The 52,331-nt window shown below is 44.1% G+C and carries 39 protein-coding genes, 1 tRNA gene and 1 pseudogene; 27 read left to right on the top strand and 14 right to left on the bottom strand.

Features of this window, described 5'->3' with window-relative positions; all coding sequences use genetic code 11:
- The 17 genes and pseudogenes from IM507_RS05785 to IM507_RS05705 form a co-directional block, all read left to right on the top strand.
- The coding region (locus tag IM507_RS05785) for a type I polyketide synthase (protein WP_287636761.1) at nucleotides 1-2,998 on the top strand (2,998 nt) is incomplete at its 5' end.
- Nucleotides 2,999-3,006: 8 nt separating this feature from the next.
- Nucleotides 3,007-8,073, top strand: coding sequence for an SDR family NAD(P)-dependent oxidoreductase (locus IM507_RS05780; protein ID WP_287636760.1), 5,067 nt, complete (start codon nucleotides 3,007-3,009; stop codon nucleotides 8,071-8,073).
- 157 nt (nucleotides 8,074-8,230) lie between these two features.
- Nucleotides 8,231-8,422, top strand: coding sequence for a hypothetical protein (locus IM507_RS05775; protein ID WP_002733463.1), 192 nt, complete (start codon nucleotides 8,231-8,233; stop codon nucleotides 8,420-8,422).
- A gap of 246 nt (nucleotides 8,423-8,668) precedes the next feature.
- On the top strand, nucleotides 8,669-10,432 hold the full coding sequence (locus tag IM507_RS05770; protein ID WP_069474038.1) for an NAD(P)/FAD-dependent oxidoreductase: 1,764 nt from the start codon (nucleotides 8,669-8,671) through the stop codon (nucleotides 10,430-10,432).
- An 86-nt stretch (nucleotides 10,433-10,518) separates the two neighbouring features.
- Nucleotides 10,519-12,288 (top strand): NAD(P)/FAD-dependent oxidoreductase, encoded by a 1,770-nt coding sequence (locus IM507_RS05765; RefSeq protein ID WP_069474039.1) that lies wholly within the window; start codon nucleotides 10,519-10,521, stop codon nucleotides 12,286-12,288.
- A gap of 85 nt (nucleotides 12,289-12,373) precedes the next feature.
- Complete coding sequence (locus tag IM507_RS05760; protein ID WP_069474040.1) at nucleotides 12,374-14,182, top strand: NAD(P)/FAD-dependent oxidoreductase; 1,809 nt, start codon at nucleotides 12,374-12,376, stop codon at nucleotides 14,180-14,182.
- Nucleotides 14,183-14,368: 186 nt separating this feature from the next.
- Nucleotides 14,369-14,755, top strand: coding sequence for a hypothetical protein (locus IM507_RS05755; protein WP_002731634.1), 387 nt, complete (start codon nucleotides 14,369-14,371; stop codon nucleotides 14,753-14,755).
- Between the two features lie 43 nt (nucleotides 14,756-14,798).
- Entirely contained in the window at nucleotides 14,799-15,809 is a 1,011-nt protein-coding gene (locus IM507_RS05750; RefSeq protein WP_002733671.1) for an alpha/beta fold hydrolase, read from the top strand.
- Nucleotides 15,796-16,674, top strand: a complete 879-nt coding sequence (locus IM507_RS05745) for a hypothetical protein (RefSeq protein ID WP_002733077.1) — start codon at nucleotides 15,796-15,798, stop codon at nucleotides 16,672-16,674. The genes IM507_RS05750 and IM507_RS05745 overlap by 14 nt, the downstream gene beginning before the upstream one ends.
- Before the next feature lie 40 nt (nucleotides 16,675-16,714).
- The gene (locus IM507_RS05740) at nucleotides 16,715-17,686 is read left to right on the top strand and encodes a calcium-binding protein (protein WP_002734838.1); all 972 of its coding nucleotides are present in this window, start codon (nucleotides 16,715-16,717) and stop codon (nucleotides 17,684-17,686) included.
- A gap of 38 nt (nucleotides 17,687-17,724) precedes the next feature.
- Entirely contained in the window at nucleotides 17,725-18,522 is a 798-nt protein-coding gene (locus tag IM507_RS05735; protein WP_002733374.1) for an SDR family NAD(P)-dependent oxidoreductase, read from the top strand.
- A 21-nt stretch (nucleotides 18,523-18,543) separates the two neighbouring features.
- Complete coding sequence (locus IM507_RS05730) at nucleotides 18,544-19,848, top strand: ABC exporter membrane fusion protein (protein ID WP_002734853.1); 1,305 nt, start codon at nucleotides 18,544-18,546, stop codon at nucleotides 19,846-19,848.
- A gap of 217 nt (nucleotides 19,849-20,065) precedes the next feature.
- The gene (gene devC, locus IM507_RS05725; RefSeq protein WP_002733284.1) at nucleotides 20,066-21,244 is read left to right on the top strand and encodes an ABC transporter permease DevC; all 1,179 of its coding nucleotides are present in this window, start codon (nucleotides 20,066-20,068) and stop codon (nucleotides 21,242-21,244) included.
- Between the two features lie 48 nt (nucleotides 21,245-21,292).
- A complete protein-coding gene (locus IM507_RS05720) occupies nucleotides 21,293-21,967 on the top strand; it encodes a DevA family ABC transporter ATP-binding protein (RefSeq protein ID WP_002734055.1) in 675 nt (224 codons plus the stop codon).
- 201 nt (nucleotides 21,968-22,168) lie between these two features.
- A complete protein-coding gene (locus tag IM507_RS05715; protein WP_123229984.1) occupies nucleotides 22,169-23,899 on the top strand; it encodes an Rqc2 family fibronectin-binding protein in 1,731 nt (576 codons plus the stop codon).
- Nucleotides 23,900-24,516: 617 nt separating this feature from the next.
- A pseudogene (locus IM507_RS05710) lies at nucleotides 24,517-24,837 on the top strand (RNA-guided endonuclease TnpB family protein); the annotation flags it as partial.
- Nucleotides 24,838-25,284: 447 nt separating this feature from the next.
- Nucleotides 25,285-25,524 (top strand): hypothetical protein, encoded by a 240-nt coding sequence (locus tag IM507_RS05705; protein ID WP_002757689.1) that lies wholly within the window; start codon nucleotides 25,285-25,287, stop codon nucleotides 25,522-25,524.
- Between the two features lie 59 nt (nucleotides 25,525-25,583).
- Here the strand turns inward: IM507_RS05705 and IM507_RS05700 are convergent, their stop codons facing one another.
- From IM507_RS05700 to IM507_RS05670, 7 genes are all read right to left on the bottom strand, one after another.
- The gene (locus tag IM507_RS05700; protein WP_002733654.1) at nucleotides 25,584-26,993 is read right to left on the bottom strand and encodes an NAD(P)(+) transhydrogenase (Re/Si-specific) subunit beta; all 1,410 of its coding nucleotides are present in this window, start codon (nucleotides 26,991-26,993) and stop codon (nucleotides 25,584-25,586) included.
- The gene (locus tag IM507_RS05695) at nucleotides 26,990-27,286 is read right to left on the bottom strand and encodes an NAD(P) transhydrogenase subunit alpha part 2 (RefSeq protein ID WP_002733247.1); all 297 of its coding nucleotides are present in this window, start codon (nucleotides 27,284-27,286) and stop codon (nucleotides 26,990-26,992) included. The genes IM507_RS05700 and IM507_RS05695 overlap by 4 nt, the downstream gene beginning before the upstream one ends.
- 124 nt (nucleotides 27,287-27,410) lie before the next feature.
- Nucleotides 27,411-28,559 (bottom strand): Re/Si-specific NAD(P)(+) transhydrogenase subunit alpha, encoded by a 1,149-nt coding sequence (locus IM507_RS05690; RefSeq protein WP_002731970.1) that lies wholly within the window; start codon nucleotides 28,557-28,559, stop codon nucleotides 27,411-27,413.
- A gap of 356 nt (nucleotides 28,560-28,915) precedes the next feature.
- Nucleotides 28,916-29,497 (bottom strand): PspA/IM30 family protein, encoded by a 582-nt coding sequence (locus IM507_RS05685; RefSeq protein ID WP_069474042.1) that lies wholly within the window; start codon nucleotides 29,495-29,497, stop codon nucleotides 28,916-28,918.
- Nucleotides 29,498-29,603: 106 nt separating this feature from the next.
- Entirely contained in the window at nucleotides 29,604-30,380 is a 777-nt protein-coding gene (locus IM507_RS05680) for a PspA/IM30 family protein (protein ID WP_002794189.1), read from the bottom strand.
- 207 nt (nucleotides 30,381-30,587) lie between these two features.
- Nucleotides 30,588-31,244, bottom strand: a complete 657-nt coding sequence (locus IM507_RS05675) for a PspA/IM30 family protein (RefSeq protein ID WP_002734761.1) — start codon at nucleotides 31,242-31,244, stop codon at nucleotides 30,588-30,590.
- A gap of 22 nt (nucleotides 31,245-31,266) precedes the next feature.
- Nucleotides 31,267-32,157 carry a hypothetical protein gene (locus IM507_RS05670; protein WP_069474043.1) on the bottom strand — a complete coding sequence of 297 codons (891 nt, stop codon included), beginning with the start codon at nucleotides 32,155-32,157 and terminating at the stop codon, nucleotides 31,267-31,269.
- A 291-nt stretch (nucleotides 32,158-32,448) separates the two neighbouring features.
- Between IM507_RS05670 and IM507_RS05665 the strand changes: the two genes are divergently transcribed.
- From IM507_RS05665 to IM507_RS05655, 3 genes are all read left to right on the top strand, one after another.
- A complete protein-coding gene (locus IM507_RS05665; RefSeq protein WP_002733675.1) occupies nucleotides 32,449-33,006 on the top strand; it encodes a DciA family protein in 558 nt (185 codons plus the stop codon).
- 379 nt (nucleotides 33,007-33,385) lie between these two features.
- A complete protein-coding gene (locus IM507_RS05660) occupies nucleotides 33,386-33,661 on the top strand; it encodes a hypothetical protein (RefSeq protein WP_002733655.1) in 276 nt (91 codons plus the stop codon).
- A gap of 229 nt (nucleotides 33,662-33,890) precedes the next feature.
- Nucleotides 33,891-34,889, top strand: a complete 999-nt coding sequence (locus IM507_RS05655; protein WP_002734189.1) for a Gfo/Idh/MocA family protein — start codon at nucleotides 33,891-33,893, stop codon at nucleotides 34,887-34,889.
- Nucleotides 34,890-34,895: 6 nt separating this feature from the next.
- On the opposite strand, the gene IM507_RS05650 is transcribed toward IM507_RS05655, so the two are convergent.
- Both IM507_RS05650 and lgt read right to left on the bottom strand, forming a co-directional pair.
- Nucleotides 34,896-35,846 carry a branched-chain amino acid ABC transporter permease gene (locus tag IM507_RS05650; protein WP_002732959.1) on the bottom strand — a complete coding sequence of 317 codons (951 nt, stop codon included), beginning with the start codon at nucleotides 35,844-35,846 and terminating at the stop codon, nucleotides 34,896-34,898.
- A 12-nt stretch (nucleotides 35,847-35,858) separates the two neighbouring features.
- Nucleotides 35,859-36,710 (bottom strand): prolipoprotein diacylglyceryl transferase, encoded by an 852-nt coding sequence (gene lgt / locus IM507_RS05645; protein WP_002732582.1) that lies wholly within the window; start codon nucleotides 36,708-36,710, stop codon nucleotides 35,859-35,861.
- 73 nt (nucleotides 36,711-36,783) lie between these two features.
- On the opposite strand from lgt, the gene IM507_RS05640 reads away from it, so the two are divergent.
- Nucleotides 36,784-36,866 (top strand) — tRNA-Leu (locus tag IM507_RS05640).
- Between the two features lie 311 nt (nucleotides 36,867-37,177).
- Here the strand turns inward: IM507_RS05640 and IM507_RS05635 are convergent.
- From IM507_RS05635 to IM507_RS05620, 4 genes are all read right to left on the bottom strand, one after another.
- On the bottom strand, nucleotides 37,178-37,855 hold the full coding sequence (locus IM507_RS05635; RefSeq protein WP_287636758.1) for a Uma2 family endonuclease: 678 nt from the start codon (nucleotides 37,853-37,855) through the stop codon (nucleotides 37,178-37,180).
- A 270-nt stretch (nucleotides 37,856-38,125) separates the two neighbouring features.
- Nucleotides 38,126-39,271, bottom strand: coding sequence for a glycosyltransferase (locus tag IM507_RS05630; RefSeq protein WP_287636757.1), 1,146 nt, complete (start codon nucleotides 39,269-39,271; stop codon nucleotides 38,126-38,128).
- A 190-nt stretch (nucleotides 39,272-39,461) separates the two neighbouring features.
- Nucleotides 39,462-40,412, bottom strand: coding sequence for a glycosyltransferase family 10 domain-containing protein (locus IM507_RS05625; protein WP_287636756.1), 951 nt, complete (start codon nucleotides 40,410-40,412; stop codon nucleotides 39,462-39,464).
- Between the two features lie 17 nt (nucleotides 40,413-40,429).
- Entirely contained in the window at nucleotides 40,430-41,446 is a 1,017-nt protein-coding gene (locus IM507_RS05620; protein ID WP_002734110.1) for an Npun_R2821/Npun_R2822 family protein, read from the bottom strand.
- Nucleotides 41,447-41,762: 316 nt separating this feature from the next.
- Here IM507_RS05620 and IM507_RS05615 point away from each other — a divergent pair, with 316 nt between their 5' ends.
- Nucleotides 41,763-42,698 (top strand): glycosyltransferase, encoded by a 936-nt coding sequence (locus IM507_RS05615; protein ID WP_002745794.1) that lies wholly within the window; start codon nucleotides 41,763-41,765, stop codon nucleotides 42,696-42,698.
- Nucleotides 42,699-42,707: 9 nt separating this feature from the next.
- A complete protein-coding gene (locus tag IM507_RS05610; protein ID WP_002753560.1) occupies nucleotides 42,708-43,901 on the top strand; it encodes a glycosyltransferase family 2 protein in 1,194 nt (397 codons plus the stop codon).
- Nucleotides 43,902-43,971: 70 nt separating this feature from the next.
- Here the strand turns inward: IM507_RS05610 and IM507_RS05605 are convergent, their stop codons facing one another.
- Complete coding sequence (locus tag IM507_RS05605; RefSeq protein ID WP_123230889.1) at nucleotides 43,972-44,928, bottom strand: glycosyltransferase family 2 protein; 957 nt, start codon at nucleotides 44,926-44,928, stop codon at nucleotides 43,972-43,974.
- Nucleotides 44,929-45,117: 189 nt separating this feature from the next.
- Here IM507_RS05605 and IM507_RS05600 point away from each other — a divergent pair, with 189 nt between their 5' ends.
- The 4 genes from IM507_RS05600 (at nucleotide 45,118) to IM507_RS05585 (ending at nucleotide 52,166) form a co-directional block, all read left to right on the top strand.
- Nucleotides 45,118-46,062: a hypothetical protein gene (locus IM507_RS05600; protein ID WP_002774920.1), complete on the top strand. Its 945-nt coding sequence runs from the start codon at nucleotides 45,118-45,120 to the stop codon at nucleotides 46,060-46,062.
- A 743-nt stretch (nucleotides 46,063-46,805) separates the two neighbouring features.
- The gene (gene modA, locus IM507_RS05595; protein WP_002731822.1) at nucleotides 46,806-47,603 is read left to right on the top strand and encodes a molybdate ABC transporter substrate-binding protein; all 798 of its coding nucleotides are present in this window, start codon (nucleotides 46,806-46,808) and stop codon (nucleotides 47,601-47,603) included.
- A gap of 3 nt (nucleotides 47,604-47,606) precedes the next feature.
- Entirely contained in the window at nucleotides 47,607-49,445 is a 1,839-nt protein-coding gene (gene modB, locus IM507_RS05590) for a molybdate ABC transporter permease subunit (RefSeq protein ID WP_123230887.1), read from the top strand.
- Between the two features lie 381 nt (nucleotides 49,446-49,826).
- The gene (locus tag IM507_RS05585) at nucleotides 49,827-52,166 is read left to right on the top strand and encodes a GUN4 domain-containing protein (RefSeq protein WP_287636755.1); all 2,340 of its coding nucleotides are present in this window, start codon (nucleotides 49,827-49,829) and stop codon (nucleotides 52,164-52,166) included.
- The last annotated feature ends 165 nt before the right edge of the window (nucleotides 52,167-52,331 follow it).

The raw sequence follows: 52,331 nt of genomic DNA, 5'->3' as shown, positions 1-52,331 counted from the left end.
GGAGAATATTTTAGCGCGTCGTTGTCAATTTCGCCAGTTTCCCGATCAACGTTTACCACTCTCGGAATATTATGATCCCGATCCCGCCACTCCCGATAAAACCTACGGAACACGCGGGGCCTTCATTGATGGCTTTCAATTCGACTGGATTAATCGTCGAGTTCCCAAAAAAACGGTCGATGGAACCGACATCGTGCATTGGTTAGCCTTAGAAATAGCCGACAAAGCGCTCGAAGATGCTGGGTATCGTCGAGATACCGTTCCCACCCAAAAAACCGGGGTCATTCTCGGCAATTCCTTAACTGGAGAACATACTCGCTCGAATGTGATGCGGTTACGTTGGCCCTACGTACGAAGAGCCTTGCGGGCTGCTGCCGAAGTCAAAGGACTGTCTGGAACAATTGTGGAAGAACTTCTCGAAACAATGGAGAAATTCTATAAATCCGTTTTCCCACCCATTACCGAAGATACCCTAGCTGGGGGACTGTCCAACACCATAGCCGGACGAATCTGTAACTTTTTTAATTTTGACGGTGGTGGTTATACGGTCGATGGCGCTTGTTCCTCCTCCCTAATCGCCGTTGTCACTGCCGCCAACGCTTTAAGTAATGGCGATTTAGACATGGCCTTAGCCGGTGGCATTGATATCAGTCTCGATACCTTTGAATTAATTGGTTTCGCCAAAACCGGCGCACTGACGGCTCAGGATATGAAAGTGTATGATCGCCGAGCCAGTGGTTTTGTTCCAGGAGAAGGATGTGGTTTTGTTGTCCTCAAACGCTTAGCGGACGCACAGGCCGATGGCGACTACATTTATGCCCTGTTGGACGGCTGGGCTCTGTCCTCCGACGGCAAAGGAGGCATTACCGCACCCTCTAAGGTGGGACAGTCCAAAGCCCTATTAAGAGCTTACGAAAAAGCCGGTTATAGTCCCCAGTCTCTTCATTTTATTGAAGGACATGGAACCGGAACCCCCGTAGGTGATCGGGCTGAAATTGAAGGGGTAGCCCTAGCCATGAACGCCTCGAAACCTGCCCCCCCTCGTTCCTGTGGCATGACTTCTTTTAAATCCCTAGTTGGTCATACGAAAGCAGCGGCCGGGATCGGGGGTTTCATTAAAGCGGTCATGGCGGTTAATCAGCGGATCGTTCCCCCTACCGTTAACTGTCAAGAACCGAATCCCGTTTTCGAGGAGAGCGCCCAATGTTTATATCCAGTGCAACTAGGGGAAATCTACCCGGAAACGGAGATTTTACGGGCGGGAGTGTCGGCGATGGGTTTTGGAGGCATTAACTCCCATGTGACCCTTTCTTCTGGTGATGCACCCTCCCCCCGGTTAAAACCCAGTTTAGACCAGCGTTCGCTTTTAGTCTCCAACCAAGATAGCGAAATCTTTGTCTTCGGGGCTAATTCTCTTGCCCAACTGCTGGAATATCTGCAAATTTTCTCAGAACAAGCCAAAGGGATGAGTTTAGCAGATATGGTGGATTTAGCAGCGCAGAATGCTCAAACATTGTCCCCTCAGACTTCAATTCGCGCCGCCATTGTGGCAGAAAACCCCAGAGAATTACTGGAGCGCTTGGAGCATTTAATCAACATTCTTCACTCTCAACCCCCAGCCGCGGGAGAAACATATATATCCCAGCGAAAAGACATCTGGCTCGCCCATCAAGTGCAGCGTTCTCGAGTAGCTTTTCTCTTTCCAGGACAAGGTTCACAAAAGCTGAACATGGCCCGGACTTTGGTGGAGCGATATTCTTGGGCAAGAGAGTTAGTGCAACAGGCAGATTTATGGCTGATTGAATCTGGTTTTGAACCGATTAGTCCATTAATTTACCGTCCTCTTGACCGCGCTGTTAACCAACAACAAGTAGAACAATGGTTTAACGCTCTCACCGATGTTGCACCGCAAGCAATCTGCTTGACTTCACTACTGTGGAAGCATTACCTGAAACGACTTGGACTGGAACCAGTGGCACTAGGGGGTCATAGTTTGGGCGAATTGACTGCTTTTGAAGCGGCTGGTGCTTATGATGAAAAAACCCTCCTTTGCTTTGCCGCAATGCGGGGAAAAGCAATGACAGTTAAGGGCGATTCTATCGGGACAATGGCGAGTTTAGCTTGCTCGGATGCCACCGCGCAAAAGCTCTTACAAGGGATTTCTGGTTATGTAACCGTTGCTAATATCAATAGTCCTCAACAGACGGTTATTTCTGGAGAAAAAACCAGTGTTGCTGCTGTTTGTGACCTGGCATTAGCCCAAGAAATTCAAGTCCGCCAACTTCCGGTAGCAAATGCTTTTCACTCCCAAATGGTGGCGAAAGCAGCTGAATATTTGCGAAAAGAAGCTCCCATTCCTGAGATTTTAGAACAGGTTTCTCTGCCTCTATTTACCAGTGTCAACGGCCAGATAGTTAATTCAGGACTCAACTTAAAAGAACACTTTGCTCATCAGATTGTTGCTCAGGTAAATTTTGTTTCTCTGGTCGAAAATCTGAAGAATAAATGTGACTTGATAGTTGAAGTTGGAACGGGAAAAGTGCTTTCTGGTTTAGTAGGAGCAATAGTTCCTTCTCCCCTCTGTTTTCCCCTAGAGTCAAAACCGGGTATCGCTCGCGATTTGAATACTTTTTTAGCCGCTTACTTTGTGCAAGGAGGTGAAGTCAACTGGCAAGCGTTGTATGAACAACGACTGGTTCGTCCTTTTGTCCCGGCTGCTGAGCGTCTGTTTGTTGATAATCCCTGCGAACGATCTTTTCCGGTATCTCTTGAAGAAATTGAGTCGAGTTCTGCCTTCTCTTGGAGAGAAATACAACAGTCATCACCAAATACGGCTCTCGCTCATTCCTCGAATTTTTCCCAACCAGAAAGTCTTTTTGCAGATGATGAACTAACAACAGTCTTAGCAAATTACCTGCTGGAACGTGGTTCTTTTCTCTCTGAGTTAATCAGTGCCGATATCCAAAGCTTACCCTTTGTAAACACTCACAATGCCTAGAGGACATTATGACTTATTCTTCTGACTCCAAACAAGCAGTTGGCAATCAAGAGATTGTTAAACTTCTCTCCCATTACTTCTCTAACCGAAGCCAGTTTTTGTCCCAAGTTATCAAAGCAGATCTTCAGTCTTATATTTTGCTTAAAAGTCCAGCAACTAATCTGATTCCCTTTCAGAGCAGTGTTCAGGTAAATAGCACTGTTAATAGTAATGGTCATAGCACTGTTAATAGTAATGGTCATAGCACTGTTAATAGTAATGGTCATAGCACTGTTAATAGTAATGGTCATAGCACTGTTAATAGTAATGGTCATAGCAATGGCAATAGCAAGCGAATCCCAGAAACAACAGTAATCCAAACCAATTTAACTGTTGAAAAACGTTTAATTGAGTTAGTTGCCGAAAAAACTGGCTATCCAGTAGCCAGCATTAATCTTGATGCCAAACTACTAGATGATTTGAATTTAGATTCCATCAAAGCTGGCGAGTTAGTAGCGACAGCCGCCAAAACCTTTGGTGTGAGCGGAAAAATTGATCCTTCTGCTTTAGCTAATGCTACTTTGCAAGAAGTAAAACAGGCTATTGATGCCGTTGTTTCTGTGGAAATGCTAACGGAAGTTCCTGAGCAAATAGAAGTTGCGCCTCTGGTTTTGCCGCCTTCAGATTCCCTTGATATTACCCAAAAATTACTGGAATTAGTCGAAGAAAAGACTGGGTTTCCTAAAGATACCCTCAGCCTCGATTTGCGTCTTCTTGATGATTTAAACCTCGATTCTATTAAAGCAGCCGAGCTAGTTGCTACAGCAGTCAAACAAGTGGGAGCAACGGGAAAACTAGATCCCTCAGCCTTAGCGAATGGAACTTTAGCGGATGTCATTGCGGCGCTGGAGAAGGTATCAAACCAACCCTCTGTCAAAACTGCCGCTTCAGAGAAAACACCAGTGCTGCAAGGGAGCCAAAATAATCCTCCCCCGGAAAGCAACTGGGTCCGTAACTACGCCATTGAGTATGTGCCTCAACCTCTGACTCCTCCGACAATTGCCACTGATTGGTCACAAGCTCAAGTCTTAATTGTCTCTGATGCTGCCACATCGATTGCTAAAATTCTTACCAAGCAATTAGAGCAATTGGGCGCTCAAGTCCAACAAAAGACCTACGCCGAAATCGCAGCGGCAGAACCCGCCAGTATCGGTTCATTCTCCCACTATCTAGGGATTTTACCCGGTGTTTCCCCCTTGCCATCGGAATTACCCCTCGCCGCCATGGTAACTCGCCTCAGCAGCGTTGCTACCATTAGCCACGCCAATCCCTCGGCAACTTTAGCTTATGTTCAATTTGGTGGGGGGCGTTTTGGCACCAGCGAGGGAGAATACCATCCCGCAGTCGTTTCAGCCGCGGCCTTTGCCCGCAGTGTTCATCTAGAGCGCCAAGAAGCACGAGTCCGGGTAATCGACCTAGCGGCAGCAATTGAACCAACCCAGGCCGGTAAATTAGTAATTCAGGAACTAGCCGGAGATGAGGGGATTACAACCGTTGGCTATGATGCGAGACAAGTAAGGCTAATCCCCCAAGCTCAGTTACAGCAGCCGATTGATTATACGCCCCGTTCCCTCACCTGGTCGGCCTCAGACGTAATTCTGGTGACAGGTGGAGCCAAGGGAATTACCGCCGAATGCGCTCTCGCTTTAGGACAAGAAACGGGAGTGAAAATGGCTTTGGTGGGGCGAGCAGCAGTGCCAGCAGCCGGAGATAGCAACAGCGAAATTGCCCAAACTCTCAAGCGCTTAGCAGCCCAAGGACTCACCGGTGCTTACTATCGCTGCAATATTGCCGACCCTACCGAGGTTCAGCAGTTAGTTGACCAAGTGACCCAGGAATTAGGACCCATCACGGGAGTAATTCACGGAGCCGGACTCAATCAACCCCGTCGCGTCGAACAAGTTAGACCCCAAGATGCTCAAACAGAAGTCTCACCCAAACTTTTGGGAGCTTACAACTTATTGCAGGCATTAGCCTCTAACCCACCCAAGCTCTTTATCGCTTTTAGTTCGATTATCGGCGTTACCGGAATGCCTGGTAATGCTTGGTATGCCTTTGCCAATGAATCCCTGTCGTTGCTGTTACAACAGTACCAACGGCAACACCCCCAAACCCAGGTGCTGGCGCTTGCTTATAGCGTTTGGGATGAAATCGGCATGGGAGCGCGTCTTGGCAGTGTCAAGCATCTAGAGCGCATGGGGATCAAGGCGATTTCTCCCCGTGAAGGAGTAAGCCGCTTTCTCCAGCTTTTCCAAACCGCACCAAGCACCTCACAGGTAGTGATTACCGCTCGTTTAGGTGGCTTAGATACCTGGTTACCAACCCCCTTACCCGCTCCCACCGGACTGCGCTTTATCGAAAATGTCCAATATGTGGAACCACAGGTAGCCTTGACTGTGCGGACTCATCTGAGTTTAGAGAAGGATCTCTATGTCAAGGATCACCTTTGGCGCGGTTCTTATTTATTCCCCACCGTGTTTGGGTTATGTGCCATGGCCCAAGCTGTAGCTTACCTGACAGGGACCTCAAACCCGCCAATTGTTCGCCTGGAAGATATTTCTCTGCGACGACCAATAGTCGTTAATCCAGAGACTGGGGTTGAGATTCAAATTGAAGCAGAAATTGCCGAGGCTACCAGCAATGGGGAACGTCGAGTTAAAGTGGGTATTTATACCGAGCAAACGGGCTTTTCTCTGGCTCATTTTTCTGCCAATCTCATTCTCGGAGAGTTGACTTCTGCTTTTCAGGAAAAACCCGAATTAGGCCAACCTCTCCCAATCGCTCCCAAAACCGATCTCTACGGGGATTTACTCTTCCAGGGAGAACGTTTTCAACGCCTGGGTGAAATTTACACCCTTAGTGAAAAACAGAGTGTCTTCCGTTCCCACGCTCAACTTTCTGGAGAAGATTTATCCAATCAAAGCTTTAGCAAAGGATTGAATCAGTCTTTAATCCTCGGCGATCCCTATTTTCGCGATGTCTTGCTCCAATCGGTACAGTTGACCATTCCCCAAGATATCTGTTTACCCGTGGAAATTGCCAAGATTGAGCGATTTAAACCGGCCAGCAGCGATCAAGGTCGCCGCCTTGTCACCGTTAACCTATTGGCGCGGGAAGATCGGGAGTATATTAGTGAAGTGATTGCTACCGATGAGCAGGGGAACCTAATTGAACGCTTGAGTGGATATCGCCTACGGATTCTCGAAGAACACCCAGAAAATCCGACGGCGGCTGAGTTAGTTAATCCTGAAATTCGCGATCGCCAACACCTGCGACAAGTGTTACAGACAACTTGCCAGGGATTAGAGATTCCACCGCCTACCGTTGCGCTTGGTTATGCGCCTAACCTGCAAGGGAAATCCTTAGAACAGCGCCGCCAACAGGAAAAACCCATTGTAGAACGCGCGCTGAAAACTAAGCTAGGACTCAAACCCGAGCAAAAACTTGTTTTCGAGCTTGAGTCTCTCCCCTCTGGTAAGCCTCAACTGAGCGGGACACAAGTTTCTGGGTTAAATGTTTCTTTATCTCACTGCGATCGCTATTGTCTCTGCACTGTGGCTGAAACTCCCCAAGGTTGTGATATCGAAGCAATTACCCCTCGCAGCACCGAGGACTGGGTCGCCCTCTTAAGTGATCGCCGCAGTCAACTGATGGAGCAATTAGTGCGCCAAGGAGACACCCAAGAGCGGGCCGGTATGAGGATTTGGTCAGCCACAGAAGCAGTTCGCAAAGCTTTTAATGGTAGTGATCCGCAATTTTGTCTAGTGGCGAAACAGGGAGATGGAGTCTTGTTATCCACCTCAACCCCGGAGGGTGAGTCTCAAGTGCTGACTGTCCCTGTTAAGTTAACCCGTCCACCGGAACGGATGGTGGCGATGGTGGTTTCCCACACCCCAGTGTCTGTACCCACAGAAGCTAATTTCCAGTCTCCTCAAGCAACGGAAGCGGCGATTATCCCAGCGACGCCTGGGAAAATTGACAGCCATAGCTCTCGCTACACCCATGATGGCCCGCAAGGACAATTAGTCTATGAGCAACGCTATCAAGTCAGTTTCAAAGATAGTGGTAGCATTAGCCGTCATGTTTACTTTGCCCAATATTTTCGCTGGATTGGCAAAATTCGGGAATTGCCGATGGAAAGTATTGCCCAGCAAATGTTAGCCGACTTCTTAACCGGAGATTGGGGCATGGTTACCAATTCCGTTAGCCTGCGAGTTGTGGGAGAAGCCACCTCCTATGATGTGATTCAAGCGCGAGCCTGGGTGGGCAATATTGTCGGCTCTTCCTTTGAGACTTACATCGAGTTTTGTAAGGTACTGCCCGATAATTCCCTAGAGCGTCTGGCGATTGCCGAAGTTAAAGCCACTTGGGTGCGGTTAGTCAGCTATGGAGTTCCTGCTCCCATGCCTTTCCCGCCCTATCTCCAAGACTATTTGGCTCGCTTTGCCGCTGACAAACCCGCCAGCCTTGATTTAAAACACCCAGAAACCCTGCCTCTGGCTCCCCTACCCGCCAGCCTTGCTTCCCTCAAGCCGGGGGCTGTCATTGATGACATTCCACAACAAGAAAGCCGCTATGGACGGTTATTGCGGTCTGAGGTCTTCCAAACCACCCTGGAAGAATCGAATTTGGTCGGTAATGTTTACTACGGCAATTATTTCATCTGGCAAGGACGCATTCTCGACCTGTTTCTTTACTCAGTTGCTCCCGAATATTTGCGGATTTCTAATCCCTGTGGGGAAATGGTCTGTCTCTATACCCGCATGGACTATCTACGCGAAGCGATGCCTTTTGACCGCATTCGCACCCTTCTCTATGTGCGTTCAGTGTCCGAGTGTGGCGCATCCTTCAACTTTGAGTTCTTCCGGGAACAGCCTGATGGCACTTTGGAAAAACTCCATGTCGGTCAACAAGATGTGGCTTGGGTGGAGCGGCGAAAAGATGGAACGGCTGTAGCCGCACCCTGGCCCGAGGCGGTGAAGCAATCTTTAGTCGCAAGGGCGACCACCAGGGAAGCCGCTCTGTTAATGGTCTAGAAAAACCTGCTCTCTAGGATGGGGGGGAAACCCATCCTCAGACCAACCTACTGACTAGATTCTGCTTTCTCACTTTTCTCTATCTATCTGCCCAGGAAAATTTGTCATGTACAAGCCGAATAAATCATTGAGAAGCCAACTCCGACTGATCCACATTTTGGCATCACTTCTGTTAGGGATTTTTATCTATTCCCCCTGGCGCAATCATCCAGGAATGCTGATAGCCGTCGGGATTGTTGTCTTTCCCCTCCTAAGCTTCACTGGACTTTGGATGTGGCAAGGGCGACGCATCGAAAAATGGTTAATGGAGAGCCGAACCATACTTTCCTCAGAGGATTCTCCCTCTTAATTGAACTAACTTAACGTAATTCTGGTTCTTCGGTGTGTGTTATGTAATAGACGGGGATTATAAGGCATGAAAACCTTATAAAGAAAGACATTAGGCGATTTTTGTCAATTGTTGTTGATCTAGAAGGAACTAATCAATTAAATCTCTTGCCAGATCAGGATTTAGTCGATTTATGCCCCCCCGATCAAACCGGACCTAGTAACGAAGAACCGTGATTCTCATCCCTTTATCAGGAGAAATTGATCAATGAACACGACTCAAGCTTTGCACTACGATGTTGTAATTATGGGGGCTGGCTTTGCCGGCTTATGTCAAGCGCGACACCTGATGCTCAACATCCCTAATATTCGGGTGGCGCTGATCGATCCTCGTCCCGAAAATCGACCCGATACAGATCTCAAAATTGGCGAATCTACAGTTGAAATAGCCGCCCTACTCATCTGTAAAGAGTTGGGACTGCATGATTACATGATTGAAAATCATCCTCCTAAAGCGGGACTGAACTTCCACTGGCCGAAAAATCTGGCTGAAACTGATTCAATTGACGATTATTATCACGTCTGGATCAATCGTCAACCCCCGATTCCGACTTTTCAGATCAACCGAGCAAAGTTTGAACGGGACTTGCTCAAAATGAATAAGGAAATGGGAGCAATCTTCTACAACGGAAGAGTTGTCGATGTAGATTTAACCGAAGGCGATCAACTCAAAACCGTCACAGTCAAATTAGAGGATACAACCATAGAAATAACAGCCAAGCACATTGTTGATGCGGCTGGTCGCCGATTTATTATAGGCAAAAAAACCGACAATCTCATTTTTGGTTCAGACCAACTTTTAGGAGTTAATAATGGCTCCGCTTGGGTAAGGATTAAAGATGTAGATCGGACCATTTTCCATAGTGGTTATCATCCAGCAGGAACCACTGTCAGTCATTACTACGCTACCAACCATTACTTTGGCCCTGGTCATTGGTTGTGGATGATTCCCATTGATCGAGATAGTAAAGAACTTTCTCTGGGAGTCATTCACCACCACGATGTCATTCCCGCAGCTACCATAAACACCCAAGAAAAGTTTACTGCTTTTTTGAAAGCCAACCATACGGTTCTCTATAAATTATTGCAAAATAGCGAGTTGGTTGACTTTCATTATTTGCCCCGAGTTGCCCACAAAAGTAAAGTGATGTTTTCGCATGATAACTGGTATGTAGTGGGAGATTCAGCCTGTATTTTTGATGCTTTTTATTCCCTGGGAACGACGATGATTGCCATCGCCGTTGAAAGCATTACCGAAATTATCCGCGCCAAATTGGCAAACGAGGCCAATGCTGAAGAAAAACGGGCTGTTTACAATGACTTCAATCTGGCTTTTTCTGATAGCGTCAACACTTTCATGCAGGAACATCAAAAACAGTTAGGTCATGCCAGTATCATGAGTTGGCGGATTTACTTTGAGTATATGTGGTGGTTCGGCGTTTTAGTTCCTATGTACATCGGTAAATGGCATTTAGATCCAGCTTTTCTCAAACAGTTTACTGGTCCTTTCCGCACTTTTCTCAATGGCTTATTCGTCGATGTCTATCAAGATTGTAACAAATTGGTAGAGCGAGGAGTTAATATGGGTTTGATGGATGCGATTCGAGCCGATCAACTAATCGGCAGTTACTATACCTTTAAACACTTTGAAGACTTCCTAGAAAATAGCAAGCTTGAACCCCAACGCTGTAACATTTTCACCAGCATGAAGAATACCTTTTTCTATGTGGCAATTTGGTATGCAATGTTCCAGTGGAAAGGTTTTGGCTGGCGTGGCCTGTTGAAACCCCGCAATTTAGCTCATTTTAGCTATTTGTTAGCCCAAAGTGGATTATCAGCCCTGGGAGAAATGCGTCATAACTTCTTGACTCGTAGTCTGCCAGATAATAGCGAAATCGAGGAAATGCGCCAAGAATTCAAAGAATATCGCTATCAAGGTAAGTTACAGCCCTGGAGTGCTGAACTTTCTTAAAACTTGGTTCAAATCTCACAGTTTTTTACTCTCTCAAATTCAAGCAATTTGCCAAAAATAACGTCGATTAATTCAGGAGTAAATCAATGCAAATGACTCAAGATAAAGAGTATGATGTGGTCATTATGGGGGCTGGTTTTGCTGGCTTATGTCAAGCGCGACACCTGATGCTCAAGATTCCCAATATCAAAGTTGCTCTAGTGGATCCTCGTCCCGAACAACGCACAGATAAGGACTTAAAAATTGGCGAGTCCACCATTGAAATTGCCGCTCTTTTTCTCGCTAAAGAATTGGGACTACATGATTACCTAATTGAAAATCATGCTCCCAAACAAGGGCTTAACTTTCACTGGCCCAAAAATCCAGCAAAAACTGAAACAATCGACGACTACTATCATGCTGGCTCGAACCGACAAGTTCCCATTCCCTCTTTTCAAATCAACCGCTCCAAGTTTGAACAAGACTTGCTAAAAATGGATAAAGCCATGGGAATCAACTTCTATAACGGGCAAGTTGTTGATGTTGATTTAACTCCTGGCGATGCCATTAAAACAGTTAAAATCAAGGTAGGCGATGAAAGAATGGAACTGCAAGCCAAACACGTTATCGATGCAGCAGGACGGAAATTTATCATCGGACGCAAGACTGACAACCTCCTATTTGGTCCAGAAAACTTAATGGGATTAAACACGGGTTCTGCCTGGGTGCGAGTCAAAAATGTAGATCGTACCATCTTTCACAGTGGCTACGATCCTCTTAATGCCTCAACCAGCCATTATTACTCGACTAATCACTATTTTGGCGAAGGACATTGGCTGTGGATGATTCCGATTGACACCCAAACAATGGAATTATCTATTGGTGTGATTCATCACCATGATGTGATTAATTCTACTCAGGTAAACAGCCAGGAAAAATTCCATGATTTCCTGCGAAATAACCACCAAATTCTTGCCAATATTATTGACAGTGGAGAAGCAGTAGATTTCCACTATTGGCCGAGGATTTCTCACACAAGCAAAACCCTATTTTCTCCCGATAATTGGTATGTCCTTGGCGACGCTGCTTACATCTTCGATGCTTTCTATTCCTACGGAACCACCACGATTGCTTTAGCCATTGAAGGGATAACGGAGATTGTGCGGGCCAAACTCGCAGGTGAAGCTGATGCGGAACAAAAACGGGCTGCTTACAATGAGTTTAACTTAGCCTACTCCCGTAGTGTCAACTGTCTCTATCGGGGACACGCCAAACAGTTAGGACAAGCCAGTGTGATGAGTTGGCGCATTTACTTTGAGTATATGTGGTGGTTTGGGGTACAAGTTCCCATGTATGTAGGTAAATGGCATTTGGACCTCACCTATATTCCCATCTTTCTCAAAACTCTAAACAGCAATATTGATGGACTGTTTGCTGATTTAAATGAACAATTTACCGAACTAGCAGACAAGGATGTCAATATTGGCTTGATGGATTGTTACCGGGGCGATCAACTTTTCAAGGGTTATCACACTCTCAAACACTTTGATGACTTCCTGGAAAATACCAAGTTTGAACCGCGGCGGTGTAATGTTTTTGCTGGTTTAAAAGCTACCTGTTTTTATGCCGCCCTCTGGTATGCACTCTTTCAATGGAAAGGATTTGGTATTCAAGGTTGTCTCAATCCCCGCCATATTTACCATTTCTTGCGCCTATTAGGGTTATCAGGACAAGCAACTATCGGCGAGTTAATTTATAAGTTTAAAACCAAAGGACTGCCCGCCAACAGCGAAATTGAAGCGATGCGTCAAGAGTTTAAAACTTATCAATATCAACCAAAACTCCAGCCTTGGCTGGCAGAAGCTACCAATTCTTAAGGATTTTGACTTGCATCAAATTCAACGCTCTTCTCTCAATCATCTGTGAGTGTCAATTACCTCATCAACTATCAAGGAGTTAACCATGAATTATACCATTACTCAATCCCGAGAATACGATGTTGTCATTATGGGAGCAGGCTTTGCTGGACTGTGCCAAGCACGACATCTCATGCTCAACATCCCTAATATTCGGGTGGCACTAATCGATCCCCGTCCCGTTGAACGTACAGACAAAGATTTAAAAATCGGTGAGTCTTTAATCGAAGTTGCCGCTTTATTTCTCTGCAAAGAGTTGGGACTACATGATTATTTAATCGAAAACCACCCCCCCAAATCTGGTCTCAATTTCCACTGGCCAAAAGATCCAGCAAAAACAGAAACCCTTGATGATTATTATCATGTCTGGGCAAACCGTCAAACTCCAGTGGGGTCTTTTCACCTACAACGGGCTAAATTTGAGCAAGATTTACTGGTGATGAATTGTCAGATGGGAGCCGATTTTTACGAGGGACGGGTCAAAGATGTCGCTCTTACTTCAGGGGATGAGCTAAAAACAGTTTATGCCAAAGTTGGCGAGGAAAATATTACCCTTCAAGCCAAGCACGTCATCGATGCCGCAGGCAAGAATTTTATTATTGGACGCAAAACTGATAATGTACTTTCTGGTCCAGAGAATCTCCTGGGACTCAATAATGGTTCAGCGTGGCTGCGGGTGAAAAATATCGACCGCACGATTTTCCACAGTGGCTATCATCCCGAAGGCGCATCTACGAGCCATTATTATGCCACCAATCACTATTTTGGCCAGGGTCACTGGTTGTGGATGATTCCGATTGATAAGCACTCGATGGAACTATCTATTGGCATTATTCACCATCACGATGTTATTCCCGCCCAGAGCATAAATAACCTGGAGAAGTTTTCCAATTTTCTCAAGAGCAATCATACTATTCTCTCTCGATTGATTGAAAGTGGTGAAGTAGTTGATTTTCATTACTGGCCGAAAATTGCCCACAAAAGCAAAGTTCTTTTTTCTCCTGATAACTGGTACGTTATTGGGGATGCTGCCCATATTTTTGATGCTTTTTATTCCTATGGAACGACCATGATCGCTTTTGAGGTAGAAAGTGTTACAGAAATTATCCGTGCTAAATTGGCTGAGGAAGCAGCAGCAGAACAAAAACGATCCGCTTACAATGATTTCAACCTAGCTTATGCTCGTACTGTCAACTGTCTCTACCGAGATCATGCCTATCAACTCGGTCATGCTAGTGTTATGAGTTGGCGGATTTATTTCGAGTATATGTGGTGGTTTGGTGTCCATGTTCCCACCTATATTGGTAAATGGCATCTGGACTTAAATTTTATCCCCCGCTACGTGACAATTGCCGATGGCAATGTTAATGGAATTTTCGCTGATTTATGTCAGGAATTTCATCAATTAGTGTCACAGGGTGCTAATATTGGTTTAATGGATGCCTATCGGGCCGATCAATTGCTGGGTGGTTATGGAACCTTAAAACACTTCGACGATTTCTTAGAAAATACCAAGTTCGAGCCTCGGCGCTGTAATGTTTTTGCCAGCATGAAAGCCGCTTACTTCTACATTGCTATTTGGTATGCTCTCTTTCAATGGAAAGCTTTTGGCATCGCTGGTTGGTTAAATCCGAAACATTGGTATTACTTTGGTCGGATGTTGAAGCTATCGATTCAAGCCACAATCGCCGAAGTAATTTATAAGCGCAAAACCCGAGGAATAGCTGATAACAGCCAAATTGAGAAGATGCGTGAGGAATTCAAAAACTATCACTATCAACCGCAGAAGAAATCGCCTTCTGTTGTTCAAAACGTGGTCGGTGAAAGAGTAACAATTGAGTCTTTTCCTGCTTAGTAGGAGCGAATAGCTGTCACTGGTGTCAACTTAAGCAAAGCCAAACTATAATCTGTCATGACGAGACGGCATTTTTGTCAATCCCCCCCTCGCTATGACATTCAAAAAATCATCATTTTTACTTAATTTGAGACTAATGATCGCTGTTCACCCGTAAAATTCCTGCTCTTAGTTGAGGTAATTATCATGGAATTAGCCACCTTTGTCTCATCCCAATTCATCTTAGAGCCTAATGAATTGCGCCGGGGAATTAACCGCATTGGCTTGAATCTTTCCGAATCAGAATTCAATGCACTCGTGCAGGGGAACTCAGTTGACTTGGAAGGTAGAGGACTGAGTGAAATTGGCTCAATATTTATCATGGCAGCCGCTGTTGCTCCACTTAATTTAGGTAAGCCGAGAACGCTGCTTAAGTTTTCTGATTTACCGACTCTTGTTGAGCCAAACATTCCGCCTGAAAATGCTAGTTGTCCTGGAATTCCGATTTACTGTTGGCTCTCTGACTTAGACAAAAAACGTTGTGTTTATCTCACCTTAACCGATAGTAAACCAGTTCTCCAGATCGGGTCTTAGCAGAGAATTTTATCAGTTAACTAATGAATCATAGGGAAAAAAGATGAAATTTTGGCTACTCGGCGGAATACTTATTACTTTGGTGGCACTACTGGTACTTTTAGGACTGGTTTACCAGCAAGTTGCCACAATTAAAGACCTAAGTAAGTATCCACCACCTGGTCAATTGATAGATGTAGGGGGTTATCGCTTGCATCTCCACTGTAAAAGTCAAGGTAGTCCCACTGTGGTGATGGATTATGGACTAGGGGGAATATCTCCCCTCTGGCATTGGGTTCAATCGGAAGTGGCAAAGTTCACCTCTGTCTGTGTTTACGACCGCGCTGGCTACGGCTGGAGTGAACCCAGTCCCCATCCTCGCACCAGCCTGACTATGGTTCAAGAACTACACACTCTACTAAGAAAAGGGGGAATAGCCGGGCCTTATTTACTGGTGGGTCATTCCTTGGGAGGGTTGAATATGCGCCTGTTTGCCAGCCAGTATCCTTCAGAAGTAGTGGGAGTGGTTTTAGTGGATGCGGTACCGGCAAATGTCTATAGCCGTCTGGGGAATGAATTTAGGAAAAATATGGCAGCAACGCGGCAAATGTTTCGCAGTTTATCCATCATTTCTCGCCTGGGAATCTTGCGCCTCCTGCTTCAACTCAAAGGCAGTGATGTCGCTCCCGAATTTGTCCAAAAATTGCCCCCGTCTGTACAATCTGTTGTTTTAGCAAAGTTCCTACCCCAAAGCTTTAATACTGCCTTAGCCGAAAGCGCATTAATGAAAAAAGATGCTGCATTGGTCAGTAAAACTTCCTTTCCCTCGCACTTACCCTTAGTCGTAATTTCTCACGGACTGAATATGTTTTCCGGGCAAAATGTAGAAGTGTCTGAGTCTATCTGGCGGCAATTACAGGCAGAAACCTCCGAGCTTTCGACTTCGGGAAGCTTACAAATCGCTCACAGCAGTGGTCATAATATTCATATTGATCAACCTGAATTAGTTGTTGATGCAATCAGGAAAATCTTACAACAGACTAACCTCAAGGAGAAGACAAATGAAAAACTCTAAAATTAAAATACTGGCACTTGTTCCAAGCATTATAAGCTTAACAGTTTCCCTATTGCCAGGAGCAATCACTCCCGCCAATGCATCTTCTTTAAACTGTGGTTCAGGGAACAATTGGATTTCTAATTGCTCGAGCCAGATCTATAATTTTTTCAACACAGTTATCGTTAGTGCTAACTTTGGCTTTAGTCCAAATAATTTACCAGATTTTACCGCAATTCTTCAGGGAAACACCCAGATTTTATTAGGAAATCCCGTTGATGCCATTATTGGCGATCCTTTACTGGGTAATGTAGGCAGTGTTGATGGTATTGCCGACGTAGTTCAACTGGAAGTCTTCCACAATATATCTTCAGGTACTACTCCTTTTGTCCCCCTGATTACTGCCTTAGCTGGGGATGGAGTGCCGGATTTAGCTCCGACTCCTCCAGGGTCAACTTTACCCTATGTTTCCCTTTATTCGGCAGGAGCTATCAGCCAAAGAAATGATAATCCCTCATTAGGAGATAGTTTCTTGAAATTCTTTTTAGAAATCCAAGGAACACCGGAAGGGACAATTCGCACCAGAGACCCCGTAACCCTCAATGTCTCCTCACCTTTAACTGGGTTTCCTCCAGAAGGAGCTGGGAGTCAGCTAGAATTTTTCAGTTCTGCCATTACCCCTTTATTTACTCCTGGACCTGATGGAGTGTTTTGGACAGGGGATGAAGTCGAAGTAGCTCGCATTGTTCCTGATGCTAACAATCGGGCAGTGACTCTTTCCCTAACGCCAATTCCTGAGCCTTCTAATACCTTGTCTTGTTTACTATTAGGACTCGGACTCTTCGGGGTTAGTTGTTTACAAAGACTCGGCAAAAACTTTCAGTAACTTGAAATAAAAAGCTTTTAATCGCAAAGGAGAAAATGACATGGCTACTTTTATCGGCACCACTGGCAACGATCTTTTATTCGGCAGCAATGACGATGATATTTTATATGGCAACGGTGGCAACGACTATCTTGATAGTGGACTTGGCAACGACACTTTGGTTACTGGCGATGGCAACGATGCCTTACTTGGGGGCGGCGGTAACGATTTGCTGTTCGGCGGTGGTGGTAATGACTATCTAGGTGGCGGCGATGGCAACGATGATCTACTTGGGGGCGATGGCCGTGATATTCTCCTTGGTGGTAATGGTGATGACGCTCTCAATGGCGGCGATGACAACGACATTCTCAACGGTGATGCTGGCAATGATACTTTAAGTGGAGGTGCTGGCAACGACGGGATTATTGGCGGTTCTGGCGACGATCAGGTAACAGGAGGTGATGGCAACGACGGCATCTGGGGCGGTAGTGGCAATGACGCTCTCTTTGGCGGTTCTGGCAACGATGGCATTATTGGCGATGTTGGCGACGACGTACTCAATGGCGGTGATGGTGACGATGCTCTCTTTGGTGGTTCTGGTAACGACATTCTTTTTGGTGAGGTGGGCAATGATGCTCTCTTTGGTGATAGTGGCAACGATGTATTAATTGGTGGCTTGGGTGGGGACACTCTTGCGGGCGGTACTGGAGCAGATCAATTTGTTTTCAACAGTCCCCAAGATGGCATTGACACTATTACAGATTTCTCGGTTGTTAATGATATTATGATCGTCTCTGCTGCGGGTTTCGCTGACGACCTCATAGCAGATGCTTTGCTGATGCCTGAGCAATTTGTCATTGGTACAGCAGCAGTTGATTCTAATGATAGATTTATCTATAACCGAGCTAACGGCACTTTATTCTTTGATGTCGATGGTGTAGGCGGAATCGCTCAAATTCAGATTGCTAAACTATCATCTGGACTTGATTTGACTAACAATAACATTTTTGTTAGTAATAACTTCGCAGTCTAAGCAGCGGCGTTCAACTTTTTATTTAAAGGCAAAAGTTTATGTTCAATTATCGCGGCAAAACAGCATTAATCACGGGAGCATCATCTGGGATTGGCGAGATATTCGCCCGCGAGCTTGCTAAACGTGGCATGAATCTCATTTTAGTAGCACGAACCGAAGAAAAACTACGCACAATAGCAACCGATCTTTATCAAGTTTACGGTGTCCGCACTGAAGTAATTGTTGTCGATCTAAGTCGTGAAAATGCTGCTCAGGACGTTTTCAGTGCTGTCGAGGAAAAGGCACTTACTGTAGATTTACTTGTTAATAATGCCGGGTTTCTTAACTATGCGCCCTTCGAGCAAATTCCCCTTGAGCAAGATCGCGCACAGGTGATGGTTAACGTAGTGGCTTTAGTTGATTTAACCCATAAATTTATCCCAGGAATGCTGGCTAAAGGGGAAGGAGCGGTAATCAATTTATCCTCTAGTGGAGCCTTTCAGCCCATGCCTTACATGGCCGTTTATGGAGCGAGTAAGGCGTTCGTCCTCTCCTTTAGTGAAGCGCTTTGGGCTGAGTATCGCCATCGAGGACTAAGGGTTTTAGCACTCTGTCCTGGGCCGACAGCAACACGGTCTTTAGTTAATATCTTTGATGATGGGAGTGCCACCTCTCCTCAGCGGGTGGTAGCAGTTGCTCTCAAAGCTCTTGAAGACGGGCGCAATTATGTCATTCCCGGACTAAAAAATTACTGGCTTGCTCACAGCGTTCCTCGCTTAATGCCACGCAGTATAACCGTGCAAATCTTGGAACGAATAACTCGACCGAGAAGAAAAGACCTCAATGAAACCAGATAATTAAAGAGAGTAAAGCTTCTTATGAAATCTCCACTTTTTGTCAAACCAACTAATTGGCTACTTATTACCTGTCTCACCACCGGGACTATGGCAAGTGGCGCTGTAGCGACTTATTCAATTTGGCGCTATCAATCTTTAAAAACAACATCCCCGGCTGTCGCTTCCACTACTCCGAGAAAGCTGAAAGCCGTGGCGGCTTTAGGCTATGTAGAACCGGCGGGAGAAACAATCAAGATTTCTGCTGCTGCTTTTATGGAAGGGTCTCGCATTAATCAACTGTTGGTAAAACGGGGGGACCAGGTTGAAGCTGGACAAGTTTTGGCTATCCTCGACAGTCGGGATAGGCTGCAAGCAGCACTAAAACAAGCACAGGACGAAGTTCGCATCTCTCAATCCCTTTTAACTCAGGTGAAAGCTGGCGCAAAACAGGGGGATATTATTGCCCAAAATGCCAGATTTGAAGGGACTCGCTCCGAATTAGAAGGACAGATTACCACCCAAAGAGCTACTATTGCCAGTTTAACGGCTCAATTACAAGGGGAAAAAATGGCTCAGTATGCCACTATTGAGCGCATTAAAGCTGAGTTTCACAATGCTCAAAAAGATTGTCAGCGTTACCATACTCTATACCAAGAAGGTGCGGTCTCAGAGCAAGAACGCGATCGCTTCTGTCTGATGGCTCAAACTAGCCAAGAAAGTCTGCGAGAAGCCAACGCTAATTTAAGTCGAATTGTCACCACTCTAACCGCAAGAATTGATGAAGCTGAAGCTAATCTTCAGCGCACGGTAGCAACTCTAGATCAGAAAATCAAAGAAAATCAAGCGACCTTAGATGCGGTTGCGGAAGTCCGTCCCGTAGATGTTGAAGTTGCTCAATCCCAATTAATCGCCGCTAAAAGTGCTGTCCAAAAAGCAAAAGCTGATTTAGATTTAGCTTTTGTCAAAGCTCCCAAAGCGGGGCAAATTCTCAAAATTTATACTTGGCCCGGTGAATTAATTGGTGATAAAGGCATCCTCGATCTCGGTCAAACCAGTCAAATGTATGTCACTAGCGAAGTTTACGAAACCGATGTGAGTCGGGTTAAACTAGGACAACGGGCAAAAATTACCACCGATGGATTGATTGGGGAACTAAGGGGAACCGTCGCTGAAATTGGCTTACAAATTGGCAAAAAAGATGTCTTGGGTACCGATCCAGTTGCTGATGCAGATGCGCGAGTGGTGGAAGTCAAAATTCGTCTCGATCCATCTTCTAGTAAGAAAGTGGCTAACTTGACTAATTTACAAGTCAATGTGGTGATCGATACGAACAAAACTAATCTTTAAAAGAGCTATCGAAAAATTATAACCCAATCACAGCCTGCTTTTAGGTTGTGCGCTAACTAAATAGTTCTATATATGAAATGAATACCTATTTAGTTAAATTTCTTATCTAGAAAGACTTTTAGCCTTGAGATAATGTTAGGTCAAAGTCTTAAATAAGGAGTAGTATTTGTCAACAAGTCAGCCGCGAGCAATCTAGAATCTTTAGGAGGAGCAAAAGATGAAAATATTCCACGGGAAGTTACCGACAGCTTGGTTGCAATTACGCTACCAAAAAACCAGGTTACTGGTGGCTCTATCGGGGGTTATTTTTGCGGTTGTAATTGTCTTTATGCAATTGGGGATTCGGGATGCTTTGTTTGATAGTGCTGTTCGGCTTCACCAAGCTCTACAAGGGGACTGTTTTTTAATTAGTCCTCGTACCACTTCACTGATTGGCATGGAAAGTTTTCCTCAACGGCGATTACTCCAAACCTTGGCTTTTGAAGAAGTAGATTTTGTCAGCCCGATTTATTTAGATTTTGCTCAGTGGAAAAACCCTGAAACTCGTAATTATTGGCGTAATATATTCGTGATTGGATTTGATCTTAAACATTTGGCATTTGATTTACCCGGTCTCGCAGAAAATATGGAGCTATTAAAACTTCCCGATCAAGTTTTATTTGATCAAGATTCTCGCTCTGAATTTGGTCCTATTGTTGCTAATTTTAAAAAAAAGGGATCGGTTATTACTGAGGTTAGCAATAAGGGTAACAACCGCAAAATAGAAGTCGCTGGCTTATTTAAACTGGGAACTTCTTTTGGTTCAGATGGTAATTTAATCATGAGCCATTTGAATTTTTTAAGAATTTTTAGCAACCGTTCTTATGGATTAATTAATATTGGCTTAATTCGTCTAAAACCAGGAACTAATATCAATAAATTTATCGAAGATATTCAAGCATATTTACCTAATGATATTAAAGTTTTATCAAAGCAACAGTTGATTCAATTTGAGAAGAATTATTGGCAAAGTAGTACGGCGATTGGTTTCATTTTTAATTTAGGTGTTATCCTGGGAATTATTGTTGGAATTGTCGTTGTCTATCAAATTCTCTATACAAATGTTTCGGAACATCTTTCAGAATACGCCACCCTAAAAGCGATGGGCTATCGTCATAGCTATCTCTTATCAATGGTTTTACAACAGGCTTTTTTAATTGCTGTTCTCGGATATATTCCAGGTTTTTTGATCGCTAATATTCAATATGAGTTTACTAAAAATGCCACCTTATTACCTGTCAATATGTCGCTTGATCGAGCGGTTTTTGTCTTTATCTTAACCTTAGTCATGGCCTTCGTTTCAGGAGCCACTGCTGTTAAAAAATTGCAAGATGCCGATCCAGCCGATATTTTTTAGAAAAAAGAAACAAATATCTATACCTCATCTCAAGGAACAAAGCGGTCTATGGACGTTATTGATATTCAAAACCTCAATCACTATTTCGGTCAAGGAAAGCTGAAAAAACAAGTTCTTTTTCAGATCAACCTAAAAATCATAGCGGGAGAGATCGTTATTTTAACTGGCCCCTCTGGTTCTGGAAAAACAACCTTACTATCCTTAATCGGTGGCCTACGCTCTGTTCAAGAAGGAAGCTTACAGCATTTTGAAAAAGAATTACGGGGGGCTAGTGAAGAACAATTAGTCCAAACCCGCCGTCAAATTGGTTATATTTTTCAAGCCCATAATTTGTTACCCTTTCTAACCGCAAGACAGAATGTACAAATGTCGATCGAGCTTCAGGAACATCTCGGCGGACGGGAAACAGAAGAACGCGCTGCTTTGATATTAGAAAAAGTCGGCTTAGGACATCGGATCGACTATTATCCAGATAGCTTATCCGGGGGACAAAAGCAAAGGGTAGCGATCGCACGAGCTTTGGCCGGTAATCCCCCATTAGTTTTAGCCGATGAACCAACAGCCGCCCTCGATAGTAAAACGGGACGAGACGTGGTAAATTTGATGCAACGTTTAGCCAAAGAACAGCGCCGTACTATTGTACTCGTTACCCACGATAATCGGATTTTAGATATTGCTGATCGCATTGTTCACATGGAAGATGGACGCTTGTGCAGTTGCTAATAGCCATCCAGAGAAAACTCAGAAAAGGCGCTCCTCAGCTTTTCGGCTAAGACTGGGATACCTCCACCGATAGATTCTGACACCAAATCTGTTTTTAATTGAGGAAACAACTTTTTTGTCTTAGCCTTAGTGGGAAGCTATTATATTTTCATGCTTGGCGGTGCCAACTTTGGCATCGAGAAGATCTCCTGAATCCTGAAAATGCAATCCCTAGACTTTACCACCCTCAGTGCCACTTGTGCCGAAATTGCCGCCCCTTGGCTGCCAGCCAGACTAGAACAAGTGTATCAAATTGATCGCCAAACCATCGCCCTCCATTTACGAACCTTCGATCGCAAGGGATGGTTAATTATTTCTTGGCATCCCCAAGGGGCGCGGCTGCATATTGGTGATCCACCGCCGAAAGTCCCTGATACCTTCACTTTCAGCGATCAATTGCGTCATCAACTCAATGGTTTTGCCCTGACAAAATTAGCATTTGTTGCCCCGTGGGAAAGAGTCATTGATCTGCAATTTGCCAAACGTCCCGATGATCCGGCGCTGTGGCATTTGTATATAGAAATTATGGGCAAATATAGCAATGTCATTTTAACTGCGGCTGACAATCAAATTGTCACCGTTGCCCATCAAGTTAATGCTACCCAGTCTAGTGTTCGCACCGTACAAACGGGACAAACCTATCAACTACCCCCCGTTTTATTGGCAACAGAACCCAGTTTAGAAGAATCCTTGAGCAGTTGGCAAACCCGAGTTAGTTTAATCCCTAAAACTATCGAAAAACAGCTAGTTAGTACCTATCGTGGGGTTAGTCCCGTTATCGCTCGATCGCTGTTACAAAAAGCCAAAATTAACCCAAAATTAAACACGGATCAGTTAGATAATAATGATTGGGAAAAGCTCTTTTCGGCCTGGCAAGAATGGTTAAAAATCCTTGAAAATAAAACCTTTAAACCGGGATGGACGAGAGAAGGTTATACAGTTATCGGTGAGGAGATGCTGGCAGCGGCTAAAAATGTCCAAGAATTATTAAACCGTTATTATAGCGACCAAATTAATCAAGAAAGCTTTCGACAACTACAGCAAAAATTAAGCCAAAAAGTCATCTCTTTACTGACTAAACTGCAAACTAAAGCGGCGGGATTTCAAACAAGACTAGCAGAATCTGCTCATGCTGATCGCTATAAAGAGCAAGGGGATTTATTAATGGCCAATCTGCAGCAAATACAGCAGGGTATGACTAGCATTACTTTGGCAGATTTCCAGACAGGAAACCCTGTAATTATTCCTCTTGATCCCGAAAGAAATCCCGTACAGAATGCCCAATATTTTTATAAACAACATCAGAAATTAAAAAGAGCGCGGTTAGCGGTGGAACCTTTATTAGAGGAAGTGGTCAGTGAAATTAATTATCTTGAACAGGTGCGATCGAGTTTAAGTCAACTAGAAAATTATAGCAGCAGCGAAGATTTAGAGGCATTAGACGAGATACAAGAAGAATTAATTCAACAGAAGTATCTAGAAAGCAATTACCAGCGTAATCGGGCGAATAACAAAGAATCCGAACCCATGCGCTTTACTACTCCCTCTGGAGTCGAATTATGGATTGGCAGAAATAACCGTCAAAATGATCGGCTAACTTTTCGTAGTGCCAGCGATTACGATATCTGGTTTCATAGCCAAGAAATCCCTGGTAGTCACGTTTTACTCCGTTTAAACCCCGGTACAGTTCCAGAAGCCGCCGATCTGCAATTTGCTGCCGATTACGCCGCTTATTATAGCCGCGCTCGCCATAGTGAACAGGTTCCCGTCGTCTATACCCGTCCCAAATACGTCTATAAACCCAAGGGCGCCAAGCCCGGTATGGTGGTTTACAAACAGGAAACGGTAATCTGGGGCTGTCCTCAGAGGGTTGAAGATTACCGCAAAAAATAATTTTTTACCAAATTGTTTACTTTTTTTTACACAAAATGGGTATTGTCTGTTACAATTTTTACTAGAGAGACAAATGCAGTTCAGGCGCTTGGGAACGCAAGAACTATATTTCCTCAGATTACAACAACAAACAACAGCAAACCAGTGGTAGCAGCCGATAGTCGAGGGAAAGACACAAAAAACCGACTATTTAGGTGATATTAAAGCGACCACTGGTATTTTATCTTAACCTAACCGGTTCTGTAACTCCGTGATCGTCCCCGTCTCACATTTTGTAGTGGTGCAAAATTAATTTCCATCCATCCAGAAGTATAACCTAATACCATTTCTCTAAATGAAAACTACACATCGAATTTAAATCCCCCTTTAAGTTCCCCTTTTTAAGGGGCATTTAGGGGGATTAAACTTCTGTAGTCAGACTTTGGAGAATTGGTATAAATTAGGGCTTGCTGAATAATGGTAAAACCCTTTTTAATCTTTCAATAGGATTAGTTTGATCGAACATTTGGGTACAAACCCTTCCTTTAGTGTAGGGTCGGGCAGCTTTAAATAAATATGTATTGTCAACTTAAGGAATTTTGTATTAAGATGTTGATACTCGGTCAAGCATTGTCAAAATGTTTGTACTAAAATACAAAGTTAAGCCAAAACCTAATCAGATAGAAGCCATTAATGAGGCAATACGGACAACCCAATTTGTTCGGAATAAAGTCCTGCGTTATTGGATGGATAATCCTGGTGTTGGCAAAACAGAGTTATTTCGGTACAACACAGCATTAAGAAAAGAGTTTAAATTTGTTGATGATTTAAACTCCCATGCTTGCCAGACTGCTGTAGAAAGAACCTTGCGGGCAATTACTCGGTTTTACGATAATTGCCAAAATAAAGTTAAAGTAAAGAAAGGCTACCCTAAGTTTAAAAAACATTCCCATTCCGTAACGGGCAGAAACTGCTGAACAACGAGGGCAAATGCTAGAGGCGAAATTGCGAGCCTTGCAGGTAGAATTAGATTAAATTAACCTAGTTTCTGGAGCGGACAAGACAGCTTTTTTTTCTCAAGTACAAAGACACAAAGTTATACTAAAGGGTTTCTCTCACCATTAAGATAACTGCTATAATGTATTCGCTAACTCTAAGTGGTCGAACAAAATTAAAGTTAACCGTGAGGCAAGGGAATAGACCAGAGGCAATAGTCAAGGCTCTCAGCTTTATTAATGTTTCTTAATACAAACGTATTTGTTGAGAGGGTTTCCGAGCAAATATGAAGCGTAAACTGATTAGGCATCGTCCCTAATTCCTGATCCTGACTGGGGATAACTGCCATGGCTTCTACTACTTAGAAAAAAATTACCAAGTTTGTGTTGATCCCTCAAGGAGAAATTTTTATGGAAATATCTCGTCCTAATCAAGCAGAATTAACCGCCGAAGAACAACAGGAACTAGAAAAGTTGCGCGCTATTATCGAACAGGCTAGTGTTGATGGCGTGATCACTCAAGGGGAAAGGGAAAGAATTGCTCTAGCTATGAGGTCTGATGGTAAAGTGACCCTGGAAGAATTAGAGTTAGTCAGAACTTTAATTACCGAAAAAGTGAGCAAAGGGGAATTAGTTCTTGATTATCTTTAAACTCTGAAAAATCCGATAAAAAAAAGACGGGGTGAAAACCCCGTCCTATTTGTCAAGAATTATGACAAATCCTTGACTTGTGATACTAATTGTGCTACCACATCTTGAGCGCTACCAAAGAGCATAAAAGTTTTAGGATTGTAGAATAATTCGTTTTCTACCCCGGCAAAACCCGATCGCATACTGCGCTTAATCACGATCGTGTGCTGTGCCTTATCCACGTCCAGAATCGGCATTCCATAAATCGGACTAGCTTTATCATGACGGGCAGCGGGATTAACCACATCATTCGCCCCAATAATTAACGCCACATCGACGCGCTCAAACTCAGGATTAATATCATCCATATCGTAGAGCTGCGGATAGGGAACATTAGCTTCGGCCAGTAGTACATTCATGTGTCCTGGCATTCTTCCCGCCACGGGGTGAATAGCATATTTAACCTCAACGCCATTTTTTTCCAACTGTTCAGCCAATTCTCGCACTGCGTGTTGTGCTTGGGCCACTGCCATGCCGTAACCTGGTACAATCACCACAGAACGCGCATAACCGAGCATCATAGCCCCTTCTTCTGAATCAATAGCATGAACCGATTTATCGAGGCTAGAAGTGGCGCTCGCTTCGCCTCCGGCACTAGCACCTGTACCAAATGCCCCAAATAGTACACTAGCCAGCGATCGATTCATGGCTTTACACATGATCTGAGTTAGGATAATCCCCGACGCACCCACCAAAGCACCGGCGATGATCAACATACTATTCATCAGGATAAAACCGACTACGCTGGCGGCAAGTCCCGAAAAAGAGTTTAAGAGGGAGATAACCACGGGCATATCGCCGCCGCCGATGGGAAGCACGAATAAAGCCCCGAAAATTAGGGAAAGTCCCACCAAAGTCAGGAAAACATCGATCGAGGTGGGATTAAAAAAGAGATAGACACTACCCCCTAAAAAGGTGAGTAGTAAGAGAATGTTAAAGGGTTGCTGGAAAGGAAAAGTTACGGGCGCGCCACTGATTAATTCCTGTAATTTGGCAAAAGCGAGGACACTACCAGTAAAAGTGACACCACCGATCAATATACCCAAAATAGCGATCAGTATCGAGTCAAAGGCAATATTTTCACCACTTTGCAGTAAACGCCAGTATTCGCCCATGGCAATTAAAGCACTGGCAGCACCGCCTAAACCGTTAAAAATCGCCACCATTTGGGGCATAGCTGTCATCGGGACTTTTTGCGCCGAAACTAGGCCGATAATCGAGCCAATCACCAACGCCACGGCGATTAAACCATAGCTGAGGATTTCTTGATTGATTAAGGTGGCAATAACGGCGATTAGCATCCCGATGGCAGCCAGAAAATTGCCTTGACGGGCAGTAGCGGGGGAAGATAATTGTTTAAGACCGATGATAAATAAAATGGCGGCGAGTAGATAGGATAACTCGATCCCTGTGATCAGGGCATTATTCATGATTTAGCCTCTTTTTTCTTGAACATTTGCAGCATTCGATCGGTAACGACAAAACCACCGACCACGTTAACCATCGCCAAAATAACGGCAATTAACCCTAAAATTACGGTTAATTCGTGCCAATCCGTGCCTCCGGCGATGAGGAGCGCACCGACAACGGCGATACCTGAAATTGCATTCGCTCCCGACATCAGGGGTGTATGGAGAGTGGGAGGGACTTTATTGATCACCTCGAAACCGACAAAGGAAGCGAGGACAAATACCACTAAAGCGGTTAAAAGTTGGGCAGTCATTGGTTAAAGAAATAGGGGATAGGGTGTGGGGTGTGGGGTGTGGGGTGTGGGGTGTGGGGTGTGGGGAGAATAAAGCTGCCTTCTGCCTTCTGCCTTCTGCCTTTTGCCTTTTGCCTCCTGATAGCTAAAAAGCGGATAACTGTTCACTGAGGGCGGATTTAATGCGTTGGTTGCGGATTTCGCCAGCGTGGGTGACACAGGCACTATCAATGATGTCATCGGCAAAATCGAGGTTTAAACTGCCCTCTTTGCTGACTAAAAGCTGTAGCAGCATTTGCAGGTTTTTGGCGTACATCTGGCTGGCATTGGTGGCCACTGTAGCTGGAAGATTAACGGCTCCGACGATTTTTACCCCATTAACAATGATTTCTCGTCCCGGTTGGGTGTAGGCGCAATTTCCGCCCTGTTCCGCCGCTAAATCAACGATTACCGACCCCGCTTTCATGGTGGCGATCATTTCTTTGGTGACGAGCAGCGGAGCTTGTTTCCCCGGTACTTGGGCCGTGGTGATCACCACATCAGCCCGCTTAATTGGTTCCGTTAGGGCTTGACAAATGCGCTCCTGTGTGCTAAGAGAAACCTCTTTGGCATAACCGTTATCGGCGACGGTATCTTCTTCTAGGGGCATTTCAATAAATTTCGCCCCGACACTCTGCACTTCTTCTTTAACTTGCGGACGAATATCAAAAGCCTCCACCACTGCCCCCAAACGGCGGGCGGTAGCGCAAGCTTGCAATCCGGCAACTCCTGCCCCCAATACCAGCACTTTGGCGGGGGCGATCGTACCGGCGGCGGTAGTCATCATCGGGAACATTTTCGGCAGCTCAACGGCGGCGAGGAGTACCGCTTTGTAACCGGCGAGGTTAGCCTGAGAGGAGAGGGCATCCATACTCTGGGCGCGACTACTGCGGGGAATTAATTCCATGCTCAAAGCGGTGATCCCGCGATCGGCTAATTTGGCAATGCGCCGGGGTTGCCGCAGGGGATCGAGAAAGCCGATGAGGATACCGCCACCTTTCAGGCGATCGATCTCGCTATCGCTAGGAGGGACGACTTTGAGAATAATATCGGCAGTTTCATAGATATATTCGCTGTTTTCGCTCAGGGCGGCTCCCACGGCACTATAGGCACTATCGGCAAAGTTGGCACTAATTCCCGCCCCATTTTGGACAATTACCTCAAATCCCGCCTTGACTAAACGGGCGACGGTATCCGGCACTAGCGCCACCCGCGCCTCGCCTTGGTCACTTTCTTTGATTACGCCGATTTTCATGGCTGGGTTTCTCCTTAATAAGTCCTTCTCTTGTCTTATGCTGTTGGGGTAAGGGTTTCGTTAAATGCGATCGATCCCTTGGGATAATTTCGAGTCAAAATTGCTTTTCACTTCCATCCTAGCTATCCTCACCTTTCTGGCTCTTTTTCGGGCTGAATCTTAGGATTATCTTCAGAATTAAAGGGTTTTGAGCGGCATTGTTTGGGAATTTTTTTTATAATGATGAGGTACAAAGTTTTCGTTCTGGGAAACGCTGGAAAGTTTAACAGTAGTCAGTTTTCAGTCGTAGATACCAATTTAGGTTATACTTCATATTGATGAGAAAGGCTGTAATAGGTCTCGACAATCTCAAAGTTTTACAGTTCTTTTAACTTCGATCGCAATTCCTCTATTTCTGCATCTACTGCTGAATCCTTGAGGGTGTTTGCTGGAGGTAAATCGCTTTGATTAGAAGTTGTACCCGGTAATGCTCCCCCGGACATTTGTGCTTTTAGCAGTGCTAATTCATCATCCACATCGCTACTCGCTTCTAGTGAATCGATGTCAACCAATTCACCGTCAGCTTGACTACTGGCTTCTGACTGCATAAATTTTGCTTCCATGCGCTCAAAAGCTGAAGGGTAAATAGTATCTATACTGCCGATACTTTTTTCGTTAATCTTTCTTTCTAAAATTGGCAATTTTTCTTTCAGTTTATCAACTTGGATATTCAGTTTTTCCAGTTGATTTTTAATAATATTTGCGGTATTAATGTGATGTTTTTTCTTTATATTAGCTTCTCGTGCCAGAGACTCATCACCTTTATCTAGAGCGAGTTTAACTCTTTCTTCCCATTTTAAAACTTCAGCTTGTGCTTGGTTGTACTGTTGTTCGGCTCTTTTTTGTAAGGCAATTACTTCGATAATTGAGGAACGTAAATTAGATAAATCATCCCGCATAATAGTGATGGTTAATTATGACTAGCAATTAATATTCCCTATCTCAACGACAAAATTAATAAATAGAGACGTACCGTAGATAGTACGTCTCGACGCTCTCAAAGTTTTACAGTTCTTTTAACTTCGATCGCAATTCCTCTAATTCCGCATCCACTACCGAATCCCTGACGGTGGTTGCTTGGGGTAAAGTGGGTTGACTAGAAGTTGTGCTGGGGGGTAATGCTCCGCCAGGCATTTGTGCTTTCAGCATTGCTAATTCATCCTCCACATCGCTACCCGCTTCTAGTGCAGCGAATTGATGTTCGATGCCAATGCCCTCCAATTCACCGTAAGCTTGACTACTGGCTTCTAACTCGATAACTTTTGCTTCCATGCGCTCAAAAGCACCCACGGAACTACTGGTATTGATACTGCCGAGGGTTTTTTGGAGTTCTTCGTTAGCTTTTGCGGCTCTGGAGCGAGCTACTAACATATTTTTCTTGGTTTTTGCCTCAGAAATCTTACTTTCGAGCGCGATCAAGTTTTTTCTCAGACTATCTACCTGTACCGTTTGCTGATCCAGTTGATTTTTGAGAATGGCGGCGGTTTCCGTGCAATCTTTCTTGCGTTTAAGAGCTTCCCTGGCGAGATTTTCATCCCCTTTAGCAAGGGCTAATTTGGCTCTTTGTTCCCATTTATTGGCTTCTGACTGGTCTTTGCTGTATTTTTGTTCCGTTTGTCGTTGTTCGGCGATCGCTCTAGCAACCGCTTGACGTACCTGTACTAGATCCTCTTGCATCTCACTGACAGCTTGCTCCAGCATTTTTTCTGGATCTTCAGCCTTGCTCACCATATCATTGAGGTTAGCTCGGACAACTCGGCTAAGGCGATCGAATAAACCCATGACGCTCTTGTTCCTCTCGGTGTGTACTAAATCAGTTAACTGTTCTTAAAATTTCCTATCTTGCCTAACGGCTTATTCTCTAATATAAACCACGAGAGCTAGGATAGGCGATAGGAGTTAGGAGTCAAGAGTCAGGAGACAGCTTTTTTCTCCCCACACCCCACACCCTACACCCCACACCCCACACCCCACACCCTACACCCCACATCACTCATCCAAGTTTTCTTGTTTTAACTTGAGTAATTCCGCTTCAATTTGTTTTTGTCCCTCCAAATCTTGGAATTGTCGCTCTAAGGGGTCTTTATACCCGATTAAATCGGCTTGGGATTCGGCTTCTAGGACTTTTGCTTCTAATTTCTCGAAAATAGTACCCATCTGACTGCTGTTCAAACTGCCCATAATTTCTTGGGCTTTTTGACTGGCACTCGCTGATCGCAATCTGGCCAGATAAAGGCTTTTCTGTGCTTTCATCTCAGCATATTTGCGTTCAATTGTCAAGAGTTCTTTCTTTAACTTTTGTATAATAGCCGTCTGTTGTTGCAGGGAGGTTTGTAGGGGGGCGATCTGACTTTGATAGGTTTGCCATTGGCTGAGAGCTTGACGGGCGAGTTCTTCGTTACCGTGATGTAGGGCTAATTGGGCGCGTTCGTGCCAAGTTTGGGCGGCTTTTTCCTGTTGTTGTCGTTGGCGCTCGGTGCGTTTCTGGGTAGCGACGGCTGCCGCTAGGGCTTGTCGCATTTGGATCAATTCCCCTTCCATCGCCAAGATCGCTTTTTCCAGCAGTTTTTCCGGATCTTGATTTTCCTGAATCAGACTATTGACTTGGGCGCGAATTGCTTGGCCCATGCGCTCAAACAAACCCATTACCGTCCTCCCGATACCAACCCTAATAGTTTACCGAAGTGCCGCTCCTATCAATAATGATAGAACTAGGGACGGGGGACTGGGAGGGATCGGCTGTTTCTGGGGGTGCCGGACTACTGGGAGAGGGAGAAGGGGATGCTTGTAATTCTGGCGGTAACTGTTTCATTAACTCCGTGGCATCCTGTGGGTTTTGATTAGCCAGACGACGGGCTTTTTCCCGTTGAAAAAAGGGTAAATTAGCGGGTGATTCTTCTCTTTGGCGCAATTCCTCTAACATTCGTTCGTTAATGACCGCCGGAGAGGGGGCGGGGGTGACTTGGGGCGGTGGTGGCGGTGGTGGGGAAACGAGGGAAGATACGGGCGGGGTATTGGGGTCCGGGGGGGCGACGGGTAAAGATTGCTGGATCTTACTGACGGGTAATGGATGGGCGGGTATGAGGGACGGTGGCGGATTCGGGGGTAAGAGGGCGTTAGTCAGATTGATGGCGGTGGGGGGACTCTGAACCACTGGTGGAGCGGGAATGTTAGCGATCGGGCTAGTTTTAACGGGAGGAGCGGGAATATTAACGATCGGACTGGTTTGAGGAGTTTTCTCTACTGGACGAGCGATCGCTATCAATCGATCGAGGTGGCGGGAGTTATTTTTGTGCTGACCCAGCAGCGAAGTCTCAGCTTTCCTCGGGGTGGTGTTGGTTAACCATTGATTGAGACTGAGGAGACTATTAGCAATTAAAAAGATCACCATTGCCCGGATGCCCCAAGGGGTAAAAAAGACATCTTTAGCTGGGGGATAGACGTTAATGACAGTAGCTTCTAGGTATTCTGGTTCCTGAGCGGGATCAATGGATGAACTGGGTTGATGGACGATCGAGAGGGGCAAATCTTGGGAGGATGGGGGTCGATCGGATTTCATGACGGTATTATAGGGTTATGCTGAAAAGTTAAGTAGGTAGGCGTTAAAAATTATCAGAAACACCCCTTATCAAGGGGGGACTAAGGGGGGATCGGCACCCCCCTTATCAAGGGGGGACTAAGGGGGGATCGGCACCCCCCTTATCAAGGGGAGACTAAGGGGGGATCGGCACCCCCCTTATCAAGGGGGGCAGGGGGGATCGAACCTAAAATCCATTTTTAATTTAATTATAACCAGCTACTTAGGGTTTTTTTCGTCCTAGTCTAACGTGGTACTCTCTAGATTTTCCAGATGTCTTTACATTCTCTTGACAAAATTTTAGCGGTTATTACTCAACAGGCGGGTTGGGAAGAATATCGCCACTATGAGCAAGTGCTGCAATTATGGCCAAAAATTATTAATCCCCGTCTGTTGGAGCAAACTCGGCCTTTTTCCCTCAATCGCGGGGTTTTATCGGTGGCTACCAGTAGCGCCGCTTTAGCACAGGAATTGTCTTTACAACGCTATAGCTTATTAAAACGGCTTAATAGTCAGTTAGAGACTCCCTTGGGCGATATCCGCTTTTCTGCTGCCCGTTGGCAGCAAGATAGTCAGTTAATTCCTCCAGAAGCGATCGCACCTAAATCCCTGAGAGATCATCCTAGTTATGTCACCCCGGAAAAACCGCCAGAAAATCCCCGGCAACCGGACAGTTTAGAGAGTTGGAGCCAGAAAATAGTTCATAGAACCCGATCCTGGCCAATTTGTCCTCGTTGTCAGTCTCCCAGTCCCTCCGGAGAGCTTGAGCGTTGGCAATGTTGTGCTTTTTGTTTTGCCCAGTCGGGCGGGGTAAAAGATTCAATTTCTTAATAGTCTTGTGGAAAGAGTGCTTTTGAGTCGGGAATCAATTGGCCGATCTTTTCTGTCTTAATTGAACCTGTATTCATCAATTCTATTCGGCTAAGGCTTGATCCCCGCTTTGTTATCGCCGATACCAGAGCCGATAACCTCGGCCACAACTGAGTTTAACTCCTCTGTTTTGAGACAGTGCTGCTTTTTGCAAAGTAACTATTAAAAGATTCTAAAAACAAAATTTTTTTTGGGGATCACTAAAAACTATATGGCGTATCAGTCCTAGCTATGCTAGTCAGGAAAATACCCTTGGCACGGGGTAGGACAATATTACACAGAGCGAAAAGAGAGTCATCCCTTGAGTTCCTTATAATCATCTTCCTTTTAAAGCCAACCCATGCAAGCCGCAAACTTTCTTACTTCTTCCTGTCGATACTGCCGATACTATCAAACCCAAGGTCGGCGCGGTGGCACTTGTCAACAACTAGATGTTCCCGTCGAAGCTCATTGGAAAGCCTGCGCTCTAGCGATGCCTCCTTTTGGCACTGAATGGCAAGAACTCAATCGGGTGGTTAGTTTAGAACAGTCTCTAGAATTAACCTGTGCAGTGTCGCCCACTCCCGTAGTGGTTTCCCCTAGTCGTCATGCTCCCCGACAACCGATGGCGGTTTAGAATATCTAGGGCCTAAACAGGAGCAAAAAATTGGCGTTGCCCATTAAAAATATGAATTCACCCTCCCACATCTTTCAGGGCGCTATTTTTGAGATAATAGATGAGTTGATTGCTAAGATAAAGCTGGGAAAAGCAAGAGGCAGTCGGCAAGAGTCAGGAGATTGTTTTTATTTATTCTCCCCGCACCCCGCACCCCACACCCCACTTCCCGATAATTAATGTCGCCAGAATGCCCCTGATGACTTCTCATCGTCCCTTAAAAATTGGTATAGTTGGCACAGGGTTCGCCGCTCAACGTCGCGCTGAAAGCTTGCAAGCCGACGATCGCGCCCAGCTTCTGTATTTTAGCGGTAATAGTCCCGAATCGATCGTTAATTTCTCGCAAAAATACCAAATTTCTGCCCTAGATTCGGCAATAAGCCTGGCCAGTCATCCTGATCTCGATCTGATTGTCATTGCCAACGTTAATCAGGCCCATGCCTCGATCGCCCGTACTGCCTTAAAATCTGGTAAGCACGTTATCGTCGAGTATCCTCTGGCTTTTCACCCGGCAGCGGCAGCAGAATTAATCACCCTAGCCGAAACCGAGAACAAATTACTGCACGTCGAACATATTGAACTTTTGGGGGGACTGCATCAAACCCAACAGCAGTATTTAGACAGCCTCGGCAATATCCACCTAGCCCGTTATACCACAATCGCCCCCGGCAGACCAGCACCCCGGCGCTGGACATTTCATCGGGATTTATTCGGGTTTCCTTTGATTGCTGCCCTTTCTCGTATCCATCGCTTTACTAATTTATTTGGGGAAGTGGAGTCCGTATCCTGTCATTGTCGTTATTGGAATGCCCCGGAATCCGATTATTTTCTGGCCTGTTTGTGTGAGGCGCAGTTATTATTTAAAAATGGCTTAATTGCCGAAGTTACCTACGGCAAAGGCGAAGTTTTTTGGCAAAATGAGCGAACTTTCACTATTCATGGTGAGGGGGGCAGCTTAATTTTTGAAGGGGAAAAAGGGCAGTTAATTAATAGTGAAGGTAGCCAAGTTTTAGAAGTGGAAACCCGTCGTGGTCTTTTTGCTAAAGATACCGCCATGGTGCTAGATTATCTGTTCGATCGGTCTCCTCTTTATGTTACTCCCCAAGCCAGTTTTTATGCCCTAGAAGTGGCCTACGCTGCCTATCAATCTTCTTTGTTGGGAAAAACAGTTTTTCTCGCGGACAATTAAACCGAATTAGACTTTTTGAATTAACTTTCTGCCTAGTAAACCCTGGGGACGAACTAACAACATAATAAAGAGAATAGCAAAAGCGATCGCTTCTCGATAACCGGAATATTCTGCGGGAACAAAAGCTTCGGCAATACCCAATAATAAACCACCGATTACTGCTCCGGGGATACTTCCCAATCCCCCTAAAACAATCACTCCTAAACCTTTTAATCCGAAAGCAATACCGAAATATGGACCGGCAATACTAACACTAGAACCGACTAAAGTTCCTGCTAAACCTGCCAAGGCACCACTAATAAAAAAAGTAATCACGATAAATTTTTCGGGATTGATCCCCAACAAACTGGCCGTGGTGACATCTTCAGCTACTGCTTGTAAAGCTTTGCCCATTTTGGTAAAATTAACCCAATAAGTTAGTAAAGCCACCATAACTGCTGAAACCAGAAAAATAATAATCTGAATTGTGCGAATTGCCACGGGGCGATCGGCTGTACCAAAATTAATTGCGGGGGGAAGATTGCCATAAATATCATCGGGAAAAGTATAAATTTCTGCTCCGAATAAGTATTGAATAACATTGACAATTACCACGGCTGCCCCTAGACTAGAAACCAGAGTTAAGAGAGAATCGGAACCCCTTACCCGGAGGGGTTTGAAGGCTAATCTTTCCAGAAGAACCGAGGTGAAACCTGAAAGGATACAGCCTAGCAAAAGTGCTAAAAAAAAGGGTAAAGAAAAGGGTAATTTGGCATTAGCTAATAGACCATTAAAACCGAAAACTCCCCCCGTTAGAGCATAGGTAAAATAGGCGCCGAGGGTAAAAATTGCGCCATGGGCAAAATTGATAATTCCTAGAATGGAAAAAATCAAAGTGTAACCGAGGGCAAAAATAGCATAGACACTACCGATCGATAAACCGTTTAAAACCTGTTGAAAAATTGTTACTAGATCCATTGTCAGGGTTAGCTAGGGTAACTTTTGATTATAACTGACGGTCGCCACCACATCCGGTAAAGGACGCTGCAGTTTATATAACCAGAATAAACCGAAAAGACCAACAGCGATCGCTACTAAACTAATTATTTGCGCCATTTTCAAAAGCCCAAACATTAAACTATCGGTGCGTAGTCCTTCGATCCAGAATCTACCAAGACTGTAGGCGATAAAATAGACTAGGGTAAGGGTGCCAATTTTTAATTTACTAGGGTGTTTTAAACCCCAGAAAAATAGATAGATGAGTAGGGCAAAAACTCCCAGATTCCAGATAGATTCGTAGAGAAAGGTGGGGTGAAAATAATCGACGGTGATATATTTTAAAGGACGACTAGCGGGAGGAATAAACAACCTCCAAGGTAAATTAGTCGGACTGCCAAAAGCTTCCGAATTAAAAAAGTTACCCCAACGTCCAATCGCTTGACCGAGAATGACGGAAGGGGCCACCAGATCGAGTAATTGCCAAAGAGAAACCCGATTAATGCGAGCAAAGATTAGGGCTGCCAGCAAACCCCCGATAATTGCCCCGTGAATAGCGATACCTCCCTTCCAAATGGCGATAATATCGGCAGGATTTTGCGCGTATTCTTGCCACTGAAAGAGAACATAGTACAAACGGGCTGCAGGTATGGCCCCCACTACTAACCAAATGGCCAAATCAGCGATTAAATCGGGATTGATCGCTCTTTTTTGGGCGAGGTACTGGGAGAGGGTGACACCCAATAATACCGCCATAGCGATGAGAAATCCATACCAGCGCACCGAAATCGGTCCAATCTCCCAGAGGACGGGGCCGGGAGACTGAAAGACAAAACCTAAGAGCATAAAATTATTAAGAATAAAAAATTTTATCTTTCCTATAGTATCTTATGCTATGATAGGGTAAGGTGACATATTTGCGGATGTGGCGGAATTGGTAGACGCGCTAGATTTAGGTTCTAGTATCTTTTCGATGTGTGGGTTCGAGTCCCTCCATCCGCATTAACCTTTGGGTCGATGAGGTGTAACCTGATTTGGTATTGACGACCAACGACCCAAAAAGGAAAAGTTGTTAGTTCCCATTTTTGAGACTCCAGTTCAGATTTATTTTTTCAACTGACTTCTTACCCAATTCCGAAAGGGACTTGCGTGGGAATAATATCCCAGCCAGAAAATCGCTCTGTAGAAGAATCAGACCAGCCAGATGGCATATTATCAAAGCGCAAGTCCCTTAGCTGCGGGGGCTCTCGAAGGCTCTCGCCCTCCGATCGATCAGCAAACCTGATCGATCGGAGGGCGCAGGCTTTGCGCCCCTACAGTAACCGATTTTGTCCACAATGTAGGGGCGAACTGCGTTCGCCCAAAAGGTACATTATCAAAGCGCAAGTCCCAAATGCTTTTACTAACTCTAGGTAATCCAATGTCTCAGCTTGTTGTAAAAATATAGCAATCTCTGAAATAGGAATATTTATAAAAAATTGACTGGTTGGGGAGGTGATATAACTGCCATTTTGTAATTGTTGGATAACCAGAGATTCCCCATTATAAACCCAAACCTCTGCCACGCCTAGATCTGCATAAACCTGAAGGCGATTTTGAGAACTGCTGGTGACATCAATTTCTATGACTAAATCCGGTGGTGGGTCTTCATTTAAGTCCAGTCGCTTTTTCCCCCGAACCGCCTCAATATTATCAATATAAAAACATTCATCGGGTTCTGCACCGCTTAATTGAGGGCGTTTAAAGGTGGTAGAACCGAGGGGATAAATCGGGACTGCTGATTCTTCCGCTAGGGTTTTGACAAAGCGACCGATGAGGGTTTTACTAAATTCGTGTCCGGTCGAAGGAGCCATGATTTCTAAATTGCCACGATTGTAGGTCAGCCGGAGACGGCGATCGCTCATTTCTGCGAGCAGCGTTTCGTAGGTTTTCCAGCTAATCCCGGACAGGTGAATTATTTCAGCCGGTGGTGCAAGCAGTGTTACAGTCATAGATTCAAGCAAAAATCCCCTGCTTCCATTTTAGAATAGTGATCAATATAGCGTGCCTCTCGTTTTGGCCGATCACTTATGGAGTAAAACTCATCTTAAAATAGAGGAGGAAAAACTACGGGTCTCAACTTAGTTGGGGTTTAAAGTTCAAGGTTTTATAGTTTTTGACAGCCATAAGCATTAATACTTGTTGCACAAGTGAGATGCTCCCCGCCTGTGGACCTGGGATGATGTAGTCACATAGTATGTGCAAGCGTTAGAATCTCTTGCCTAGGTTTCGGAAACGTTGTCAGAGAAATAATTATCTACAAATTGACTGATTTCCCTTTGAAATTTCTCTGATGAAAAAAGAGACTTTTGATGGGAGAGGGACATTAAAAGCTCTTCCTGTTTCTTTTCATTACTAATTACTGCAATAATCTTTTCTACTGCTTCTTCCATACTGTTAAATTGCAATTCTGTATTGTGCTTACCGACGATTTCAGTTTGACCTCCTATTTTCTGTACAAAGGGAATGATATCTGCTCTCACCATTTCGGCTACGGAGATACCAAACTGGTCTTTCTTGGGATGGATACCATACCTACATTTGTACAGTATATTACAATAATCTGCATAGGGAAGATCCTTATACAGTTGAATCCAGTCGGAATTTTCTGCTACCAATTGTTCAATATAGTGTTGATACTTTTTATTAAAAGCTCCCCCAGCTCCCCCAGTTATATGGAGTTTGATGGAAAATCCTCTCTCCCGCACTGCTTTTAAGACTTTAATGCCGAAATCTGGACTTTTATCTACTGTTAACCTACCGCTAATTACAAAAGCATTCTCTTTTTGCTCCGGAGCAATATCCTTAACGGGAATGACCACTGGGGGATAGATAACGGTACTATCAAGCCCGTAAACTTCTTTGACTGCTTTGGCTACATCAAAAGAGTTAGAAATAGACAGATTCTTTTTGAGGTTATCTACAGAAAAATTGGAGATATTTAGGTAGGGCATATTCTGGTGTATTTTACCACCTTCAAGGACTTTAACCCAATTGATATATTGGATTCCTGGTACGCCTAGATCGGCCGCATTACAAGCTGATATCACCAAGGAATAATTTTTGGCTCTTTCTTTTAAATAACGCAGGCTTAAATGAATGGATATCTGCCGAAAATGAGGATTATTACTGATGAGAAACTCTGAGATGCCTTGCCAACTTTTTGGTAATACAGAAACAACTTTAACTTCTTTGGGACTGAGGGATGTTTCATACAACTTATTTAGCTTTTCCCAGTCTGGATAGTAAAAGGTGAAAAGAGTTAAGTCATATTTTTCTTTTAAGGCTTCTAGTATCCAGAGAGCCACAGATTCAGCACCTCCTCCCATAAAATAGGGCATATAGACTCCAATAGTTTTTTTCAGCATTTTTTAACCACCAATATACGAAATACTTGTTTTAACAATTGCTTGGCTCTCTTGTTTATCCTGTACTCAGGAAAACACCTTCTGTCCCTACCGTCCCAGTTTTCGTCCTGATTTAGGAGCATTCATAGTTGCGGCTAATAGGCATCATATAGAACAATTTGCCAACAAAACCGAAGAGAACCATTGGCATTTAGGATACCACGAAATTAGAGAGCCAGTTAAGTAGATTCAGCTCGTACAGGATAACTTGTCTCGCTTCGGCGATCGCTTCTTTCGCTTCGTGCCAAGCATCCAAACTAGAAGTGACCTCTCGCAAATAATCAACTCCTTTTTGATCCAAACTGGGCAGGCGTAAGAAACTTTTCGGTGGCAATAGTTTCTCTGCATCCGCTCCACCGTAATAAATAGGTAGACACCAAGCTAATAGCGGATCCCAGAGCTTTTCGCTGATATACCACCTACTCTGTGCGTAGTTTTCTATGGCCAGATTGTAGTAGTAGGGAGCTAGGACATTCCATTTATTTTGTACCGAGCCTCTCGAACCCGTCCAGTCCGGCAAACCTCGCCCATAAAAATCGAAAGGAAGTTCGTTATCTTTGATTAGCTGCATAAAGGACAAACGGTGGCGATGATTGGCTGTGCGGGTAGTTCCAGAGGTAATCCAAGAGCAGAGGCGAATTTTTTCCGGACAGGGCAAATCGGCCAGATCTCGAAAGCTGTTGCTTATGTGCCAGTCGGCAGGCATATAGTATGGTTGAGGCGCGTAATCATCCGGACCTGATACATAGCCACAATACTCGCTGGCGATGCGGTAATTTTCCAGATTGGTCGATAACACTTCTGGTAAGGGCGGTTCTCTTAAGAGATAGATAATGCGTTCCTTGGGAACTCTCCCCAAAATAGATGGAAGTGCCTGCTGTGGCTTTGCTGGTTTTTTGAGCCAATTTTTCCAGCCGCCTTGCTCTTTCTTTGGTTCCGGAAAATCAAACTGATAAAGTAACAAGTAATCTGGCTCAGGAGCGTTAGCTTGCATGGAAATATTACCCCAAACTCCCATGGAATAAGGAGTTTGTTTCCATAGCCAATCTCCCTGATTTAAATTGGGATAGCTGCTGAGCATACCTACTATTTTTTCTGTCACAAATTAACCTCTTGTTATTAGTTAGAAAAAACTTTACGGGCTATTCTCTGTAATTTTTCCTTCATTCTTTTTCCTAAACTTTTAGGTTGATTGTACCAGACAGGACTGGATTTAAATTGAGGATAATTTTCAGGTTCGTAGAGATAGCGATAATATAAAAATAAACTGCGATAGGGAAAATCTATATTTTCTCCCTGGCAACATCTAGTAAAGAAACTGCTTGAAATCCCAATATAATGAAGGTAAATTAACCTATATCCTTTATCATACAATAAATTATCTTTTTCGACAAATTTGGGATCGGTAACGCAGTTACCTACTCTCTTTTCTGGAGGAGTATTCAAAGCATAATTGTATATAGAAGTACCTGTTCTCATCATCATGTAGTTTAGAAGAGGTTGATCCACTGCCATGGGATAGATAATCTCTGACTCTCCCGAACGCAATTGTTCCAGAATCCAATTTCTCTTTTCTTCCTCAAATAAGTTTTTTTTAGAAGCATAGATTCCTGAACAGAAAATCTCTTTTTTGATCCGTTCTTCGGAGAATATTTTCAGTAACTTTGGCGAACTAACTTCATAGACGTGCGAGGGATCTTTATACTGATAATCGTAGATAACACAATCATAATCGTCTAGCTTTTCCCAGAAATAGTCTATGGGAGACAAAAGTAAGGTATCCGCGTCCATATAGACAAATCGGTCAAAGGGGCCGTCAAAGGCACAGTAGCGACGATGGGTACCAAAACGATGATAGCCATTGCTTCCCGCTTGCTGCCACCTGATGCGGGCTGTAGGATGGGAATCCCAGGCTGCTTTGGCAAAATTATCCCACCTCTCCATCGACTCCCGCTCGCGATACAGTTCAACTTGGGGGCGTTGAGCGATTAACTTGGCAATTTCCTCGGTTTGGTCATCGTAGGGGTAGACACAAACTGGTAAGTCTTTTCCCCCATTCGCCTCAATGCTATTCAGCAGAGCCACTAGCTGATCGTAAACCCGATCGTTAGCCAAAGTACAGATTCCGTTGCTCATAAGTTTCTACTGCTCCCATCTAAAAATATTTATATCACAGTTAACCGATTTAGAGACCGGCTCCGGCAAGACCTAGCAACGAATTAGGTTGAGATCTTGCCTGTCCTTAGAGTCCTCGTGGCTTGAAAGGATGGAACAGGAAAGGAACAAAATACTAACTTTATCCTTGGCGGTGAAATTGTTGTATCTTGACGGACTTGTAGCTCTGGCCACAATTTACTTGACCGTAAGCGTTGAGGATTTTCCTTTTCCCTGAGATTGACAAGAAAAGTGTCCCTGAGTAGAATAGCGGAAACTCGTTGATAAATCTTAACCCATGAAGACGCTTGGAAAAGTAGGTATATACTGTTTAGCTAATGATCAGGTTTTGGAATGGATGATTCCTTTCTTAGAAAGTCTCAGGGCCTATGAGCCTGAATGCCCTCTATATGTTATACCTTTTAATGATAATATATCCCAACTAAGTAAAATTTCTCAGAAATACAATTTCAATTTTTATCGCGATATAAACTTGGAGCTATTAGATGGAGTGGGAGCAAAAGTAAGGGGTATCGACGATATACATAATCACAGATTTCGTATTTTTTCCATCTTCTGGGGACCCCTAGAGCATTTTATCTTTCTAGATTCTGACATTATTGTTTTAGATAGCTTGCAAGAGCTGTTCCAAACCTATATCAACTCTGAATTAGAATTTATGTACTACTATAGGGGTATATTCGATCAGGTCTATAAAGAGGGGGAGTTTAGAGATAAAATGATCCGAGAGCATAGGGCAAATGGTTTCAACGCAGGCTCTTTTATATCTTCCCGGGGAGCTTTTAGCCTAGATGATATTCAAGAGTTGGCTGAACAAGCAGCCACAATCAGACAGCATTTTGCTGATAATTGTATTGTCCAGCCTTTTGTCAACTACTGTGTGGATATTAAGGGGCTGAAAACCCAAGCCATTACTGAGGCTATCCCCGATCTAGGCTCCGAGTGGGCAAAATTTAAGATAGAGTTTGCCGATAATACTCACAAGGTAAATGGGAAAAGAATACTATATACCCACTGGGCAGGCTTTGGTCACGGGCCAAATATGCCCAATCGCGATCTGTTTCTTAAGTACAGGCTGAAGAATTTATCTTGGCCTTGGCGCTGGCAATATGTGATCCGCGATCACCTGACCACAATTTTCCGCACTTGGAAAAGTAGGCTAAGTAAAAAACTCAAAGGTTTATTAGGCAAACCCGAGAATAAACCCCTATGAGTGCAAGATATGCTAGAGAACGATCCCATTTTTGAGCTCGGCAAAGTTTCCGTATTAATTCCCTGTTATCAGCATGGACACTTACTTGCTCAAGCAGTGGAATCTGTTTTGAGACAATCTTATCAAAACTATGAGATAATTATTGTCAATGATGGCTCCACCGACAACACCCATCAGGTAGCCCAAGAATATACCCAGAGATATCCCCAGCGGATTAAGTATTTATATCAAGAACAACAGGGGCAAGTAGCGGCCAGGAAAAACGGCAGCGCTTTGATCAGGGGCGAATTTCTAATCACTTTAGATGCCGATGATCTGCTCGCTCCGTCAATGATGGCCAAGTGTGTAGAAAGCTTAAGCAAAAACCCTGAAGCAGCCGCTGTGGCCTCTAACGTTTGGATGATGGCGGAAGATGGCCAGACTATACTAGGCCAGCTCGATCAAAGTGAAGTTCCTAGCTGGCCCAATATTCTGGAACACAATACTTGGGGGGGGATTGCGGGCATTATGATCCGCTCCCAGTCTCTGCAAAAAGTAGGCTGGTTCAATTTCGATGGTACTGCGGGGGGTGAAGACTGGGATATCTGGATTCGCTTCGCCAGATCCCGTCAGAAATTGCTGCATATACCTGATTTTTTAGCTCAATACCGTCAGAATTGTAGCTCTCATAGTCGGCAAGGACTCAGGGTCTTAAAAGGGATATTACAGGTTTTGGATTGCTTAACCAAGGAAGATCCGCGCCTGATTCAGCTAGAAAACGTCCATCCCCCCATTGATATTTCTTACTACAATCAACTCCGTAATCGAGCCGTTTTTTTTAACTATGGTGTCGCCTTAGCGGCGGCAGAAGGTGAGGAGACTCTCCAAGATATCTTGCAATACTTTGTGCCATCTGATTTAGATTTAGAAACTCTAGCAACTGCCTATATTAAGGGGCTCATTTTCGTCAGTCGAGTGCAAGGAAACACTAACATTTTTTGTCCAGATTTTCAAGATGATGCCTTAGGCAATGCGCTAAGTTACCTAGAAAATAAAATCTCTGAAGATACGGCCAAGTTGTTGAGGATTAAGATAGCAGAAAATTTAATCACGCAAATTCAAAGATCTACCAAAAATTCTAATCTATTCAAGAGTAAAATAAAAACTATCCTGATTAAAATTAAGCAAAAGTTATCAGCTCTGGCAAACCTAAATAAGACGTAAACAACACCTCTGCCGATTCCTAAAGAGAGGGTATAAGAACTGAATTCAGGCGAGGGAAAACCCCTATAGATCAAATATTTTCTGACTTAATACCCACTGCTTGTAAATCTCTATTGTAGTCCGTCTTTAATCCTCCCCCTAAAAACAGCCTAACTTTCTCAGAAATCCTTGTCCACTTTACCGCTAAAGTAACCAAGACCACCTTGATCCGATCGCTTTGGTTGGGAATTCTGGCATCTTTGTAGATAGCCAGAAGATCGTTCAGGTTAGGCCAATCTCGCCAAATATCACCGATTAAGCCCCGGAAACGGTTTAAATTAGACCGATGGGGGTAACTGATTAAATTGATCTGATGCAATCCCCCCATGACCCTTATGGTTCTAGACCTTAAGGAAGGCCAAGTTTTGCGAGCAGGATGTTTGACTAGGGCTTTTGGGGCATAAACTACTTGATAACCTGCGCTACTAACTCGCCGTCCCCATTCTAAATCTCCTCCCGAGGGAAGAGAGAGATTGAAAAATCCTACGGTTTCAAAAATCTGTTTAAAAGTAAAAATATTAGCAGTTGCGCCAAATTTCATCTTCGTAACTAATTCTTCTTGGGGTAAAGCTGTAATCATCTCAAAAAGCTCAACCGCGTTGGCTTTGCCTTCGATTTCGGGAAAAACCTCAATATGACCTGCAACCAAACCACAATTAGGAGTATTGACCAAATCCTCTACCCCCTCTCTCAGCCAGTGGGCATCGGGAAGGCAGTCAGCATCAGTAAAAGCAATGATTTCACCCCGGCATTCCCTAATCCCCGTGTTGCGGGCAGCAAATTGCGTGGGGATGGTTTCTACCAGATAAGAGGCTCGAGGAAATCGAGCCACGCAATCTTTAATGCTATCATCGGGCCCGTTATCGACAACAACGATCTCCCAATCGTCCGTAGGATACATTTGTCGCTCAAGAGCTTCTAGGCAAGTTTTCAGACCCTCTACATCATTAAAAACAGGAATAATAATTGAGACAAAGGGGAAAGTCATAAAATACTTAGAGATCAATCGTCCCAGTTGGGCATCTTCTAAAAAATTACCTCACAAATCCCAGTCTTGTCAACTAACTCTATAAGACTAGGAACTGGGGTGGGGTTTAAACTGCCAAAAGGGGTAAAAAAGCTGTGAAGATGTTATAATAAGCCCCGTCCCGTATCTAAATGGTTAGAGGCAAGATTAATGGCATCTCCTACTTGTTCGCTTTGGTTTTTTGTAGCGCGGACTGACTTACCATTTATGATGCTTACTATCCCCCATATAGTTAAGATGTGTAATTTTCCCTTTCAAGAAAAAGTGTTAGCCATAGACACGGCTGCTTTAAGTGGGGAAAAAGTTGATCGTCCTGGTATTGGTACGATGGAAGACTTACGCCAATGTGCACAAACTTTGCTGCACAAGGGTGTGGTTGACCGGATTGTAGATTTTAATTACGATTCCAGGTATCAAGAACGATTATATCTAAAACATTTCGGCAGTGCCATAAAACCTACTCATAACTATAAAGGCTATCCGATCCTTGGCTCGATTTTTAAGATAGAAGAATGTCAGAGTGACTATCTGCTGCATTTTGATAGCGATATGATGATGTACCAAGAGCCAGGCTACAAATGGATTGCTGAAGGAATTGATCTGATGGAAGCAAATCCTCGGATTATGTTTGTCCGTCCTATGACAGGACCGCCCACCTCTGATGGTAAGTTTTGTGAATCAGATACGGGCAAATTAAATCCTCAAGGTTTTTATGAATTTAAATATTTTGGAAGTCGCCTATATTTGCTCAAATGTAACCGGTTTGATGAGTTATTACCCCTGCCTATCATCTGGTATAATGAATATCGGCAGCAGTTTGTAAAAAATTGGTCAGAAGGGATGAAAACAGCCCTAAATATCTGGACTGGAAAGGGAAAATTAGATTCTTGGGAAATTATGGTTTCTGAGAAGCTCAAACAGACGGATTATCTGAGGATTAACCTCACCAACCCTAGAGCTTGGAGTCTACACCCGAAAGAGAGAAGCCCTGCTTTCATCGCAGCTTTACCATCAATTATTGCTAGGATAGAAAGGGGCGATTTTCCAGCCAAGCAAGCGGGATTTTATGATTTAATTTTTGACCTGTGGGTTTAGCTCTGAATCATCCCAAGGCTATCAGAACATTAAATTGCGTTTCTTCGGTTTGTCTGATGCAATGTACAGGGTTATAAGGAATGAAACTCTTATAGAGAAAGGCATTTAGCGATTTTTGTCAATTGTTTTTTATCTAGAGGGAACTAATCAATTAAGTCTCTTGCCAGATAAGGATTTAGTCGATTTATGCCCCCCTATCGAACCATAACAAGTAACGAAGAGCCGAATAATTTGACGTGCTGTCACCCATTTTACCTTAGCTGACAATAAGTACCTAAGCAAAATTAATTACACACATCTAACCCCCCCTTGCCTTTTGCCTTTTGCCTTTCTTCACTAGGAAATTTATTTTGCACGACTACTTAATTATAAATTTTTATTTCCCTTGAATTCCCTATTCTAAAAACAGAACTATCTTCCTGAATTAACCCCGTTCGTTCTCAGCCAATCCCTTTGATTGCTTGAGTATTTATAATTAATTTGTCCCACCAGTTGTTTTTTTTGTGATCGCCTGTCCCTGAAAAATAGTCACTTTCTACTATATTTTGCCTTCCAAAATCGGGGTTAATGCTCTATTTATTTCAAAATGAGAATTGCTGGATATTCAGCCAATCCTACTTATCCTGACTTCCCACACCCCACGCTCCACGGAAAACTTTTTGCCGCAAACCCTAGATAGAGATTTCGGGCGGTGGATTGGTTGTGATAGAAATATAAATATCGATCGCTTGCTATCAATCTTGATGAAAAGACGATATTTTCTGGCTTTTATCGGCTCAATTGTCCTTAGTTGCTTATTATCTCTGGGTATAAACCTTTTTTCCTCTACTATCGCCACCGCGCAAACCCAGACAATTCTAGTTTCCGCCGCCGCTAGTCTCAAAGAGGCCCTAGAAGAAATCAAGCCGGGGTTTGAAAAAGCCCATAGTAACATTAAAGTTAATTATAACTTCGGTGCGTCGGGAGCTTTGCAACAGCAAATTACACAAGGTGCGCCGGCCGATGTTTTCCTCTCGGCTGCCACTAAGCAAATGGACGCTTTAGCAAAAGCTGGTTTAATCGATACAACTACCAGAAGAAACCTGCTCACTAATCGCCTAGTTTTAATCGTTCCCAAGAATTCCGCCCTAAAAATCAGCGATTTTCCTTCCCTGACTAACAGTAATATCCAAAGAATTGCCGTGGGTGAACCGCGCAGCGTTCCCGTCGGTCAGTACAGTGAAGAAGTTCTGAAAAATCTCGGCATTTTAGAGCAAATAAGACCAAAATTGGTCTTTTCCAACTCCGTCCGTCATGTTCTCGCCGCCGTAGAGACTGGTAACGCCGATGCTGGCATTGTTTACATCACCGATGCTAAAATTTCCGACCAAGTAAAAGTAGTGGCTACGGCTGCCAATAATCTCCATTCTCCGATTATTTATCCCATAGCTGTGATTAAAGCCAGCAAAAACCCGCAAGCTGCCAAGACTTTCGCCCAATATCTCACCAGGACAGCCGCTAAAAACATTTTTGAAAAATTCGGCTTCGGAATAGCCAGATAAACAATGCCAGACTTTTCCCCCCTATGGATATCCCTGAAAACCGCCACCATTGCCCTGATAATCATCTTTTTTCTCGGTATTGCCGCCGCTTATTGGATGTTAGGCTATCGTGGACGGTGGAAATCCCTAATCGAGGCAGTTTTCGTCGCACCCTTAATCTTGCCCCCGACGGTGTTAGGCTTCATTTTACTGCTCCTATTCGGCAAAAACGGACCATTAGGACAGTTATTAGACCTATTTAACTTTCGCATCGTTTTTACTTGGTATGCCGCCGTTATCACCGCGACGGTGGTGGCTTTTCCCCTGATGTACAAAACCACCCTCGGCGCTTTTGAACAGGTGGATGCCAGTCTTTTACAGGTTGCCCGCACCCTAGGGGCATCGGAAGGGAAAATATTCTGGCGCCTACTTTTGCCCCTCTCCTTCCCCGGAGTATTAGCAGGATTAACCCTAGCTTTTGCCCGCGCTTTGGGGGAATTTGGGGCGACTTTGATGTTAGCCGGTAATATTCCGGGGCAAACTCAAACTATCCCGATGGCCATTTTCTTCGCTGTGGAAGCAGGAGAGATGACCGAGGCTTGGATATGGGTATTTATTATCATATTAATCTCCCTATCGGGTATTATCGCCGTTAATCTCTGGCAAAGTCAACGTAAACAGCAATTAGGACGACTGGGAGAAAGCAAACCTAACGAGATGGAGGACTGGCTGCCACCCTGGGAGGGTCGCGATTTTGCCCTTTTAGCAGCTGAAAATCAGCATTATAGGGATAAAATAGGCTTATTTGTCGATATAGAGAAATGTTTACCCGGTTTTAACCTCTCGGTCACTTTTAACTGCCAAAATCAGCCATTAGGACTATTAGGGGCTTCGGGTTCGGGAAAAAGCCTCATTTTGCGATCGCTGGCTGGGGTAGAAACGCCCTCAAGGGGCCGTATTGTCTTAAATGGTCGCATTCTCTTCGATTCCGAAAAGGGAATTAATCTCCCCAGTCGTCAGCGTCGTATCGGTTTTGTGGTGCAGAATTATGCTCTTTTTCCCCATCTCACCGTAGCAGAAAATATCGCTTTTGGTCTCTCCAAAAACTTATCTAAAAAAGTTATTAAACAGCAGATTGCCAACCAATTGGAATTAGTGCAGTTACCCGGCATGGAAAACCGTTATCCCCATCAATTATCGGGGGGACAACAGCAACGGGTCGCCATCGCTCGCGCTTTAGCTAGTCGTCCGGAAGCTTTATTATTAGATGAGCCTTTTTCTGCCCTTGATACCCATCTACGCGCTCAATTAGAACGTCAGATGATCAAAACTTTAAGTAATTACGATGGCGTGACAATTTTTGTTACCCATAATATGGATGAAGCCTATCGAATATGTGAGAATTTATTAGTTATGGAAAAAGGGCGGGCAATTGCTAATAATTCTAAACAGAAAATTTTTGAGCGACCAGATAGCGTTAGTTTGGCAAAAATTACTGGCTGTAAAAATTTTTCCCGTGCTATTATCATCAATAATCAACAATTAGAAGCCATTGATTGGGATGTTAAATTACACACCATCCCCGGAATTCCCGACTATTTAGCCTATACGGGAATTCGCGCCCATCAAATTATTTTTGGTCGAGATTTAGGCGATATTAATACTTTTCCCTGTTGGTTGGCTAATGCCATTGAAGGACCCCATCGGGTGACTCTCTATCTGAAACTTAATCAACCCTCCAACCATGACAGAGATTTTCATATCCAAGCAGAGTTATATAAGGATAAATGGTTAGAAATTAAGGAGCAAGCTTTGCCTTGGACTGTTACTTTATCTCCCCAGCGTTTATTATTATTAAAATAAACAGAGATTTTGATGCTAAGTTGTCAAACACCCCCCTTATCAAGGGGGGCAGGGGGGATCAAATTCAACCAGTAAAAAGCCCCCCTTATCAAGGGGGGTTGGGGGGATCAAATTAAACCAGTAAAAAGCCCCCCTTATCAAGGGGGGTTGGGGGGATCAAACTAAACCAGTAAAAAGCCCCCCTTATCAAGGGGGGTTGGGGGGATCAAACTAAACCAGTAAAAAGCCCCCCTTATCAAGGGGGGCAGGGGGGATCGGCACCCCCTTATTAAGGCGGGATTAAGGGGGGATCGGCACAAGGGGGGGCAGGGGGGATCGAACCCAAAATCTATCTTCAATAGAGTTCTAATATAATTAGAGGAGGTTGATCAAAGGGGGTTTATGGACGATAAAACCACAAAGCCGGAAGCATCGGAATCTGAAGAGAAAAAAGAATCAGATTTTGACCAGGAAAAGGAACAGGCTCAAGTTTGGACGGGAAAAATCACTGCTTTTGTTGCCCATCAACTCCGAACCTCCGCTCCTTCCCTTCCAATTATCGGGGGTAGCATTACAGGTATCTTAACTTGGCTTAGTCAACATGACACGGTTAAGGCGATTATTGTCGGGGGAGTCACCTTTATCGTCACGGGCTTTTTTACCTACGGATCAGCCTGGAGTAAAGCGTTTTTAGAAGTGGCAAGAACCAAAGGTAAAAATCATGGTAAAGGTACAGCTTTAAGCTTTTTTGTTTGGCTAGACAAAGGAATTGAAAAAATACGTTGGCAATTAGCTAATCCTGACGGGAAATATTTAATTAAATTACGGGATTCAGATTGTCGTTATGATGATATTGAAGGGATTGAAGATACAATCTTTGGTTTTTCTACTCCGGAACTAGAAGAAATTTTTATTAATTTGGATCTGAGTCAATTAGAACTGCGCTCAGAAGAAGAGTCTAAAGGTACGGGGGATGATATTTGGGATTTGTTGCGACGGGCTAAAAAGAGGACAAATTTACGGTTGTTAATTCTGGCTCCTGGTGGACGAGGAAAAACGACTTTATTGCGTCATTTAGCCTATAACTACGCTCTAAAACAACCGAAACAAAATGCACCTTTTTTAATTCCTGTCTTTTTACGTTTACGGAGATGGCAGGAAGTGATTACCACCACAGAAGGATTGGATTTACCGACCTTAATTGAGCGACATCTTAAACAAGATATTTCTCAAGAATTAGATTTACCTCAGAACTGGGCTAAAAGTCATTTAACCCGTCAGCGAATGTTAGTGATGTTTGATGGTTTTGATGAAATTAAACCCGAATATGCCGAAAAAATCAGTCAATGGATTGGCAAACAGTGGCATGATTTTCGCCAAAACTATTTTATTTTAACTTCTCGTCCGAAAGGCTATCAAGCGTTTCGCTCTGAGCATAAACCTCGGCAAAAGGTGTTTATTAATGAATTTACCGATGAAAATATTCGGGATTTTGTCTATAAATGGTATTTCTGGCAAGAGCAGGAAACCAGAGTTAGCAGAAGTTTAAAAGCTAAACAAGAAGCTGCCGATAATAAAGCAAAGGATTTAATTAATCAGTTATTTGCTCTCGATGATTCCGGGGAAAGTTCTACTCTATTAGCCTTGGCGAGAAATCCCTTAAATCTGAATATGATAGTACAGTTACATCGGGCAAACTTTGGCTCGGAACAAAAATTACCTCAGCAACGAGCGGATTTATTTCGCCGAATTTTTGATCTGCAATTGATCACTCGCCCTCAAGCTAGGGGCATTGATATGATTTTAGATAACAATGAGGAAAATCATCGTCAACGGGTATTACAACAGTTAGCCCTGAAAATGGGAAATACAACCACGATTGAATATTCAGAATTACTGAGTTCTATACAAAATTTTATTCAGGAATTGGGTTATCCTGAAAGCACTTCGGCTAAGGATTTTGTAGAGCGGTTAATTCATGTGAGTGAGTTAATTTTGAAAAAGGATGAATACTATGAGTTTGCCCATAATCTTTTTCAGTCCTATTTAATTGCTTTGGAAGTTAAACGGTTAAAACAAGAAAATTTACTCAAGGAAAATTGGGAGCAAAATCTCTGGTACGAGGCTTGCATTATGTATGCCACTTTATTGACTAATCCGACTGATTTTATTGTTCATTTTTATAATCAATCTAATCCTAAAGCTCAGGGATTAGCGGAGCGATGTTATCGAGAATTACCTGTTAAAAAACGTCGCAGATTGGAACTTTTAGAACAAAAACGACAGACTTCTCTCTTTACCCAACTAGAAACCTATCTGAAAAATGGCCAATGGCGCGAAGCCGATGAGGAAACGGCGCGGTTAATGTTGTTAATTGCTAAACGGGAAGATGAAGGCTGGCTAGATGAAGAAAGTGCTGAAAACTTTCCCTGTGAGGAGTTACGCACCATTGACAAGCTCTGGGTAGATAATAGCGGCGGCAAATTTGGCTTTTCTGTGCAGAAAAAAGTCTGGCTGGATTGCGGTGGTGTCCCAGGAGAGTATGATTATGATGTCTATAGAAAATTTGCTGACGAGGTGGGTTGGCGCAGGAGCGGAAACTGGTTGAGCTATGATGAGCTAACTTTTTTATTAGAGATTAGTCAATTGGGACATTTACCTGCTAGTGGTTATAAGCTAATATTCGATGTTGGACAATGGAGGTCAGTATTTTTTTCTCGCGCAGCGACTTGTAACCTGTAATATATCACAGACTTATACATCTTAAACCAGTAAAAAGCCCCCCTTATCAAGGGGGGTTGGGGGGATCAAATTCAACCAGTAAAAAGCCCCCCTTATCAAGGGGGGTTGGGGGGATCAAATTCAACCAGTAAAAAGCCCCCCTTATCAAGGGGGGTTGGGGGGATC

It is taken from the genome of Microcystis sp. M20BS1 (assembly GCF_020245305.1).
In the GTDB taxonomy this organism is placed as follows: domain Bacteria; phylum Cyanobacteriota; class Cyanobacteriia; order Cyanobacteriales; family Microcystaceae; genus Microcystis; species Microcystis ichthyoblabe_A.
The sequence above is the reverse complement of the archived record's forward strand: the minus strand, read 5'-3'. Positions and strand labels throughout refer to the sequence as shown.

Bases quoted from the DNA above. Each gene is read 5' to 3' on its own strand.
- IM507_RS05700 (WP_002733654.1), bottom strand. From the start codon at position 26,993: ATGAATAATGCCCTGATCACAGGGATCGAGTTATCCTATCTACTCGCC.
- IM507_RS05735 (WP_002733374.1), top strand. From the start codon at position 17,725: ATGTTCAATTATCGCGGCAAAACAGCATTAATCACGGGAGCATCATCT.
- modB (WP_123230887.1), top strand. From the start codon at position 47,607: ATGCCAGACTTTTCCCCCCTATGGATATCCCTGAAAACCGCCACCATT.
- IM507_RS05660 (WP_002733655.1), top strand. From the start codon at position 33,386: ATGCAAGCCGCAAACTTTCTTACTTCTTCCTGTCGATACTGCCGATAC.
- IM507_RS05675 (WP_002734761.1), bottom strand. From the start codon at position 31,244: ATGGGTTTGTTTGAGCGCATGGGCCAAGCAATTCGCGCCCAAGTCAAT.
- IM507_RS05730 (WP_002734853.1), top strand. From the start codon at position 18,544: ATGAAATCTCCACTTTTTGTCAAACCAACTAATTGGCTACTTATTACC.
- IM507_RS05635 (WP_287636758.1), bottom strand. From the start codon at position 37,855: ATGACTGTAACACTGCTTGCACCACCGGCTGAAATAATTCACCTGTCC.
- IM507_RS05690 (WP_002731970.1), bottom strand. From the start codon at position 28,559: ATGAAAATCGGCGTAATCAAAGAAAGTGACCAAGGCGAGGCGCGGGTG.
- IM507_RS05740 (WP_002734838.1), top strand. From the start codon at position 16,715: ATGGCTACTTTTATCGGCACCACTGGCAACGATCTTTTATTCGGCAGC.
- IM507_RS05650 (WP_002732959.1), bottom strand. From the start codon at position 35,846: ATGGATCTAGTAACAATTTTTCAACAGGTTTTAAACGGTTTATCGATC.
- IM507_RS05585 (WP_287636755.1), top strand. From the start codon at position 49,827: ATGGACGATAAAACCACAAAGCCGGAAGCATCGGAATCTGAAGAGAAA.
- IM507_RS05755 (WP_002731634.1), top strand. From the start codon at position 14,369: ATGGAATTAGCCACCTTTGTCTCATCCCAATTCATCTTAGAGCCTAAT.
- IM507_RS05665 (WP_002733675.1), top strand. From the start codon at position 32,449: ATGTCTTTACATTCTCTTGACAAAATTTTAGCGGTTATTACTCAACAG.
- IM507_RS05600 (WP_002774920.1), top strand. From the start codon at position 45,118: ATGGCATCTCCTACTTGTTCGCTTTGGTTTTTTGTAGCGCGGACTGAC.
- IM507_RS05685 (WP_069474042.1), bottom strand. From the start codon at position 29,497: ATGCGGGATGATTTATCTAATTTACGTTCCTCAATTATCGAAGTAATT.
- IM507_RS05655 (WP_002734189.1), top strand. From the start codon at position 33,891: ATGCCCCTGATGACTTCTCATCGTCCCTTAAAAATTGGTATAGTTGGC.
- IM507_RS05695 (WP_002733247.1), bottom strand. From the start codon at position 27,286: ATGACTGCCCAACTTTTAACCGCTTTAGTGGTATTTGTCCTCGCTTCC.
- IM507_RS05615 (WP_002745794.1), top strand. From the start codon at position 41,763: ATGAAGACGCTTGGAAAAGTAGGTATATACTGTTTAGCTAATGATCAG.
- IM507_RS05750 (WP_002733671.1), top strand. From the start codon at position 14,799: ATGAAATTTTGGCTACTCGGCGGAATACTTATTACTTTGGTGGCACTA.
- IM507_RS05780 (WP_287636760.1), top strand. From the start codon at position 3,007: ATGACTTATTCTTCTGACTCCAAACAAGCAGTTGGCAATCAAGAGATT.
- IM507_RS05745 (WP_002733077.1), top strand. From the start codon at position 15,796: ATGAAAAACTCTAAAATTAAAATACTGGCACTTGTTCCAAGCATTATA.
- IM507_RS05605 (WP_123230889.1), bottom strand. From the start codon at position 44,928: ATGACTTTCCCCTTTGTCTCAATTATTATTCCTGTTTTTAATGATGTA.
- devC (WP_002733284.1), top strand. From the start codon at position 20,066: ATGAAAATATTCCACGGGAAGTTACCGACAGCTTGGTTGCAATTACGC.
- IM507_RS05670 (WP_069474043.1), bottom strand. From the start codon at position 32,157: ATGAAATCCGATCGACCCCCATCCTCCCAAGATTTGCCCCTCTCGATC.
- lgt (WP_002732582.1), bottom strand. From the start codon at position 36,710: ATGCTCTTAGGTTTTGTCTTTCAGTCTCCCGGCCCCGTCCTCTGGGAG.
- IM507_RS05630 (WP_287636757.1), bottom strand. From the start codon at position 39,271: ATGCTGAAAAAAACTATTGGAGTCTATATGCCCTATTTTATGGGAGGA.
- IM507_RS05770 (WP_069474038.1), top strand. From the start codon at position 8,669: ATGAACACGACTCAAGCTTTGCACTACGATGTTGTAATTATGGGGGCT.
- IM507_RS05705 (WP_002757689.1), top strand. From the start codon at position 25,285: ATGGAAATATCTCGTCCTAATCAAGCAGAATTAACCGCCGAAGAACAA.
- modA (WP_002731822.1), top strand. From the start codon at position 46,806: ATGAAAAGACGATATTTTCTGGCTTTTATCGGCTCAATTGTCCTTAGT.
- IM507_RS05620 (WP_002734110.1), bottom strand. From the start codon at position 41,446: ATGAGCAACGGAATCTGTACTTTGGCTAACGATCGGGTTTACGATCAG.
- IM507_RS05610 (WP_002753560.1), top strand. From the start codon at position 42,708: ATGCTAGAGAACGATCCCATTTTTGAGCTCGGCAAAGTTTCCGTATTA.
- IM507_RS05760 (WP_069474040.1), top strand. From the start codon at position 12,374: ATGAATTATACCATTACTCAATCCCGAGAATACGATGTTGTCATTATG.
- IM507_RS05715 (WP_123229984.1), top strand. From the start codon at position 22,169: ATGCAATCCCTAGACTTTACCACCCTCAGTGCCACTTGTGCCGAAATT.
- IM507_RS05765 (WP_069474039.1), top strand. From the start codon at position 10,519: ATGCAAATGACTCAAGATAAAGAGTATGATGTGGTCATTATGGGGGCT.
- IM507_RS05720 (WP_002734055.1), top strand. From the start codon at position 21,293: ATGGACGTTATTGATATTCAAAACCTCAATCACTATTTCGGTCAAGGA.
- IM507_RS05680 (WP_002794189.1), bottom strand. From the start codon at position 30,380: ATGGGTTTATTCGATCGCCTTAGCCGAGTTGTCCGAGCTAACCTCAAT.